Raw genomic sequence first — 56,761 nt, forward strand, 5'->3', positions numbered from 1 at the left:
CACCTGCGCCGCAAGCTCAAGCGCTACCTCGCCCGCGAACTCTTCACCCTGCTCCGACAAGACCTACGAGCCCTCAACACCCCCGCCATCGCGGCTTGACGCGTCATAGGAGCATCGACTCGACCTCTGTGGGGCCGGCAGTTGCGCCGACTCGACGGCGCTCAGCCCTCGGCGGCGACCTTGAGCCGGGCCAGGCCCTTCTCGAAGTCCTTGCCGACCAGCTTGTCCATGTTGAACAGCTTGCCGATCACCACGCCGAACCCCTTGTGCTCACCGGTCATCGTCCAGGTGACGTCGGTGCCGGTGCCCGCGGCGGACGGGACGAAGGTGAAGGTGACGTCGTTGGTGGCCTTCCACGGCTTGAGGAAGGCCAGCCGGATCCCGATCCGCTCGGGTACCGAGGACGTGATCTCCATGTTGCCCTGGCCGGCCCGGCGGTTGCCCGACCAGGCGTAGTGGGCGCCGGTGCCGCTGGCGGGGCCGGAGTAGGTCCGCTCCAGGGCGGGGTCCACGTCCTCCCACGGCGACCACGCGGTCCACTCGTGGAAGTCGTTGACCAACGCGTGCACCCGACCCGGGTCCGCCTCGATCGTCGCCGAACGGGAGATCTCGAACTCGCTCATGGCGCGCATCCTCGCGCACCCGGCCGGGCGCGTGCTGGAGTTCGGGTCAGATCGCGGCGGCCCGCACGCACATCACGTCGGGGAGGTCGCTGACGATCTGGCGCCAGGTGTCGCCCTCGTCCGCGGAGCCCCACACGGAGCCGTTGCGGGCGCCGAAGTAGAGCCCGGCCCGCTCGTGACCGTCGGCGCACATCGCGTCGCGCATCACCGCGACGAAGAAGCCGTCGGGCAGGCCCGCGGCGAGCTCCTCCCACGTCCCTCCCGCGTCGCGCGAGCGCCACACCCGGGCCTTGGCGTCCGGCGGGTAGCGCCGGTCGCCGCCGCCGATCGGGAAGACGTAGACGGTGTCCGGCTCGTGGGGGTGGACGACGATCGGGAACCCGAAGTCGGCCGGCAACCCGTCGGCGATCGACTGCCAGGACGCGCCGTGGTCGTCGGAGCGGTAGACGCCGCCGTGGTTCTGGAGGTACATCCGCTCGGGGCGGGCCGGGTGCCGGGTGACCTTGTGCACGCACTGGCCGAACTCGGGGTACTGCTGCCCCTCGGGCAGGAACTCCGCACGGATGCCCTGGTTGCGCGGCTCCCACGACGCCCCGCCGTCGTTGGTCTGGTAGACGCCACCGGTCGAGAGCGCGGCGGTCACGGACTGCGGGTCCGTGGGGTGCGGGAGCACGGTGTGGAAGGCCTGGCCGCCGAAGCCGGCGTTCCACTGCGGCCGGTGCGGGTGGTCCCAGAGCGCCTGCTCGAGCGCGAACGTCTCGCCGCCGTCGGTGGAGCGGAACACCGCGCCGGGCTCGGTGCCGGCGTAGACGACACCCGGCTCGGCCCCGGGCACCAGCTGCCAGACCCGCTCCAGGGTCGCGCCGGTCGACTCCGGGAAGCGGATCGCGCCGTTGGGGGTCTCCGCCCACGACGCGCCCAGGTCGTCGGAGTGCCGCACCTGGGGACCCAGCCAGCTCGACGACGCACCGGCCAGCAGCCGTGGCTGGTCGCCGCGGGTGTCGACCATGCAGGAGTAGACCTCCTCCATGTCGAAGTGCGGACCGGTGAACTCCCAGTCCACGCGGGCCTCGTCGGAGGTCCCGATCCACAGTCCCTTGCGGGTGCCCACGAGCAGCACTGTCCTGTCCACGGTCAACTTCCCTTCGTACGTCGATCCCGGGTCTTTCGTAGTGTGACCCGGTGACCACCCGATTCTCACCGGTCTGGCTGGTGCTCGTCGGGATCTTTTCGGTCCAGTTCGGCGCGGGCATCGCCAAGAGCCTCTTCGACGAGGTCGAGCCGACCCTGATCGTGTGGCTGCGGCTGGTCACCAGCGCGGTGGTCCTCGCGCTCGCCGCGCGACCGGTCCTGCGCGGCCGGAGCCGGCGCGACTGGCTGGTCGTGCTGGGTCTCGGCGCCTCGCTGGGCACCATGAACTGGGCGATCTACCAGTCGTTCGCCCGGATCCCGCTGGGCATCGCGGTCACCATCGAGTTCGTCGGGCCGCTCACGCTGGCCGTGCTCGGCTCGCGCCGCGCGCGCGACCTGGTCTGGGTCGGCCTCGCCGGACTGGGCGTGGCGCTGCTCGGGGTCGAGCGGGCCCACCTGACCTGGCCCGGCGTGCTGTGCGCGCTGCTGGCCGGCGCCGCGTGGGCGGCGTACATCCTGCTGAGCGCCGAGACCGGACGACGCTGGCCCGGCCTGGACGGGCTGGCGGTGGCCAGCGTCGTGGCGACACTGCTGCTCACCCCGTTCGCCCTGCACGTCGGCGGCGACAAGCTGGGCGACGGGCGGGTGCTGCTGCTCGGCGCCGCCGTCGGGCTGCTCAGCTCGGTGATCCCCTACAGCTGCGAGATGGTGGCGCTGCGCTCGATCCGGCCGGCCGTCTTCGGGGTGCTGATGAGCCTGGAGCCGGCGGCCGCAGCCCTCGCCGGGATCGTGGTGCTCGGGGAGTTCCTCTCGCCGGTGCAGTGGGTCGCGATGGCCTGCGTGGTCGTGGCCAGCGTCGGCGCCACGCGGAGCGGGGCCACCCTCGCCGAGCCGGTGCCGGACTGATCGCCGACGAGTTCACCCAACCGTCACACGACGTTGACGCCGGCGACCTCGCGCCCTCCTAGGTTCGTTGTCAGAGCAGGAGTGCTGCACCACCCACCGCAGTTGCCGACGTCGTCCCGGGAGCCAGTCATGAACCTCTGGAAGTCGCTCCACCGCCATCTCACGCAGTGGCCGGTCGAGTCGCAGCAGGTCGCCCGTCGCAACGCCATGATCGCCTCCACCGCGCTCGCCCAACGACGTGCGGAACGCGACGAGGTCGAGGACTTCCTCGCCGGACTGACCGGGTCCGCCGGCGGGTCCCCGACCGCGGAGGTCGCAGCCCAGGCTGCTCTGTGAGCTGGGTTCACCGGGTCGGCCCACCTCCCTGGGCACCTGGTGAACCCAGCCACACCTCCCGCACCCGGCACTGAGGCTGGGGCACAATCGGGCCCATGCCCGCCTCCGCCGCCCGCGCCGCCACGGACGACCAGATCACCTTCCACGACGTCCTCTCGGACGACGGGACACGGCTGCGGGCGTGGACCAACGACCCCGCGGGCCGCATCGACGGCCCGACCGTGGTGCTCTGCAACGGGCTCGGCACCAGCCCCTGGACCTGGCCGGCGCTGCTCGACCCCGACTGCGGCGTCCGCGTCGTGTCGTGGAACCACCGCGGCACCGGCGGGTCGGACCGCCCGAGCGACCCGCAGCGCGTCGGCATCGAGGAGTTCGTCGAGGACGGCCTGTCGGTCATGGACCACTTCGGGGTCGACCGGGCGGTCCTCATGGGCTGGTCCATGGGCGTCAACACGATGTTCGAGCTCGCGGTCCGCCACCCCGAGCGCGTCACCGGCCTCTTCGCCGTCGCGGGCGTCCCCGGCGACACGTTCGCCACCATGCTCGGCCCGCTGCACCTGCCGCACCTCGCGGCCCGCGCCCTCACCGTGAGCCTCTCCCGCGCGATGAAGCTCGGCGGCCGACTGCTCACGCCGATCGCCTCGCGGCTGCCGGTCGGCCCGCGCGCCGTCGACCTGATCACCCACAGCGGCTTCATGCTCCCCGTGCCGGACCCCGAGCTCGCCGCGGTCGCGATCGCGGAGTTCCTCACCACGCCCGTCGACTGGTACTTCCACCTCGCCCTCAAGACCTCCGAGCACGCCCGCGTCTCGCTCAGCGGCATCACCGTGCCGACCATGTTCGTCGCCGCGACGTACGACGTGCTGGCCGGCGCCCGCGACATGCGCACCGCCGCCGACCGGATCGAGGGGGCGACCTACGTCGAGCTCCGCGGCAGCCACTTCATCCAGATGGAGCAGCCCGAGCGCGTGCACGAGCTGCTGCTCGACTTCCTGGAGCGGGTGGGCTGACGTGCGCCGGGGGGCGGTCGCCCTGGTCGCGATCGCGGCCCTGGCCGGCTGCACCTCCGGGGGCGACTCCTCCGGCGAGCCGGGCGACACCGTCACGGCCTCACCGGCGCCCACGTCGAGCGCCACCTCCTCCGGCAGCCCCTCGAAGCCCGCCGGCACCCCCTGGGTGGTCGGGACGATCGCCACCGGGCTGGCCGTGCCGTGGGGGCTGGCGTTCCTGCCCGACGGCGACGCGGTCGTCACCGAGCGGGACACCCGCCGGGTGCTGCTGATCCACGGCCCCGACCACGACGTCAGGGTGATCACCACCATCGGCGAGCCCGTCGGCGAGGGCGCCGCGGGCGAGTCCGGGCTGCTCGGCGTGGCGGTCTCCCCCGACTTCGCCAGCGACCACCTCCTCTACTTCTACGTCACGACGCCCGAGGACAACCGCATCGAACGGGCGACGTACGACGGCGGGCGGCTCGGCGACCTCGAGGTGGTCCTCGACGGCATCCCCCACGGCTACATCCATGACGGCGGCCGGCTCGCCTTCGGGCCCGACGGCTACCTCTACGCCTCCACCGGCGAGACGGGCGACGAGTCCCTGGCCCAGGACAAGGACTCCCTCGGCGGGAAGATCCTGCGGATCACCCCCGACGGCGACCCGGCACCGGGCAACCCCTTCGGCACGCCGGTCTTCTCCTACGGCCACCGCAACGTGCAGGGCCTGGCCTTCGACGACGCCGGGCACCTGTGGGCCTCGGAGTTCGGGCACGACCTGTTCGACGAGCTCAACCTCATCGTGGCCGGCCACGACTACGGCTGGCCGGTCGTCGAGGGACGGGGCGATGCCGCAGGCATGACCAACCCGCAGGTCGTGTGGGACCCGTCGGTCGCCTCGCCGTCGGGCCTGGCCTACCTCGACGGCGAGCTCTGGCTCGGCTCCCTGCGCGGCATGCGCCTGTGGCGCATCGACGTCCACGGCACCCGCGCCTCCCACCCGACCGACTTCTTCGTGGGCGAGTACGGCCGGATGCGCACGGTTGCGGTGGCTCCCGACGGACGGCTGTGGGTGACCACCAGCAACCGCGACGGCCGCGGCGCCCCGGTCGAGGGCGACGACCGGATCCTGCTGGTCGACCCGTACGGCGGACAGCAGTGACCAGCGGGGGCGAGCAGCTGCCGACGTGGCCACTGACCATGCTCAGACCCGAGCTCGAGCTGCGCGTCGGTGCGCTGCGCGAGGAGACCCTCGGGGTGCTGGCCCGGCACCTCGACATCGCTGGGTTCAAGACCAAGGACGCCACCCCGACCGGCTTCCGCGCGGTGCACTTCGCCTGGGGCTGGATCCTGGTCGGTGAGACGTCCTACCGGACCGAGCTGCTGGTCCGCGCCGAGGGCGACGCCGTGACCGTGGCCGTCGGCCGCAACGCGCGCACCAGCAAGCCCCGTCGTCTCGCCGCCCGAGGGTTGAACGCCGCGCTCGACGACCTCAGGAGCCGTGGGGTCGGGGTGCACTGGACGCCGTGGGCTGAACAGTCCCGGTGACCGTCGCCCGCCGGGAGGCCCGGCGCAGCGTCGACAGGACGGCCGGGCCGAGCACCGCGATCGCCACCGCGTTGGTGATCGCCCGTCCGGTGTCCCAGCTGCCGGTCGACGTGAGCAGCGTGTAGACCGCGAAGCGGTGCAGGTTGTCCGCGACCGGTGCGCCGGCCACGAACGACAGCGAGCTCCCGTGGCCGGGCACCTCCACGCCGAGCAGGAACGGCCAGCCCGAGAGGTTCATCAGCAGGCCGAACGCGTAGGCCGCGACGATCCCGTAGACCACCAGCATGGCGATCTCGGCCCGCCCGGTGACCCGCCGCGGGAGCAGGCCCGCGCCCATCCCCACCCAGGCGGACACCAGCATCTGGAACGGCAGCCACGGGCCGACGCCGGCGGTCATCAGGGCCGACGCGAAGAGCGACGTGCAGCCCAGGACGAAGCCGAAGCCGGGGCCGAAGACGCGCCCGGCGAGGATCAGCAGGAAGAGGACGAGCTCGACGCCGGCGGTGCCGGGCGAGATGCCACGCAGGACGGCGTTGATCGCCGAGAGCACCCCGAGGATCGCCAGCACGCGGGGGTCCATGCCCCCCTCGCTGATCTCGGCCAGCACAACGGCGATGACGACGGGCAGCAGGCCGAGGAAGAGGAACGGCGGGTCGACCCGCGGCTCGTCGCCGACCTGCACGAGCAGCGGCCAGCAGAGCATCATCAGCCCGGCCAGCGACGCGACGCCGAGCACGAGGGCGGTGCGCGGCGCGATCGGGACCGCCGAGACGCGGGCGCTCATGCCGAGTCCAGCCGTGCGGCCACCTCGTCGACCCGCAGCCACGGCGCGCCGAGCACCTTGGTGACCTGGGGGGCGAAGGCGGGAGACTCGGCCACCACGCGGCGTACGGGCCCGGAGGAGACGACCTCGCCCTCGGCCAGCACCACCACGTCGTGGGCGGCCTGGGCGACGAACTCGACGTCGTGGGTGGCGACGAGGACGGCGTGCCCCTCCTCGGCCAGGGTGCGGAGGATGCCCGCGAGCTCGTGCTTGGCGGCGTAGTCCAGGCCGCGCGTCGGCTCGTCGAGGAGCAGCACGTCGGGCCGGGAGACGAGGACCAGGGAGAGCGCGAGGGCGAGCCGCTGGCCCTCCGAGAGGTCGCGCGGGTGGGTGTCGTCCGGGATGCCCGGCACGAGGCGCTCGAGGATCGCCCGGCAGTCGCCCGAGCCGCCGTCGGCGGCGGCGCACTCCTCGGCGACGGTCTCGAGGTAGAGCAGGTCCGCGGCGTTCTGCGGCACCAGGCCCACCAGGTTGCGGCGACCGGCGGCGTCGAGGGCCGCCGGGTCGTGGCTGCCGACGTGTACGTCGCCCGCCGCGCGCCGGCCGCTGCCCTGCAGGGCCCACATCATCGAGGACTTGCCCGAGCCGTTGCGCCCCATCAACGCCGTGACCCGGCGCGCGCCGAGGGCGAGGTCGACCTCGCGCACCGCGACGGTGGGGCCGTGCACGACGGAGAGGCGACGGGCCCGGAGCGCGACACCGTCGGAGTCGGCCTCCACCTCCGGGGTCGGGGGTGCCCCGAGTCGGTCGGCCAGCCCGCGGGCCAGCCGGCGGGCGTCGCGCACGCTCAGCGGGAGCGGGTCCCAGCCGGCCGCGCGGCCGAGCTCGACGATCGGCGGGACCACCGGCGAGTCGGCCAGCAGGGTCGCCGGCTCGCCCACCCGCACGGCACCCCCGCCGGTCATCAGGCACATCCGGTCGGCGAAGGGGACGACCCGCTCGAGCCGGTGCTCGGCCATCAGCACGCTGACGCCCAGGTCGTGCACGAGCCGGGTGAGGGTCGCCAGGACGTCCTCGGCTGCGGTCGGGTCGAGGGCGGAGGTGGGCTCGTCGAGCACCAGCAGGCGGGGGTGCATCGTGAGGACCGACCCGATGGCGACGCGCTGCTGCTGGCCACCCGAGAGGGTGCGCAGGTCCCGGTGGCGGAGCTCGGCGATGCCGAGCAGGTCGAGGGTCTCCTCGACCCGGCGGCGCATGGTGTCGGCGGGCAGGCCGAGCTGCTCCATGCCGTAGGCCAGCTCCTCCTCCACCGTGTCGGTCACGAAGCCCGCGGCGGGGTCCTGGCCGACGTAACCCACGAGGTGGGCGCGGTCGCGCGGCGGGGTGCGCACGACGCTGGCGCCGTCGAGCAGCACGTCGCCGGAGAGGTGGCCGCCGCTGAACCGCGGCACCAGCCCGGTCACGACCCCCAGCAGCGTGGACTTGCCGACGCCGGTCGGCCCCGAGACGACGACGAGCTCGCCCTCCTCGATGGTCAGCGAGACCCGGTCGAGGACGGGAGGCCCCTCGGCGTAGCCGAACGTGATGTCGCGCAGCTCGATCATGCGGCGGCCTCCACGTGGCCGCGCAGTTCGGGCGCGGGACGGTACGGCGCAGCCACCGGCGGCGACGCCAGTCCGCCGAGCAGGCCGATCGCGGCACCGAGCAGGGACGCGCCGCCCACCCGCGGGACCGTGGCGAGGTCGGGGTAGGCCAGGGCGATCTGGTGCCCGCCGACCCACCAGGCGAGGGCTGCCACCGCGACGCCAGACGCGACGACGACGAGCTCGGGCAGCCGCCAGTGGTCGGGCCGGTAGCGGGTGCGCTCCACCCGACGACCCGCGCTGAGCAGGCCGGCCGTCGCCGTCGCGGCACCGAGGGCGAGCATCGGCAGCGCGAGCCAGCGCGGCGCGGTCTGGTCGAGGACGGCGTAGGTGCCGACGCAGATGCCGACCAGCCCGGTCAGCATCAGGGCTCCGGTGGTGCGCCGGGCGGTCCGGCCGAGGTTGCCGGCCCGGCCGTAGCCCCGCGCGTCCATGCCCGCCGCGAGGGCCAGCGACCGCTCCAGGGCGTCCTCGAGGACCGGCACCAGGAAGCGGCGCAGCCGCCCGATCCGGCCGGTGTCCCCCGCCCGCAGGCTCTGCGCGGCCCGGACCCGGCGCACGCTGTCGGCGAACTGCGGCAGCACGGTCACCGCCACCACCAGCGCGGTCCCGATCTCGTAGAGCGCCGGCGGCACCGAGCGGAGCAGCCGCTTGGGGTTGGCGAGGGCGTTGGCGGCGCCGATGCAGATCACGATCGTGGCGAGCCGGAGGCCGTCGTACAGGCCGGCCAGGAGCGCCTCCCGCGTGATCGGCCCCAGCAGGGTGATGCCGGCGACCCAGTGCGGCAGGGGCACGGCCGGGAGCGGGACCAGCACGGTGCCGACGTCACCGGCCCCGAAGACCACCCGGAACGCCAGCCGGACCCCGACGATCACGACCCCGAGCCAGACGTAGATCCGGAACGACGCGGCCCACGGCTGGTCGGAACGTCGCGCCATGACGACCACGCTCGCCACCGCCACCAGGAGGAGCAGCACGAGCGGGTTGGTCGTCAGCGACGCCGCCGCGGCGAGACCGATCGCCCACACCCACCAGGCCACGGGGTGCAGGTCGCGCGGGAGCCGCGTCGGGGACATCGCTCAGCCGGCCCTGCGGCGACGCACGAGCGCGGTGGCACCGGCCGCCGCGAAGAGCACCGCGATGGCCGCCGGCGCCACCCAGGCGGGGAGGCCGCCGTCGTCCGGGGTGGGTGCGTCCGCGCTGGGTAGGGCGCCCGCCGGGGACGGCGACGCCTCGGGGGTGTCGGACGCCGACGCGATCGCGCTCGGCGACGTCGACGCGTGGCCCCGGTGGTGCTTCTTCGGGCCGGGTGCCGCAGACCGCGTGCTGGACGCTGCGGCCGAGGCGGATGCGTCACTCGACGCGGTCGCCGTCGACGCTGGTCCGGCCGTGCTCGGGGGCTGCGAGGCCGGATGCGTCGGCTGCTGGGTCGGCCGCTGCGTCGGCTGGTGGCTCGGTGAGGGCGAGGGGGTCGGCGACGCGGTCTTGTGGGCCGTGGGGGCCGCACCCGGCGGGGACTTGGTGCTGCTGCCGTTCCACGAGAGGGCGACGTACCCGCCCTCGGGGACGGTCAGCGAGTCGACGCCCTGGCTGGCGTAGGTCCAGGTCCCGGACGTGCCGTCGGACCACCACAGGCCCCAGTAGGCGTCGGCGGGCGGGGTGTTGACGCAGGACTCCTGGTCCGAGGACGGCGCGTTGTTGACCCGGCACACGAACCCGGGCTGGCGCTGCACCCGGGTCAGGGCGAAGCCGGAGTCCTCGAACTGGGTCGCCGCGTCGTCGCCGGCACCACCGGCGTCGCAGACCTGCTGCACCCCGCCGCCGAGCTCGTGGAAGTCCACGACGACCGTGACCCCGCTCGCGGTCGAGCAGGCGGCCGCCTGGGCCGGCGCCGCAGGGATCACACCCGTCGCCGCGGTCACGAGGACCGCGGCGACGAGCGAGGCGAGCGTCAGCCGCACGTCAGGTAGCCCAGGCCCGGCGCCGCCTGCGAGGTGGCGCGCCGCCACTGGTCCTGGGTCTCGGTCGTGATGCCGTCCGTCGCGGCGGCGTCGTACGCCGTCCGGTCGTAGGCGATCGCGCCGCGCTCGCCGTCGAGCGGCTTGCCGCTGGCGACGTCACCGACCTGGAGCTTCTTCACCCAGGCCGCCGCCTTCGAGGCCGCACCGCACGCGCCGGAGCCGCCGAGGGCCCAGGCCGCGAGGCCGGTGCTGTTGGCGTTGGAGGTCTCGGTGGCGGGGCCGCCGCCGAAGCTGCCGTTGTCCTTCTGGTGGTGCTTGAGCCACGCGACGGCGTCCTTGATCGCGGCCTTCACCGCGGCCGACTTGTGCGGGACCGGCCGCAGGTTGATCACCGCGAGAGCGGTGACGTCGGTGTCGGGTGCGCTGGTCGTGGACCGCTTGCCGGCGTCGCAGGACTGGTCGGCCTTGGCCTTGCCCGCGAAGTTGAGGCGGAACCAGCCGCCGGAGCACTGCTGCTCCAGCAGGAAGCGGATCGCCTCGTCAGCCTTCCCGGAGCCCGCCACGGCCAGGCCACGGGCCGCGAAGGCCTGGCCGATGGTGTTGGCGTAGTCGGTCGCGGACTTGTCCTGGATCCGGCCGACCGTCGGGATGTCGGCACTGATGCGTCGGTTGAGTCGCTGGACGAGGTCGACACCGCCGAAGGAGCGCGGGTCGGCGCCGGTGGCCTCGGCCAGGACGACCGCCTTGGCGACGGAGCCGGCGTAGACGTCGTCGGTGCCGAAGTCGACGCCGGTGGTCCAGCTGTCGACGTGGGTGGCCAGCGCCGTGCGGATGTCGGCGACGTGGGAGGCCTGGCCCCCGGTCGCGATCAGCGCGAAGGCGACGTCGGCGGTGAGGCCGTAGTCGTCGAAGGAGTACTGGTCGTTGTGGACCAGGCCGCCGGTCAGCTGGCGGGTGAGCCAGGTGCCGGCCCGGTCGTCGGGGGCCGCCTGGGCGGCTCCGGGGACGAGCGTGAGGAGCAGGGCGGAGACGGCGACGAGCGCCGAGCTCCTGGAGAGGCGTGACATGAGGGTTCCTTCCCGCTGCACAACGGGAGGCCCGGGGCCACCCGCTGGTTTCCACGACAGCGTGTGATCAGGACGCGTCGCGGCAGGTGGTCCGGCTCGCTCCCCGAGGCGAACCTCGGCGAGCACACGGTTGCGGGTCAGCGCCGGATTCGGACCGGCTTCCCCCACTGCGGGCGTGATGAGTTGTGTGAGCGCAGCATACCGACGGACCGGCCCCCGTGAGGGGGCCGGTCCGCCCGTGGACGCCGTGGGTCAGTCCGCCTCGACGAGGGCGTACGGATCGACCGAGCTGGTGCTCCAGCGGCCGGGCAGGTTGGTGCCGGTGCCGGTGCCGGCGGGGTCCTTGCCGTTGGGGTACTTCTTCGGCGGGTTGTGGAAGAGGTGGTTGATCCACCCGTTGTAGCGGTTCAGCGTGACCGGGCGGCTCAGCCGGAGCACGGCCTCGTCGCTGGCCAGCACTGCCGGCGACCAGTTGGCCGACCCGTTGAGCGTGATGGTCGCGGCGTGGTCCTTGCGGTAGTGCCCCTGGATCGTCATGACCTTCATGTGGAGGTACTTGTCGTAGACGCCGTCGGCGTTGAAGTCCTGCACGATCTGGCGCATCGGCACGGGGTGGTCTCCCCCGTGGCGCAGGATGCGCAGCACCTCGTTGCCCATGACGGCGTACACGATCCGGATGCGGCAGCCGTTGTTCTGCATGTGCCGGATCCGCCACGCGATCTGCTTGCCGCGGTCGCCGTACCACGAGGTCTGGGCGATCCGCAGGCTCGTGTGGCCGTCACCGGTGTTGCGTGCGCCGGAGCAGGTCACCCGGTCCAGCTCCCGCATGACGGGGTCCTTGGTCGTGTGCGCGCCGGTGTAAGGGAAGGCCATCGTGGTCAGCGACCGGTAGCGGTGCACGCGGTAGCCCTGCGCGACCGGCTGGTCCTTGAACATCTGCGAGAAGACCTTGCGGAACTCCTTGAAGACCTTCGGACGGCCCACGACGGTGAAGATGTCGTTCCACTGGCCGCTGACCGCGAGGTCGGTGGCGTTGAAGGAGCCGTTCATCACGACGTCGTGGGCGCGACCCACGTGGTCGAAGAGGAAGAACTTCGAGTGCGCGATGCCGCGCGTGCCACGGCAGGAGCTGCGGCACTTCTCGAGGTGGCTGCGCATCGCCGGGCGGCGAGTGCGGTTGCCGTTGTTCTTCAGCGCCCGCTGCAGCCGGTTGACGCCCTCGTTGGGGTTGTCGGGGTTGGCGTTGCCGCGGTCCATGATCACCCGGACCGACACGTGCCGCTTGTGGGCGGCGATCAGCGCGTCGACGATCGCGTCGCTGCGGATGTTCCAGCTGGCGATCCGGATGTGCGACATCCGCGGCGTGCTGTCGATGGCGCGGATGACGTGCCGGATGATCACGCGGCGCTCGGTCCGGTCACCGAGGGGATTGTTGGTCTTCACCCCCGCGGGCGGGGTGTAGTGCCCGACGGCGGAGGCCGGGGCGGCGAACGCGCCGGCTCCGATCGCCAACGTGGCGACCAGGGCGACGAGCAGGGAAGGAAGTCGTGCTGAGCGGGTGGACATCGAAGCGGCCAGCTCCCAAAGGATTGGTTGCGGTCAGGGTCGGCTCTCCCGGAGCGACCGCAGACTTTACCAACCGGTGCTGGCCGCCCCGATGTCACACACGCATCGCGGACTCACACTGTGGGCAGGGTCTCAGACCCGCTCAGGCCAGCTTCTCCAGGATCAGCTCGCGCACCCGGCCGGCGTCGGCCTGGCCGCGCATCTCCTTCATGACCGCCCCGATCAGGGCACCGGCCGCGGCCACCTTGCCGTCGCGGATCTTGTCCGCGACGTCGGGGTTGGCGGCGATGGCGTTGTCGACGGCCGCGGACAGCGCGCCCTCGTCGGAGACGATCGCGAGCCCGCGGGCCGCGACGATCTCCTCGGGGGTGCCCTCACCGGCGAGCAGACCGTCGAAGACCTGGCGGGCCAGCTTGTCGTTGATGGTGCCGCCGTCGACCAGCGCCTGCACCGCGGCGACCTGCGCCGGCGAGACGCCCAGGGCGCCGATCTCGACACCCGAGTCGTTGGCCCGACGCGCCATCTCCGAGAGCCACCACTTGCGGGCGGCCTGCGGGGTGGCCCCGGCCGCGATGGTCTCCTCGACCAGGCCGAACGCGCCGGCACCCACGGTGTCGCGCATCTCGAGGTCGGAGAAGCCCCACTCGGCCTGCAGGCGGGCGCGCTTCTGGGTGGGGTTCTCCGGCAGCGTGCCGCGGAGCTCCTCGACCCACTCGCGCGACGGCGCCACGGGCACCAGGTCGGGCTCGGGGAAGTAGCGGTAGTCCTCGGCGTCGGACTTCTCGCGACCACTCGTGGTGATCCCGGTGTCCTCGTGCCAGTGGCGGGTCTCCTGCAGGATCGAGCCGCCCGCGTCGAGGATGCCCGCGTGGCGCTGCATCTCGTAGCGGACCGCACGCTCGACCGAGCGCAGGGAGTTGACGTTCTTGGTCTCCGAGCGGGTGCCGAGCGTCCCGGTCCCCTTCGGCGACAGCGACAGGTTGACGTCGGCGCGGATCGAGCCCTGGTCCATCCGGGCGTCGGAGACGCCGAGGGCGACGATCAGCTCGCGCAGCTGGGCGACGTACGCCTTGGCGATCTCAGGCGCCTTCTCCCCCGCGCCCATGATCGGGCGGGTGACGATCTCGATCAGCGGGATGCCGGCGCGGTTGTAGTCGACCAGCGAGTAGTCGGCGCCGTGGATGCGACCGGTCGCGCCGCCGACGTGCAGCGACTTGCCGGTGTCCTCCTCCATGTGGGCGCGCTCGATCTCGACCCGGAAGGTCTCCCCGTCGACCTCGACGTCCATGTGGCCGTCGAAGGCGATGGGCTCGTCGTACTGGGAGGTCTGGAAGTTCTTCGGCATGTCCGGGTAGAAGTAGTTCTTCCGCGCGAAGCGGCACCACTCGGCGATGTCGCAGTTGAGCGCGAGGCCGATCCGGATCGCCGACTCCACGGCCTTGCGGTTGACCACGGGCATCGCGCCGGGCAGCCCCAGGCAGGTCGGGCAGACCTGCGTGTTGGGCTCGGCGCCGAACTCGGTCGGGCAGCCGCAGAACATCTTGGAGTTGGTGTTCAGCTCGACGTGGACCTCCAGGCCCATCGCCGGGTCGTACGCCGCGAGGACGTCCTCGAAGGACACAAGCGTTTCGGTCATGCCGAGTCTCCGTTTCGGTGATCGAGCTTGCCGAGTTCCGGGGCCTTGTCGAGCAGCGGGCCGCCCCACTGGTCGAGCAGCGCGGCCTCGAGGGCGGCGCCGACACGGTAGAGGCGCTCGTCGGCCAGGGCCGGCGCCAGGATCTGGAAGCCGGCAGGCAGGCCGTCCTCGTCGGCGAGGCCGCTGGGCACCGAGATGCCCGGGACGCCCGCGAGGTTGGCCGGGATGGTCGCGAGGTCGTTGAGGTACATCGCGATCGGGTCGTCGAGCTTCTCCCCCAGCTTGAACGCCGTGGTCGGCGCGGTCGGCGACACCAGCACGTCGGCCTTCTCGAACGCAGCGTCGAAGTCGCGGCTGATGAGGGTGCGCACCTTCTGGGCCTGGCCGTAGTAGGCGTCGTAGTAGCCGCTGGACAGGGCGTAGGTGCCGAGGATGATGCGGCGCTTGACCTCGTCGCCGAAGCCGGCGTCACGGGTGGCCCGCATGACGTCCTCGGCCGACGGGCTCTCGATGCCCTCGGGCAGGACCCGCAGGCCGTAGCGCATCGCGTCGAACTTCGCGAGGTTGCTGGACGCCTCAGCCGGCAGGATCAGGTAGTAGGTCGCCAGCGCGTGCACGAACGTCGGGCAGGAGACCTCCACGACCTCGGCGCCGGCCTTGACCAACAGGTCGACCGACTCCTGGAAGCGGGCCAGCACGCCGGGCTGGTAGCCCTCTCCGCCGAGCTCGGTGACGACGCCGATCCGGACGCCGGTCATGTCGCCGGCGGCACCCTGACGGGCGGCCTCGACGTAGGCGCCGACCGGGCGGTCGATGCTGGTGGAGTCGAGCTCGTCGTGGCCGCCGATGACCTCGTGCAGCAGCGCCGAGTCGAGCACCGTGCGGGTGACCGGGCCGGCCTGGTCGAGCGAGTTGGCCAGGGCCACGAGGCCGTAGCGGGAGACCGAGCCGTAGGTCGGCTTCACGCCGACCGTGCCGGTGACGGCGCCGGGCTGGCGGATCGAGCCGCCGGTGTCGGTGCCGATGGCGAGCGGCGCCTCGAAGGCGGCCACGGCCGCGGCCGAGCCACCGCCCGAGCCGCCGGGGATCCGGTCGAGGTCCCACGGGTTGTGGGTCGCGCCGTAGGCGGAGTGCTCGGTGGAGGAGCCCATCGCGAACTCGTCCATGTTGGTCTTGCCCAGGATGGGCAGGCCGGCCTCGCGCAGCTTGCGCACGACGGTGGCGTCGTACGGCGGCACCCAGCCCTCGAGGATCTTCGAGCCGCACGTCGTGGGCAGGCCGGCGGTCGCCAGCACGTCCTTGACCGCGATCGGGACCCCGTCGAGCGACGACAGGGGGGCGCCCGCGGCGCGGCGGGCGTCGGAGGCCGCCGCCTCGGCGAGGGCGCCGTCGGCGTCGACGTGGAGGAAGGCGTGCACCTCGCCGTCGACCGCGGCGATCCGGTCGAGGTGGGCGCGGGTCAGCTCGACCGAGGTGACCTCGCCGGCCGCGAGGGCGTCGGCGAGCTCGGCCGCGGTCCTGCGGGTCCAGTCGGTGGTGGGGGCGGTCACTGCTCGTCTCCCAGGATGCGAGGGACCGAGAAGCGCTGCTGCTCGTGGGCGGGAGCACCGGACAGCGCCTGCTCGGCGGTGAGGCACGGGCGGACGACGTCGTCTCGGAAGACGTTGGTCATCGGCAGCGCGTGCGAGGTCGGGGGGACGTCGTCGCCGGCGACTCCGCTGATCGAGGCGACCGACTCGAGGATCACCGACAGCTGCGGTGCGAGGTGGTCGAGCTCGGCATCGTCGAGGTCGATCCGGGCGAGGTTCGCCAGGTGGGCGACCTCGTCACGGGAAATGTCAGGCATGGGGGCCATCCTAGGAGAGCCCCGGACTCGGCCTCCCCCCGGTCGGACCCGGGCTCAGCCGAGGAAGACAGCCACGGCCGCCGTGTCCAGCAGTGCCCCGGCCAGGATCGCCAGCCAGATGCGCCAGGAGGGCGCACGGCGCTCGAGGGCCACCGTGGGCAGGGCCGTGGCCAGCAGCCCGGCCACCACGCCGAGCACGGCGTTGCCGACGCCGTCGGCGACCGCGAAGCCGCAGACGGCGACGACGAGGGAGAACAGCCCGACCGCGGCGTACGCCGTGTCCCGCAGGCCCGTCCCGGCGAAGGTCGCCACCGCGACACCGGCCTGGGCCGCGACGCCGGTCACGCCGGTCGGCCTGTCGGTGGAGCGGGCGCCGTCGGGCGCGTAGGACTCGAGCACGAAGGGGATCTTCCCCCGGTCGCGACGACACAAACGGGCGGCGCGCCCAACCAAGGTGTGACCTCGCGCATCTGACAGGGTGAACGACACGAGGGAGAACCGATGCCACACCTTCCCGGACGCCCACCGTCCGACGACGACTACACCGAGTTCGTCCATGCCAGCTGGTCCTCGCTGTACCGCACGGCGTACCTGCTCCTCGGCGACCACGCCGAGGCCGAGGACCTCGTCCAGACGGCGCTGGCCAAGACCTACGCCTCCTGGCGCCAGGTCCGTGACCTGAGTGCCGCGCCCGGCTATGCCCGCACCACGCTGGTCAACACGGCCACGTCGTGGTTCCGCAGGAAGTCCTGGCGGAACGAGCGTCCCGTGGAGGAGCTCCCGGACCAGGTCGTGCAGCACGATCCCTCCGACCGTCCCGCACTCGTGACCGCTCTCGGGGAGCTGCCGCCGCGGCAGCGCGCGGTCGTCGTCCTCCGCTTCTACGAGGACCTGTCCGTGGCTCAGACCGCCCACGCCCTCGGCTGCTCCGAGGGCACCGTCAAGAGCCAGACCTCCGACGCCCTCGCCCGGCTGCGCACGCTGCTCGGCGACGCCGTCGTCCCGCACACCCTGGGAGCCCTGCATGACTGACCGACTCACCGCCCTCCTGCACGAAGAGGCCGAGCACCTCGCGGTGCCGCCCCCGCACGCCGCCCAGGTCATCGCGCGGGGACGCCGCCTGCACCACCGTCAGCAGGCCGTCACGGGCGTCGTGGCTGTGGCCGTCGTCGCGACGCTGGGCGTCGTGGCCGGCCTCCTCGGAGGCCTGCACCCCGACCGGGCCGCCGAGCCGGCGGGGACCACCGACGAGCACGGCGCGATGTTCACCCTCGGCACCACCGTCTTCTACGACGGGGGCACCGAGCACGTCGCGATCGACGACAAGGCCGTCAAGTCGAGCTACTACACCTCGGCGGGCCTGCTGGTCCGGCACGGCAACAACAACGCCAGCGACGGCGGCGGACCGCAGCGGTTCTCCCTCGTCACCCCGTCGGGCACCGTGCAGCACGTCTCCGTCGTCACCGAGGAGAGCGTCCCGGGCGTCGACCCGACGCAGCCCTACCTGGCCTACACCGAGGTCACCGACGGCACCGTCGAGGTGGTCGTCCACGACGTCGCCACGGACACGGAGGTGGCCCGCGTCGCGATGCCGGGCGACTTCACCTGGGGCGGCTGGTCCGGTCCTCCGGTCGCCCTGAGCGGCGACACGGTGTACGTCGGCTCCGACGACGTCACCCGCACCGTCGACTGGCGGACCGGCAAGGTCGGCACGACCGATGTCGTCACCGGCGGCTACCCCGTCGTCCAGGGTGGTCGCACCGTCGGCCGGGACGGCGACAAGGTCCTGGTCCTCGACGTGGCGACCGGGAAGACCCTGCTCGCGATCCCCGTCGGCCAGTACGGCTACGCCAAGCTCTCCCCCGACGGCCGCTTCGCCACGGTCGACGCCAAGGACGGCAAGTCCTTCACCGTCTACGGCGTCGACTCCGACACCACGGCGACGTTCGACGGCTACTCGTTCGGCTACGGGTGGACGCCCGGCGACGACCTGTTCACCGTCAGCAAGCACCACGTGGTGACCTGCTCGGCGACGTCGGGCGACTGCGTCACGGGCGACCAGGTCATCCCCTCCGAGGGCGGCGGGATCGCGCCCGACGACCTGAGGCTGGCGAACCAGACCTACGAGTCCTGAGGAGTGCAGGACGTCATACGGACAGAGCAGACGCCTGCCCCGTCCGTATGACGTCCGAGCGGTCTCAAGCCTCCGGAGGGGCGGCTACTCTTCCTCCCCGGGCCTGCGAGAGAACAAGGGGATTGCGGTGGAGTCGCTCTCGGGCAGCACAGTCTTTCGGACCGACGTCGACGGTGTGCCCTGCTTCTGGGTCCGGAGCGGACGACCGACTCTGACTGCAAGGCTGCTCTTCAGGACCGGCGCCGCCGACGAGTCTCTGCATGAGTCCGGTTGGACACACCTGCTGGAGCATCTGGCTCTCCATGACCGTGACGGCGGGGGGCTGCAGGTCAACGGCTCCGTCTCCGTTCTGCACACGGCGTTCGACGCTGTGGGAAGTCCCGAAGCCGTCGCGGCCTTCCTCACGGGAGTTGCCTCCTGGGTCAGCGGTCCGGACCTGGCGGAACTCGACCGCGAAAGGCGAGTTCTCGCTGTCGAGGCCCAGCAGGGAACCTCGGCCGCGAGGCGAGCGTTCACGTGGCGGTACGGCGCGTGTGGCCCCGGCATCATCGGCCTCAGCGAGCTCGGCCTCGGGCGGGCCACGGCAGAACGGCTCAGCGAGCGGGCTCGTCGGATCTTCACCCGCGGAAACGCTGCGCTCGTCCTCGACGGTCCCCCGCCTGCCGACCTGGATCTGGCGCTGCCCGAAGGATCCCTCGTCCCACCCTGTGCCGCTGAGTCGCTCATCAGTCGGCCATTCGTCTATCGCGACACCGGGATCGTGATCAGTGGCGTGGTGCCGAGGTCAGGTCGCGCGGGCGTGCTGGCGGATCTGCTCCGCCGCTCCTTGATACGTCGGCTGCGCCATGAGGACGGCTCCGCCTACTCTCCGTGGGCGTGGTACGAGCCCGTCGACGCCGATCACGGCGTTGTGCTGGCAGGAGCGGACATCAGCACGCAAGGTCTGAACGACGCCGCCGATCGCGTCTACGACGAGTTGCAGAACTTCGGCCGCGACGGATGGGTCGACGAACGCCTCGTCGACATCAGACTCGAGAGGGAACAGGCACTGCTCGACCCCTTCGGCTGGATCGGATTGGCTCACGCGGCCGCCCGTTCCCACCTCGACCAACGTCCCATCAGGACGCTCGAGGAGGAGCTGGCCGAGATCCGGAGCGCAACGCCGGGCGACATCCACGCAGATCTGGTGCAGCTGAGGAACTCACTCCTGCTTGCCGTGCCCCACGACGCCACGTGGTCAAGACCCCTTCCCACGCTCATCCCGCCCCGGTCCGAGGTTGGGCTCAACAGCGGTGCCCGCAGCATCAACTGGCCGTCGGACAGGTCCAGGCTGCTCGTCACCGACGAGGCCATCACCATGGGCACCCAGGACCATCGCCGCAGCATCAAGGTCGACGACGTTGCGGCAGTGCTGACGTACCCCGAGGGCTTGCGCATTCTTCTCGACCGCGAGGCGTGGTCGATGAATCTCGAGCCCTCGGTCTGGCAGGGCGGCGATGACGTGGTGGCAAGGATCGACGCCATGTTTCCGCCCGACCTCTACCTCCCGCAGCCACCTCACGAACAGCCACCGGCTACGAGGATCAGTGCTTGGCGACGTTGGCGTTGGGTCGCACTCGACAAGGCATTGGTGCCGTTGGGACTCACCGTCTCGGCCCTTCTCATGCTCAGCCTCCCTGTCTTCATGTGGGCCAGCTTCACCCGCAGGTTGACGGTTCCGGTGGTGTGGGGCGGTTGGTTCATCGCGGCGGTCGGCTTCGGAATCGGTCGAGAGAGCCTCCGGGAATACCGGGACCGCCGTGACAGGAAGCGCGAGCTGCGCGCCCAAGACGTCCTTGTGTCTCGCTGACCTCAGCTGGCGGGACCATGCTCGAGGAGGGCCTTGAAGCCCTCCTCGTCGAGGATCGGGACGCCGAGCTGCTCGGCCTTCTCGGCCTTGGAGCCCGCGCTCTCGCCCACCACGACGTAGTCGGTCTTCTTCGACACCGAGCCGGCCGCCTTGCCGCCGCGGGACAGGATCGCCTCCTTGGCGGAGTCACGGCTGAAGTCGACCAGCGACCCGGTGACGACGACGGTGAGGCCCTCGAGGGTGCGGGGGGTGGACTCGTCGCGCTCGTCGGCCATCGTGACGCCGGCGGCCTCCCACTTCTCGACGATCGTGCGGTGCCAGTCGACGGTGAACCACTCGATGACCGCCTCGGCGATCGTCGGGCCGACGCCCTCGGCGGCCGCGAGCTGCTCCTCGCTGGCCGCCCGGATGGCCTCCATCGAGCCGAACTCCGTGGCCAGTGCCCGGGCGGCGGTCGGTCCGACGTGGCGGATCGAGAGCCCGACGAGGACGCGCCACAGCGGGACCTCCCGCGCCTTGCCGAGGTTGTCCAGCAGCCGCTGGCCGTTGGCCGACAGCACCCGATCACCCTCCTCGTCCTTCTTGGCCGCGCGGGTGAACAGGTCGGTGGTGAGCAACTGGTCGGCGCCGAGGTCGAACACGTCGCCCTCGTTGGCGATCGCACCGGCCTCGAGGAGGGCGACGGCGGCCTCGTAGCCGAGGCCCTCGATGTCGAAGGCGCCGCGGCCGGCGACGTGGAAGACCCGCTCGCGCACCTGGGCGGGGCACTTCTCGTGGTTGGGGCAGCGACGGTCCTTGTCGCCCTCCTTCTGCTCCACCAGGCCGGTGCCGCACGAGGGGCACTCCTCCGGCCCGACCCACGGCGCGAGACCCTCGGGCCGCAACGGCAGCACCGGGCCCACGATCTCGGGGATGACGTCGCCGGCCTTGCGCAGGATCACGGTGTCGCCCGGACGGACGTCCTTGCGCTCGACCTCGTAGTAGTTGTGCAGGGTGGCGTTCTCGACGGTCGAGCCGGCCACCCGGGTCGGCTCCATGACGCCGTAGGGCGTGACCCGGCCGGTGCGCCCGACGTTGACGCGGATCTCGAGGAGCTTGGCGTTGACCTCCTCGGGTGGGTACTTGAACGCGATCGCCCACCGGGGGGCGCGGCTGGTGGAGCCGAGCCGTCGCTGGAGGGCGACGTCGTCGACCTTCACCACGACCCCGTCGATCTCGTAGGGCACCAGCGAGTGGCGGTGCTCGCCGGCGTGGGCGATGAAGCCCTCGACGTCGGTCAGGGTCGGCAGCACCCGGACCTGGTCGGAGACCGGCAGGCCCCAGGCCGCGAGCGCCTCGTAGGCCTGGGACTGCGCCCGCGGCTCGAAGCCCTGGCGGGCGCCGATGCCGTGGCAGACCATGCCGAGCGCCCGGGTCGCGGTCACGCGCGGGTCCTTCTGGCGCAGCGAGCCCGCCGCGGCGTTGCGGGGGTTGGCGAAGACCGGCTTGCCGGCCTCGGTCATCGACTCGTTGAGCCGCTCGAAGGCCTCGACCGGCAGGAACACCTCGCCGCGCACCTCGACCAGCGCGGGCACCGGGAAGTCCGCGGACTCCCGCAGCCGGTGGGGCACGGAGTCGATCGTCTTGACGTTGGGCGTGACGTCCTCGCCGGTGCGGCCGTCGCCGCGGGTGAGGGCCCGGACGAGGCGGCCCTCCTCGTAGAGCAGGTTGATCGCGAGGCCGTCGACCTTGAGCTCGCAGAGCAGGGCCGGCGACTCGACGCCGTCGCGGCCGAGCCGGGCGTGCCAGGCGGCCATCTCCTCGAACGAGAAGGCGTTGTCGAGGCTCTCCATGCGCTGCAGGTGGTCGACCGCGGTGAACTCGGTGGAGACGGCGCCGCCGACCTTCTGGCTGGGTGAGTCGGGGGTGCGCAGCTCGGGGAACTGCTCCTCGAGCGCCTCGAGGCGGCGCAGCCGCACGTCGAAGTCGCCGTCGGAGAGCGTGGGGTCGTCGAGGACGTAGTAGCGCCAGCGCGCGTCCTCGATCTCCTCCGCGAGCTGGCGGTGCTCGTCACGGGCCTCGGGGGTCGCCGGGGTCGGGTCGCTCATGGGGCACATCTTGCCCGGTGGCACCGACGTCCCATCCGGGGGCGCGTCGGCTCCGAACACCTCCCGTGCCGACCGAGACCGCGACACCAGCCTCGCCTGCCCTGACCCGGAGGGACGTCCCCGGGCTCCCCCGTGCCTTGGTGCTGATGCTGCACGGCGGCAAGGAGACGTCGACCCGCCCGGTCGACGGCCGCAGTGCGTCGTGGCGACGGTCGGCGGCGATGCAGCGCGCCATCAGCGACTCCCTCCACGCGGCCGGCGTGAGCACCTGGCTGGTGGGCTACCGGCAGCGCGGGTGGAACGGCGGGGCGCCCGTCGAGGACGCCCGCTGGGCCCTCGACGAGGTACGACGGGAGCTCGGCCGGCTCCCCGTCGTACTGCTCGGGCACTCGATGGGCGCACGCACCGCCGTGCACGTGGCCGACGACCAGGACGTGGTCGGCGTGGTCGGGCTGGCCCCGTGGCTGCCCGAGGGCGAGCCCGTCGAGGCCCTCGCGGGCAAGCGGCTGCTGGCGGCCCACGGACGGCGCGACCACATCACCTCCCCGCGGGCGACCCGCGCCTACGTGGAGCGTGCGGCCCGGGTCGCCGCCGAGGTCGACTTCGTGGACATGGGGCCGGTCGGCCACTACATGTTCAAGCGGGTGCGGGCCTGGAACGACCTCGCCGCCCGGGCCTCGCTCGCCCTGCTCTGATCGCGTCGACAACTGGTCCAGACCATCCGCGCGATTCCGGATTGGCCGGGAATGGATCGGCGGTCCTCGGCTGTTCGCGATGAAACGAAACCGTTTCGTTTCATCCATGTGAACAGATCGAGGACACGCATGACCCCCAGTTCCGAGCCGGTCCTGACCCGTCCGCGGGTCGAGGGCGACCGTGAGCAGGAGATCCTCGACGCCACCCTGGAGGTCCTCGGTGACGTCGGCTACGACCGGCTCACCATGGACGCCGTCGCCACCCGCGCCAAGGCGTCCAAGGCCACGCTCTACCGCCGCTGGAACGGCAAGGTCGCCCTGGTGATCGACGCCCTGCTGTCGGTCAAGAGCACCCCCGCTGTCCCCGACACGGGCAGTCTCCGCGAGGACCTCATCCAGTCGTTCTGCGGCATGGGCGGGCTCACCGACGAGCAGTCGGTCGGCACGTTCGCCGCGGTCATCACGGCCATCAGCCGCGACGCGGAGTTCGCCGAGGCGTTCCGTCGCGAGGTGATCGGCCCCAAGGCCCGCGTCGCCCAGGAGATCTTCGAGCGCGCCGACGCGCGCGGCGAGATCGCCCCCGGCGTCGACCTGTCCCTGCTCGCCCCCGCCCTCGCGGGCATCGTCCTGCACCGCATGTACCTCATCGGGGAGCTCCCCGACCAGGACCTCATCACGCGGGTGATCGACCAGATCATCCTGCCCGCCGCCACCTGCCGGCCCCAGACCTCCTCCGTCAACGACGACACCACTGAAGGAACCTCATGACCGACGTCCAGCAGGCCGAGGCGACCACGCCCGGCACGCACAAGCACCTCGGATGGGCCCTCGTGCTCATCTCGGTGGCGCAGCTCATGGTCGTGCTCGACGGCACGATCGTGAACATCGCGCTGCCCTACATCCAGCACGACCTGGACATCTCGACCGCCAACCTGCGCTGGGTCGTGACCGGCTACGCGCTGGCCTTCGGCAGCCTCCTGCTGCTGGGCGGCCGCCTCGGCGACCTCTACGGCCGCCGCAAGATCTTCATGACCGGCCTCGTCATCTTCGGCGTCGCCTCCCTGCTCGGTGGTCTCGCCACGAGCGAGGGCCTCCTCCTCGCCGCCCGGGCCCTCCAGGGCCTCGGCGCCGCGCTGGCCTCCCCGGCCGCGCTCGCCCTGATCACCACGACGTTCCCCGCCGGACCCGCACGCAACCGCGCCTTCGCGGTCTATGCCGCGATGTCCGGCGTCGGCGCGGCCGTCGGCCTGCTGCTCGGCGGCTGGCTCACGGGCCTGCACGGCATCGGCAGCTTCGACGTCGAGGGCTGGCGCCTGACCCTGCTGATCAACACCCCGATCGGCATCGTGACCGCGCTGCTCGCGCCGCGCTTCCTCGCCGAGTCCGAGAGCCACCCCGGCGAGCTCGACCTGCCCGGCGCCGTCACCGGCACCCTCGGCCTGCTCGGCGTCGTCTACGGCATCAGCCGCGCGGGCACCAACGGCTGGTCGGACACCTGGACGCTGGTCACCCTGGGTGCCGGTGTCGCCGTGCTCGTCGTCTTCCTGCTGGTCGAGCGCTCCGTCGAGCACCCACTGCTCCCGGTCCGGGTGTTCACCAACCGCACGCGCGCGTCCAGCTTCGTGGCGATGTTCTTCGCCCCGGCCGCGATGTTCGCGATGTTCTACTACCTGTCGCAGTACATCCAGAACGTCATGGGCTACTCCCCCATCAAGGCCGGCGTCGCCTTCCTGCCGTTCTGCTTCGGACTGGTCGCCGCGGCCGGCATCTCGTCCAACCTGGTCAACCGGATCGACCCGCGCTTCCTGGCCGGCATCGGCACGCTGCTCGCGGCCAGCGCCCTGTTCGGGTTCTCGCGCCTGCCCTACGACACGTCGTTCCCGGTGCACGAGGTGTCCGGCAGCTACGCCACCGACATCCTGCCCTTCATCCTGATGATGTCGTTCGGCATGGGCCTCACGTTCGTCCCGCTGACCCTGACCGCGGTGCACCACCTCCGCGCCGAGGACTCGGGGATCGGCTCCGGCGTCCTGAACACGATGCAGCAGGTCGGCGGAGCGCTCGGCCTGTCGCTGCTGGGGACGATCGCGACCCAGACCATCAAGGACCGGGTCGACACGCTCAACGCCGCCGCCCACCAGGCCGCGGCCGCGGGTGGAGCCCAGCAGCAGGCCGCCCAGCAGCAGGCCGCGCAGGTGGCCTCCGGCCACCAGGTCTTCACCGAGGGCGCCACGTCGGCGTTCCTCCTCGGCGCCGCCCTGATGCTGACCGCCTCGCTCGTCACGTGGGTCTTCCTCAACGTGAAGCACGAGGAGCTGGCCACGGACGGCCCCGAGGGCGTCCACGTCGGCTGACCCCGTCCCACCCGCGCCGACCCGTCGTCAGCTGACGACGGGTCGGTGTCATTTCGGCGTCAACCCACGACGGGTCGGTGTCAGTCGGTCAGGTTGCCCGCGGTCGTGCGCAGCAGCGGCAGGACGCGGCGGGTCCAGGCGTGCGACGCACCGGCCAGGCCGCACGTGGGGCTGACGGCGAGGGTGTCGCCGACGGTGCCCGGATCGAGACCGAGCATGTCCAGCCACCGCAGCACCGACTCGGTGAGCTGGGTGTCGGTGGGCTGCGTGCCCGGGTCGGTCGACGGCGCGACGCCCAGCACGACGGTCTCGCCCCTCTCCAGGGCCTCGGCGAGCTGGTCGTGGCCCGCCGCCCCGACCTGGGAGAGGTCCACGGACAACCCCCGGGCGCCGGCGCCACGGGCCAGCTCGAGCGGCGCGTCGGCGGAGCAGGAGTGCAGCCACGGCTCGGCGCCCTCGTCGGTGATCGCCTCGAAGACCCACGCCAGCACGGCGGAGGCCTCGGGCGGGTGCACCGTGCGGTGCCGTCCCCAGCCGGACGCGGTGGGGACCTTCCCGGCCAGCACCGCGGCCAGCGCCGGCTCGTCGACCTGCACGACCAGGCGGTCCACGCCGGCCAGCCGGCGGCGTACGTCGCGGACGTGGTCGCGCACGCCCTCGGCCAGCGCCTGGGCCAGGTCGCGCCGGGCGCCGTGGTCGGCGAGCACCTTGTCGCCGCGCGGTCGCTCGACGGTGGCGGCGAGGGTCCACGGCCCCGCCACCTGGATCTTGAAGGAGCCCGTGTATCCGTCGGCCTGCTCCTCGAGGTGGTCGAGGTCCTGGCCCAGCAGGCTGCGGGCACGACGGTGGTCGACGCCGGGGCCGTCGGTCCCGGTGAGCCGCCAACCGGCGGGCTGGAGGTCTGCGCCGAGGTCGCTGAGCACGGCGAGGCCGCGGCCGGTCATCGACGCGGTGGCGCCACGACCGGGCACCTCGGGCAGGTGCGGCAGGTCCGGGAGCTCGTCGAGGACCAGCCGCACGGCCGTGCCGAAGGCGTCCTGGTCCTCGCCGGGCATCGATCCGACGCCGGTGGCCACCGTCATCTGTCGACCCGCTGCGTCGCGGCGATCGTGGCCGAGCCGACGACCCGGCTGCCGTCGTAGAAGACCGCGGCCTGGCCCGGGGCGATGCCGTGGGCGGGGTCGAGCAGCTCGATCGCGACGCCGTCGTCGCGGACCGTCACCACCGCGCGGTGCTCGCCGCCGTGCGCGCGGAGCTGGACGGTGACGTCGGGGCCGTCGAGCACCTCCGGGACGGTGCCGCACCAGCGCGGCTTGATGCCGGTCAGCCGGTCGACGGCCAGCCGCTCCCGCGGACCGACGGTCACGGTGCCGCTGACCGGCTCGATGTCGAGGACGAAGCGCGGCCTGCCGTCGGGCGCCGGGGTGCCGATGCGCAGGCCCTTGCGCTGGCCGATCGTGAACCCGACCGTGCCCTCGTGCTGCCCGAGCACCTCGCCGGTGGCGTCGTCGACGATGTCGCCGCCGTGGTTGGGGGCGCGGTCGCCGAGCTTCTCGCGCAGCCAGCCGGCGTTGTCACCGTCGGCGACGAAGCAGATGTCGTGGCTGTCCGGCTTGTCGGCCACGAGCAGGCCCCGCGCGGCCGCCTCGGCCCGCACGGCGGTCTTGTTGGTGTCGCCGAGCGGGAACAGCGAGTGGGCCAGCTGGGACTGGTCCAGCACGCCGAGCACGTAGGACTGGTCCTTGCCGTGGTCGACGGCCCGGTGCATCTCGATCAGCCCGTCCGCGCCGGTGCGCAGCTGGGCGTAGTGGCCGGTGGCGACGGCGTCGAAACCCAGCCCGAGGGCCCGGTCGAGCACCGCGGCGAACTTGATCTTCTCGTTGCAGCGCAGGCACGGGTTGGGCGTGCGGCCGGCGGCGTACTCGTCCATGAAGTCGTCGACCACGTCCTGGTGGAAGCGGTCGGAGAGGTCCCAGACGTAGAAGGGGATGCCGATCACGTCGGCCGCGCGGCGCGCGTCGTTGCTGTCCTCGATGGTGCAGCAGCCGCGGGCGCCGGAGCGGTAGGACGCGGGGTTGCGCGAGAGCGCGAGGTGGATGCCGGTGACGTCGTGGCCGGCCTCGGCGGCGCGCGCGGCTGCGACGGCCGAGTCGACGCCCCCGGACATGGCGGCGAGGACCTTCATGGGGTGATCACCGCCGCGAGGCCCGGGCCCGCTCGACGACGGGTCCGATCGCGTCGACGAGCGCGTCGACGTCGGCCCGGGTGGAGGTGTGGCCCAGCGAGAAGCGCAGCGAGTGCCGGGCGGCCTCGTCGGTGCACCCCATCGCGAGCAGGACGTGCGAGGGCTGAGGAACGCCGGCCGAGCAGGCCGACCCCGTGGAGCACTCGATGCCGCGGGCGTCGAGCAGCATCAGCAGCGAGTCGCCCTCGCAGTCGGGGAAGCCGAGGTGGGCGTTGCCGGGCAGCCGCCGGTCGCCGAGCGGCGCGCCGTGCAGGTGGGCGTCGGGGACGGCCGCGATGACCCGGGCCACGAGGTCGTCGCGGAGCGCCCGCACCCGGACCGCGTGGTCGGCCTGCTGCTTGATGCTCAGCTCGACGGCGGTCGCGAAGCCGGCGATCGCGGGGGTGTCGATGGTGCCGCTGCGGATGTCGCGCTCCTGGCCGCCGCCGTGCACGAGGGCGGTCACGTCCACCTCACGGCGTACGACGAGCGCGCCGACGCCGTAGGGCCCGCCGACCTTGTGGCCGGTGAGGGTGAGCGCGTCGACGCCAGAGGCCGCGAAGTCGACCGGCACCTGGCCGACGGCCTGCACGGCGTCGGTGTGGACCGGGATGCCGTGCTCGGCGGCGAGGGCCACGACCTCGTCGAGGGGCTGGAGCGTGCCGACCTCGTTGTTGGCCCACATCACCGAGATGAGGGCCACCGAGCCCGGGTCGCGCTCGATGCTCGCGCGGAGCGCGTCGACGTCGAGGCGGGCCTGCTGGTCGACCGGCAGGAGCTCGACGTCGGCACCCTCGCGCTCCCCGAGCCAGTGCAGCGGGTCGAGGACGGCGTGGTGCTCGACGGCGGTGGTCAGGATGCGGGTGCGGGCCGGGTCGGCGGCGCGACGGGCCCAGAAGACGCCCTTGAGGGCGAGGTTGTCGGCCTCGGTGCCGCCCGAGGTGAACACGACCTCGCCGGGCCGGCAGTTGAGGGCCTGAGCGATGGTCTCGCGCGACTCCTCCACGACCCTGCGGGCCTGTCGGCCGGAGGCGTGCAGCGAGCTCGCGTTGCCGACGTCGAGCAGGTGCGCGGTCATCGCCTCCACGGCCGCGGGCAGCATCGGCGTGGTGGCGGCGTGGTCGAGGTAGACCGTGCGCGGCCGGGTCGTGGGGGTCGGGGAGCTCATGGCGTGGTCCAGCGTACGGCGGTCACCACGCCACGCCCCACTCCCGGTCCATCAGCGGTCCATCACCCGTCCATCCACGCCAGCCACGGGTGGTCCGGGTGCAGGCGACCCACGGCGTCGCGCAGCCAGGCGCGCGCCTCCGGGGCGAGCAGCGGCCACGTCACCTCGAGGTCGCGACGGTCCTTGGCGCGCTGGAGCCGGGCCTTGTACATCAGCGCGATCTCGGGGTTGAGGTAGCGGATCCCGTCCCCCGCGACGTACGTCGCCTCCTCGACCGGGAGGACGTGGCCGGGCAGCTTCTTGTTGCTCCAGAGCCCGTCGCGGTCGGGGGTGACGGGCAGGTCCATCACCCAGGGGGACGTGGCGTCGCGCCGCACCCAGACCTGGCTCTCGGGGTCCATCAGGTCGGGCCAGCGGTCGGTGAGCGGGCGGAGCGCACCGTTGGCGATGTTCCACAGCTGCCAGCGGTCACCGACGTGCTCGCGGAGGGCGGCGACGTCGCGGACCAGGATCGAGACGTCGACGTCCTCGTGCTCGCGCGGTGCGCCGGTGAAGGCCTCGATCGACCAGCCGCCGACGATCCACCAGGGGCGCTCGAAGCCGTCGAAGAACTCCGCGACGCCGGCAGGGTCCAGGCAGTCCCACGGACCGTAGAGCCGCTCCCAGTAGTCGTCCTCGGCTCGTTCCTCGGGCGTCTGGGGCATCGGCTCGCGCATGGTGCGAACCTAGCGGCCGGCGCTAGAGGAGGACGAGGTCGTCGCGGTGGACGACCTCGCGTTCGTACGCCGCGCCGAGCTCGCGCTTGAGGTCGTGGGAGGACCGGCCGAGCAGGCTGGGCACCTCCTCGGCGTCGAAGTTCACCAGGCCGCGCGCGAAGGCGACGCCGTCGGGTCCGCACAGGTCGACGGGGTCGCCGGCGACGAACTGGCCGGTCGCGCCGGTGATGCCCGCCGCGAGCAGCGACGCACGCCGCTCCGCGACCGCCCGGACGGCGCCGGGGTCGAGCAGCAGACGCCCCTTGGGCTCGGTGGCGTGGGCCAGCCACAGCAGGCGGGTGGGGCGCCGGCGACCGGTGGGGTGGAACAGGGTCCCGACCCGCTCGCCCGCGAGGGCCGCGGCGGCCTGGTCGGCGGCGGTCAGCACCACCGGGATGCCGGCACCGGTCGCGATCCGGGCCGCCTCGACCTTGGTCTGCATGCCGCCCGTGCCGACGCCCGCGGCGCCGGCGCTGCCGATGCGCACGGCGGCGAGGTCGGTGTCGGCGAGCACGTCACCGAGCAGGGTGCTGGCGGGGTCGGCCGGGTCCGCGTCGTACAGGCCGTCGACGTCGCTGAGCAGGACGAGCAGGTCGGCGTGCACGAGGTGGGCGACGAGGGCCGCCAGGCGGTCGTTGTCGCCGAACCGGATCTCGCTGGTGGCGACGGTGTCGTTCTCGTTGACGATCGGCAGCACGCCGAGCTCGAGGAGCTTGGCGAAGGTCTGGTAGGCGTTGCGGTAGTGCGCGCGCCGGGTCACGTCGTCGACGGTGAGCAGCACCTGGCCGGCGATGACGCCGTGGCGGGCGAGCTCCTCGGTGTAGCGGTGGACCAGCAGCCCCTGGCCGACCGAGGCCGCGGCCTGCTGGGCCGGAAGGCCCTTGGGGCGACGCTTCAGGCCGAGCGGGGCGAGACCGGCGGCGATCGCGCCGGAGGAGACGAGGACGACCTCGACACCGCGCTGTCGCAGCTCGGCGAGGACGTCCACGAGCTTCTGGACGCGCGCAGGATCGATGCCGCCGGCCGCCGTCGTCAGCGAGGAGGACCCCACCTTGACCACGACGCGACGGGCCTCGGTCACCTGCGCGCGCACGCTCACCGGCCGGTCACTCCCCCGGGTCGTCTTCCGCCCAGTCGGGATCCTCGGCGGTGCCGATGGTGTAGCTCTTCGGGCCGTACCTCTCGGGCTTGTCGAGGCGGCGGGCCACGTCGGCGCGGGTCTCGGTCTCGGTGCGCTCGTCCATCGCCTCGTCGATCGCGCGGCGGCGACGGGCGGCGGGCCGCGAGTGGTCGAAGCGCTGGTCCTCGCCACGGCGGCCGAGCATCTCCGCGCCGGCGTCGATGCCCGGCTTGAAGTCGAAGACGACCGAGTTGTCCTCGTGGCCGATGATGACCGTGTCGCCCTCCTGCGCACCGAGCTCGAGCAGCCGGGTCTCGACGCCCAGCCGGTTGAGCCGGTCGGAGAGGAAGCCGACGGCCTCGTCGTTGCTGAAGTCGGTCTGGCGGATCCAGCGCTCGGGCTTCTCGCCGCGCACCCGCCAGCCGTCCTGGGTGTCGGTGATGGTGAAGGTGTCGTTGCCGTCGGCGGAGGCAGGGCGCAGGATGATCCGCTTGGCCTCCACGACCTCCTTCTCCGCCCGGGCGCGCTGGACGATCTCGGCCATCGCGAAGGTCAGCTCACGCAGGCCCTCGGTCGACATCGCGGAGATCTGGAAGACACGCAGGCCGCGCTCGCGCAGCTCGTCGACGACGAAGTCGGAGATGTCGCGACCGTCGGGCACGTCGACCTTGTTGAGCGCGACGAGCCGCGGGCGGTCCTCGAGGCCGCCGTAGCGGCTGAGCTCGTTCTCGATGATGTCGAGGTCCTCGACCGGGTTGCGGCCGGGCTCCATGGTCGCGGTGTCGACCACGTGGACCAGCGCCGCGCAGCGCTCGATGTGGCGCAGGAAGTCGTGGCCCAGGCCGCGACCCTCGCTCGCGCCCTCGATCAGGCCGGGGACGTCGGCGACCGTGAACGTCGTGTCGCCGGCCGTGACCACGCCGAGGTTGGGCACCAGGGTGGTGAACGGGTAGTCGGCGATCTTGGGCCGGGCCCGGCTGATCGCGGCGATCAGGCTGGACTTGCCGGCGCTCGGGAAGCCGACCAGGCCGATGTCGGCGACGACCTTGAGCTCGAGGACGATCTCGAGCTCCTCGCCCGGCTCCCCGAGCAGGGCGAAACCGGGGGCCTTGCGCTTGGACGAGGCCAGCGCGGCGTTGCCGAGGCCACCGCGGCCGCCGGCCGCGATCACCATCTCGGTGCCGGCGCCGGTCATGTCGGCGAGGACGGTGCCCTTCGGCGTACTGACGACCGTGCCGTCCGGGACGGTGAGCACCAGGTCGGAGCCGTGGGCGCCGTTCTTGTGGTCGCCCGCACCCTGGCCGCCGTTCTCGGCGCGGCGCTTGGGGCTGTGGTGGTAGTCGATCAGCGTCGTGACGTCGGGGTCCACGCGCAGGATGACCGAGCCGCCCGGGCCGCCGTTGCCGCCGTCGGGGCCGCCGAGCGGCTTGAACTTCTCACGGTGCACCGAGGCGACGCCGTTCCCGCCGCGGCCGGCGCTGATGTGCAGCGTGACCTGGTCGACGAACGTGGGGACAGCCATGGGTGCTCCTGTGACTCGCAGGCGGGACCTGCAGAAATGGCGAAGGGCGCCCCGAGTCTAGGGACGCCCTTCGAAGTAGCTCGTGACCGAGCCGGGATCAAGCCGGGTGCGTCAGATCACTCGCCCGGAACGATGTTGACCACGCGGCGGCCGCGGCGGGTGCCGAACTGGACCGCACCGGCGATGAGGGCGAACAGCGTGTCGTCGCCGCCACGACCCACGCCGGAGCCCGGGTGGAAGTGCGTGCCGCGCTGGCGCACGATGATCTCGCCGGCGTTGACGGCCTGGCCGCCGTAGCGCTTCACGCCGAGGCGCTGGGAGTTCGAGTCGCGACCGTTCTTGGTGGACGCGGCGCCCTTCTTGTGTGCCATGAGTTCAGTCCTTTGTGCGCTGTGAGCGGTGCCGGGGAGGCAGGGCTCAGAGGGAGATGTCGGTGACCTTGACCTGGGTGTACTTCTGGCGGTGACCCTGGCGCTTCTTGTAGCCGGTCTTGTTCTTGTACTTCTGGATGATGATCTTGGGGCCCTTGGTGGCGCCGAGGACCTCAACGGTCACGGAGGCCTTGTCGAGCGCCTTCGTGTCGGAGGTGATCTTCTCGCCGTCGACGACGAGGACGACCGGGAGCTTCACCGAGTCGCCGACCTTGTCCGTGATCTTGTCGATCTCGATGACGTCGCCCACGGCAACCTTCTGCTGGGTGGCGCCTGCGCGCACGATCGCGTACACCGCGGTCTCCTTCGTCGAACTTCGCTTACGTCATGGTCTGGAGCTGTCCCACACGCGCCAACGACCCTGGGAACGGGATTGGATCGTGCGTCGCGTGGACTGCCACACAGAGAGGGGCACGCATTGCGCACCGAGGGTCAATAGTACGGATCCGGGTGGCAGACCGCAAAAGCGCGGTCACCGGGGATGTCGGAATCACCGGTGAGGCGGTCCCGGAGGCGCACGAACGCCCCGGACCAGCGGTCCGGGGCGTCCCTTGGTGCTGCGGGGGTGCTGCGGGGATCAGCGCTTGCGCTGGCCCTTCTTCTTGATCGGGACGTGCTCGACGTGGTGGGCCTCGGCGTCGTGACCGGGCTCGGTCGACGCGGCACCCGGCTCGACCAGGCCGTCCGGGCTGGGCTGGCCCACGCTGCCGACGCTGCCCGGCGGGGTCGTGGCGGTCACGTCCGGCATCGCCGGCACGGTGCCCCCGGCGCTGGCCGGTGCGCCGGCCGGTGCGCCGGCCGGGGGGCCGGCGGGGCGGGTGGCGCTGCGGCCACGCGTGCGGGTCACGACCTTCGGAGCCGCCACCGGAGCAGCGGGCGGGATCGCGGGCGTCTCGACCGCGGCGGCCGGAGCCGCCTCGACCACGACGGGCTGCGGGGCGCTCTGCGTCTCCGGCTGGCCGGCGGGACGGCTGGCCGCCCGACGGCGCGTGCGGGTGACCACCTGCGGGGCGGCCGGCTCGGCCGGCTTCTCGACCGGCGTCTCGGCGGGCTTCTCGGCGGCGGGCTGGGCCGGCGTCTCGACGGGCGTCTCGACCACGGGAGCGGCCTCGACCTCGGGCTTCTCCTCGGCCGGGGCCTCGGGGCGCTCGTGCTCGGGGTGCTCGTACTCGGCGTGCTCGTGCTCGGGGTGCTCGTGCTTGGCGTGCGCGGCGATGTCCTTGGGCGACGGAGTGCCTCCCTTGGCCTGCTGGCCGCCCTGCTGACCCTGCTGACCGCCACGACCACCCTGGTTGCCCTGGTTGCCCTGGTTGCCCTGGTTGCCGTTCTGGCCGCCCTGCTCGTTCTCGCCCTCGCCACGGCCCCGACCACCGCGCGTGCGGCGACCGCCGCGACGCGACTCGTCCTCGGGCTTGCGGGCCTCGACCGGGGCGTCGTGGATGACCACGCCGCGGCCCTGGCAGTGCTCGCAGTTCTCGGAGAACGACTCGACCAGACCGGTGCCGATCCGCTTGCGGGTCATCTGGACCAGGCCGAGCGAGGTCACCTCGGCGACCTGGTGGCGGGTCCGGTCGCGACCGAGGCACTCGACCAGGCGACGCAGCACGAGGTCGCGGTTGGACTCCAGGACCATGTCGATGAAGTCGATGACGATGATGCCGCCGATGTCGCGCAGCCGGAGCTGGCGGACCATCTCCTCGGCCGCCTCGAGGTTGTTCTTGGTGACGGTCTCCTCGAGGTTGCCGCCGGAGCCGGTGAACTTGCCGGTGTTGACGTCGACGACCGTCATCGCCTCGGTGCGGTCGATGATCAGCGAGCCGCCGGAGGGCAGCCAGACCTTGCGGTCCAGGCCCTTGGCGATCTGCTCGTCGACGCGGTAGGTCGCGAAGATGTCCTTGCCGTTGGGCGACTCGAAGCGCTCGAGCCGCTCCTCGAGGTCGGGCGCGACGTGGTGGACGTAGTTCTGGACCGTGTCCCAGGCGTCGTCGCCCTCGATCACGAGCTTGGTGAAGTCCTCGGTGAACAGGTCGCGCACGACCTTCAGGGTGAGGTCCGGCTCGCCGTAGAGCAGCTGCGGGGCGCTGCCCTTGACCTTGCCCTCGATGTCCTCCCAGCGGGCCTTGAGCCGCTCGACGTCGCGGGTCAGCTCGTCCTCGCTGGCGCCCTCGGCCGCCGTGCGGACGATCACGCCGGCGGTGTCCGGCACGATCTCCTTGAGCAGCGTCTTGAGTCGGTTGCGCTCGGTGTCGGGCAGCTTGCGGGAGATGCCGCTGGTCGTGCCGTCGGGCACGTAGACCAGGAAGCGGCCGGCCAGGCTGATCTGGCTGGTCAGGCGGGCACCCTTGTGGCCGATCGGGTCCTTGGTGACCTGCACGAGCACCGTCTGGCCCGAGGTCAGCACCGACTCGATCTTGCGGGGCTGGCCCTCGCGGTGGCCGAGGGCGGACCAGTTGACCTCACCGGCGTACAGGACCGCGTTGCGGCCCTTGCCGATGTCGATGAAGGCGGCCTCCATCGAGGGCAGGACGTTCTGGACCCGGCCGAGGTAGACGTTGCCGATCAGCGAGGTCTGCGACTCGCGGGCGACGTAGTGCTCCACGAGGACCTTGTCCTCGAGGACGCCGATCTGGGTGAGCTCGTCGCGCTGGCGGATGACCATGACCCGGTCGACCGACTCGCGGCGGGCCAGGAACTCGGCCTCGCTCACGATCGGGGCGCGGCGGCGACCGGCCTCGCGGCCGTCGCGGCGACGCTGCTTCTTGGCCTCGAGGCGCGTGGAGCCGGAGATCGCGGTGATCTCGTCCTCGGCCGAGCGCGGCCGGCGGACGCGGGTGACGGTGTTCTCCGGGTCGTCCCCGCCCTCGCCCCCGTCGTCACCGGAGCGACGGCGCCGGCGACGACGACGCGAGGAGCCCTCGCCACCCTCGTCGGCGTCCTGCTCGGCGTCGGACTCGGGGCCCGTGCCGTCCTGCCTGCCGTCCTGCTTGGCCTGTCGCGACTGGCCGCCCTGGTTGGACTGGCCGCCCTGGTTGTCGGACTGGCCGTGGTCGTCGTTGCCGCCCGACTCGCCGTCCCCGGACTTGCGGCGGCGCCGGCCTCCACGGCGACGCCGGCGGCGACCGCCACCGCCCTCGCCGTCGGACTCGTCCGAGTCGTCCGCGTCGTCGGCCTGGCTGTCGGCCTGGTCCTCGGCCTCGTCCGACTCGGCCTGCGCCTCGTCGGTGGTCTCGTCCTCGTCCTCGACCGTGGCGGGCTCGGCCGCCTTCTTGGGCGTGCGGGTGCGCGTGCGCGTGGTGGTCTTGACGGTCGGCTTGGCCTCGGCCGACTCCTCGACCGACTCCGGTGCAGGAGCGTCGGCCAGCGCCTCCGCGGGCGCCGCAGCCTCGGCCTTGGGCTCGGCCTTGGGCTGCGCCGCCTTGCGGGTACGGCGAGCCGGGGCCTTGGCCGCGTCGGGTGCCTGGAAGAGCACGGCGGCGACCGGGGCGGCCGCCGTGGCCTCCGACTCGGCGGCCGGCGCGGGCGTCTCGGCAGGCGCCTCGGCGGCCTTCTTCGTGCTCGCCTTCTTGGCGGTGGTCTTCTTCGCGGCGGCCTTCTTGGCCGTCTTCTTCGCCGGGGCGGCCGCGGCAGCCTCGGCGGGCGGCTCGACGGCCGTCACCTCGAGCGGCAGCTCCTCGGCGGAGACGGCGACCTTCTTGGCGGCCGTCTTGCGCGGAGTGGTGGTCTTCTTCGCGGCGGTCTTCTTGGCCGCCGTCTTCTTCGCGGCCGCCTTCTTGGCCGGCGCGGTGCCCTCGCTGCCCTCGCTGGAGGCCTCGACCGCGTCAGCGGCGGAGATCTCGGGAGCGGGGGTCTGGTTTCCGACAGGATTTTCGTCGGGCATGTGCTGCTCCTCGACCCGTGCACCCTCAGGTGTCCGGGTGTGTCAGACGCCGCGGACCCGTGCACACGGGGTGCACGCGGGGTCACGACGCAAAGCCTTCGGTGGCGGCGACACCCTCCGCGGTGTGCGTCACTGGAAGAACTCTTCGTCGCCTGCCGCGGTCGCTGGGCTGCAGTCACGTGACTGTGCGGGTCGCTGTCACCGACTCGCCCGGCCGCGTCGCGGTCTGGCGACGACGTACCTCCACTGTGCCGTCCTCCGGGGAGGAGCGGCGAGAACGTCGTCGGGCCGACTCGTGACGGGGTACCGCCGGTCGTCGACCACGGCGAGTATCGCACACGGACCGGGGAAGGCCCCTATGTCGAGATGTGCAGCGGGTCGCCGACCGTGCCGGCCTCCGCGTCGAGGGGCCCCTGGGCCAGCCGGGTGAGCAGTGGGGCCGGGCCGGCCTCGAAGCCTGTGGTCGACGCGATGCCGGACAGGACGTCGTCGGGACGTACGGCGGGGGTGGCGTGGCGCAGCACCAGGTCGAGGCGGGCCCCGGCGGGCGACTCGACGGCCGCGAGCGACACGACCGCGGCGCGGCAGTCGAACTCGCGCAGGCCCTTCTTGGTCATCCGGGTCACCGGGACCGCGTCGGTGGCGAGGAAGCCGGCGACGGCCTCCTGCGCGGCCTCGAGCGAGCCGGCGACGTCGATGACCCACCGGCTGGCCTCGAGCAGCTCGGCGAACGGCCCACCCGGGGACACGACGACCTCGACCACGTCGAGGCCGTCGGGGAGCGCCTCCTCGAGGGCGGCGTGGATCGTGGCGGGGTCGACGACCTCGGCGAGCCCGATCTCGAGGTACTCCGCCTCGCTGGCCGACCCGGTCGGGGCGGCGCCGGCGTAGGAGATGCGCGGGTGCGGGTTGAAGCCCGAGGAGTAGGCCATCGGGACCCGGGCCCGGAAGATCGCCCGCTCGAAGGCCCGGCTGAAGTCGCGGTGGCTGGTGAAGCGGAGCCGGCCGCGCTTGGCGTAGCGGATCCGGAGTCGCTGGACCGGGGGGGCTTGCTGTTCGGGCTGCTCACGCACGGGCCAAGGTTAGATCGCCGCCAGGGCGGCCTTCATCGCCGGGGACGGGTAGACGGTGCTGACGCGGGTGCCGCCCAGCCAGGTCGTCAGCCGGGAGGCCTCGGCGTCGAGCGCGGCGCGCCCCTCGGCGGAGACGTCCTCCAGCAGGTGGAGCACGACCACCCCCTCGTCGTCCTGCACCCAGCAGCCCACGACGCGGCCGTCCCACCAGGCGGTGGTGCCGGCGTTGCCGTTGGAGTCGAACAGGGCCGCCCCGTGGGGTCCGAGGAAGAAGTCGCGGGCCTTCCAGCCCATCACCGTGGGGTCCAGCACCGGCAGCAGCGCGGCCCAGGGCGCGACCTCCGGCGCCCCGTCCACGTCGTCGGGCAGCACCCAGCCGGTCTCGCCGCTCTCCAGCCCGACCTCGACCGCACCGACCGAGGCGAACGCATGCCGGACGGCCCCGGCCGTGCCGCCCAGCCACCACTGGACGTCGGCGGCCGTGCCGGGGCCGAACGTCGCCAGCCAGCGGCCGACCAGCTCCGCGAAGCCCTCGTCGCTCTTGAGCGGCGGGGGCGACTTCCCCAGCCACCGGTCCATCAGCGTCCACTGCGGCCTCGAGGTCCGCCAGTGACCGCCGTTGCGCCCGCGCACGATGCGCGCCTCGACCGCCAGCTGGGTGAGCACCCGGGGCGCGATCGGGAAGCTGCCGCCGTAGGACTTGCCGGGAGACATCACCACGCGGCCGTCGAGCTCGGGCACCTCCTCGCGGAGCGTCTGGGCGGACAGCTCGGCGCCGTCGGCGAGCCGCGCCAGCGTGGCCGCGCACGCCGCGTCGAGCCAGGCGGCCCCGTCGGAGGAGAGCCCGCCGCGCTCGACGTCCTTGGCCAGCCTGGCCCGCAGCTGGGTGGCGACCCGGGCCGAGGCACTCCCCCAGGCGGCGGGCAGCAGGTCGCGCGGGAAGACGAAGAGCGTGCGGCGCATCGCGAGCTGCTTGACCAGCGAGCGGTCGGCGTAGAGGGCGGCGTCGACGTCGGCCACCTCGAGGCCGTCGACCCTCGCGAGCAGCGAGAGGTAGACCGTGGCGGGCTCGGTCGCGTGCAGCACCGTCATCGCCCGGGTGGCCTCGACCGGGCCGGGCAGCCGGTGGCTCGGCGCGATGCCGTGTCGCTGGGCGAGACGGGCACGCCGCTCGGCGTCGGGGACCAACCGCATGCCGCCTATCCTGCACGGGCGAGCCGACAACCCCGGGAACCGAGCGAGACAGGAGACCGATGAACCGCTGGATCCACGGGCTGTTCGCCCTCCTCGCCCTGGTCACGCTGGGTGGGCTGGTGGCCTTCTGGCCCGCCCCGGCGCGCACGCCCGATCCGGCTCCGGTCCCCTCCAGCCCGGTGCTTCCCACGTCGCCGCCGACCCCTCACCCGACGCCGCCCACGACTCCCGAGCCGGGCGCCTGCCCGACCCCCGGGCCCGCGGTCCGGCTCTCGGTGCTGACCTTCAACATCCACGGCGGCCTCGGCCACGGCCGCCTCGACCTCGGCCAGATCGCCCGGGCGATCTCGGTCTCGCGGGCCGACGTCGTGCTGCTCCAGGAGGTCGACCGCGACCGGGTCCGCACCGGCGTGGTCCAGCAGGCCGAGTCGCTGGGCCGCACGCTCGGCTTCCACGCGGCGTACGGCGCCAACAAGCTCCGCCGCCCGGCGCGGCCCGGGCTGCCTCCCGCGGCGATCGGCAACGCGATCCTGTCCCGCTACCCGATCACCGACGTCACCAACACCCACCTGCCCAACCGGATGGGCATGGAGCTGCGCGGGCTGCTGCACGCCCGGATCGACGTACGCGGGCGCAGCGTGTCGGTCTACAACACCCACCTGCAGCACACGTCGGGATCGATGCGGCGCGAGCAGGCGCACGCGATCCGCGAGGTGATCGACCGGGACGCAGGGCCCTTCATCCTGGGCGGCGACCTCAACGCCGAGCCCGACTCGCACGCCGTGGCGATCCTCGAGCGGGGCGGGCTGGCCGACACCTGGGCGGAGGTGGGCGAGGGGCCCGGCCTGACGGTCCCGGCGTTCGTCCCGCACCGCCGGATCGACTTCCTGCTCCACGACGAGGCCGTCCGACCGCTCGCCGCGGCCGTGCTGCGCTCGGGCATCTCCGACCACCGCGAGGTCTGGGGCGCCTTCGAGGTGCCGGCCGCTCCTCCCTGCTGAGGCTTCCCCCGAACGTTAGGGTCGCAGCCGTGACCAGTGCACGACGCAGGATCCTCGGTCCCCTGCTGGCGCGAGCCGGCGTCGACGTGACCCGCCTGGAGGACGGCGCGTACGTCGTCCAGCGGCGCGAGCGCCCGCTGGCGGTCCAGCGTGTCGGCCCGCCGCGGCTGCGGACGCACGTCGTCGCGGACCGCCGCACGGTCCGCAAGCAGATGAACGGCTACCAGAACCAGCTCGGCGCCCACCTCGGCGAGGAGCACCTCTCGTGGGTGTTCCGGGAGCTCGGCATCAACGTCGTCCTCGACGTCGGCGCCAACGAGGGCCAGTTCGCCACCCGGCTGCGGCGCGCGGGCTACCGCGGGCGGATCGTCTCCTACGAGCCCGTCCGGTACCTCGTCGACCTGCTGCGCGAGCACGCGGCGGCCGACCCCGAGTGGCTGGTCGAGGACTGCGCCCTCGGTGACGTCGACGGCACCGCGGAGATCAACGTGACACCCGGCAAGCTCAGCTCGCTCCTGCCGGCCAGCGACTTCGGCAAGGCCTGGTCGGACAAGCTCCGCGAGTCCCACACCGAGACGATCCGGATCCGCCGGCTCGACCAGGTGCTCGACGACGCGGTCGCGGGGGTCGCGGCACCCCGGGTCTTCCTCAAGATGGACACCCAGGGCTACGACCTGGCCACCGTCCGCGGCGCCGGCGACCGGCTCGGTGAGGTGCTGGGGCTCCAGTCGGAGGTGAGCTGCGTCCCGATCTACGACGGCATGCCGCGGATGACCGAGCAGCTCGACACCTACGAGGCAGCCGGGTTCGCGATCTCGGCGATGTTCCCGGTCAGCCGGCACCGGCCGACGCTGCGGGTCATCGAGTTCGACGTCGTCATGGTCCGCCCGGACGCAGTGACCCGGGACCACGACTGAGAGGATCGGGCGGGTGAGCACCCGTCGTACGTCCCTGGTCATCCTCGGCGGACTCGTCCTGCTGTCGCTCAACCTGCGGCCCGCCGCCGTCAGCGTCGGGCCGGTGCTCGCGGAGGTCAGGTCCGCGCTCGGGATGTCGCCCGTCGCCGCGGGCCTGCTGACCTCGCTGCCGGTGCTGGCCTTCGCGCTCTTCGGCGCGCTCGCGCCGACCGCCGCCCGCCGGGTCGGCGTGCACCGGGTGACGCTGCTGGCGCTGGTCGCGGCGGTCCTCGGGCTGGCCGGCCGGGCGGTGACCAGCAGCGAGGCGCTCTTCCTCGTGCTGTCGATGCTCGCGCTGGCCGGCATGGCGATGGCCAACGTGCTGCTCCCGTCGCTGGTCAAGCTGCACTTCCCCGACGCCGTCGGACGGGTGACGGCGATCTACACGACCGCCCTCGCCGTCGGCCTGACCACGTCCCTCCTGCTCACCGTGCCCGTCTCGCACGCGGGCGGCAGCTGGCGCTGGGGACTCGGCATCTGGGCCGGCCTCGCCCTGCTCGCCGCACTCCCCTGGGTCGGCCTGGTGGCGCACGACCGGGCGCTGGACCAGGCGCCGCGCAGCATCGGCTGGTCCGACGTGGCCCGCACCCGGCTGGGCTGGGCGATGGCGCTGTTCTTCGGGCTCCAGTCGATGCAGGCGTACGCCGTGTTCGGCTGGTTCGCCCAGCTGTGGCGCGACCACGGCTACACCGCCGGGCAGGCCGGGGCGCTGGTCGGGCTGCTCGCCGCCGTCTCGATCCCGCTGTCGCTGTGGGCGCCCGCGGCGGTGGCGCGGCGCACCGACCAGGCGCGGATCCTGCTCGCGATCATGCTCTGCTACCCCGCCGGCTACGTGGGCCTGATGATCGCCCCGCACGCGTTCGCGATCCCCGGCGCCCTGCTGGTCGGCATCGGGGCCGTGACGTTCCCGATCGTGCTGGTGCTGATCGGGCTCCGCGCACGCACCCCGGAGGGCACCGCCGCCCTGTCGAGCTTCACCCAGTCGACCGGCTACCTGCTGGCCGCGCTGGGGCCGTTCGGCGTCGGCACGCTGTACGACGTCACCGGTGGCTGGACCGCGCCCCTGCTGATGCTGACCGCGCTGATGGTGCCGCAGATCGCCGCGGGCCTCTATGTCGCCCGGCCGGCTGCGATCGAGGATCAGCTGCCGGGCAACCGCACCATCAGCGACGTCGCGGGCTCGAAGCCGCCGCGCAGGTAGAACGGCACCGACCGCGGGCTCGGGCTGAGCACGACCCGCACGAAGCCCTGCTCGTCGGCGTACGCCGTGAGCGCGTCGAGCATCCGTCCACCGAGGCCACCGTTGCGGTGCTCGGGCAGGACGTAGCAGTTGGCGAGGTAGCCCCACTGGGTGGGCGCGGACTCGCCGGGACGCGGCATCCGGGTGAAGACCAGCAGGTTGACCATCGCGACGGCCACGCCGTCGACGTACCCCAGCCACGTGACCCGCTGGTCCTGCTCGCGCTCGAGCCACTCCTCGAAGCGCCCGGTGAAGTCGTCGTCCTCGACCGGGTGGCCGGCGTTCTCCTCGGTCCAGGCCCGGCGCAGGGCGGCGACGTCGTGCCGCTCGTCCCAGCCGGCGACCCGGATCTCGGCAGGCTCGATCACCGGATCGGTCACGTCAGACGACGCTGAGCGGCAGCAGCTGCCGACCCGTGGGCCCGATCTGGATGTCGGTGTCCATGGTCGGGCAGACGCCGCAGTCGTAGCAGGGCGTCCAGCGGCAGTCCTCGACCTCGACGTCGGAGGACGGGTCGATCGCGTCCTCCCAGTCGGCCCACAGCCAGTCCTTGTCGAGGCCGGAGTCGAGGTGGTCCCACGGGAGGACCTCGTCGTACTCCCGCTCCCGGGTGGTGTACCAGGCCAGGTCGACGCCGGTGCCCTCGAGGGCGGTCGCGGCCGACTCGGCCCAGCGGTCGTAGGAGAAGTGCTCGCTCCAGCCGTCGAAGCGGCCGCCGTCGCGCCAGACCTGCTCGATGACGGCGCCGACCCGGCGGTCGCCGCGCGAGAGCAGTCCCTCGATGGTGCCGGGCTTGCCGTCGTGGTAGCGGAAGCCGATGGCGCGGCCGTACTTCTTGTCGTCGCGGACCGTGTCGCGCAGCTTCTTGAGCCGGTCGTCGGTCGTCTCGTGGTCGAGCTGCGCGGCCCACTGGAAGGGCGTGTGCGGCTTGGGCACGAAGCCACCGATGGAGACGGTGCAGCGGATGTCGTTGCGGCCGGCGACCTCGCGACCCTTCTGGATCACCTTGCGGGCCAGGTCGGCGATCTGGAGGACGTCCTCGTCGGTCTCGGTGGGGAGGCCGACCATGAAGTAGAGCTTCACCTGGCGCCAGCCGTGGGAGTAGGCCGTCGCCACGGTGCGGATCAGGTCCTCCTCGGTGACCATCTTGTTGATCACCTTGCGCATCCGCTCCGAGCCGCCCTCGGGGGCGAACGTCAGGCCGGACCGGCGGCCGTTGCGGGAGAACTCGTTGGCCAGCGAGATGTTGAAGGCGTCGACGCGGGTCGACGGCAGCGAGAGCGAGACGTTGCTGCCCTCGTAGCGGTCGGCCAGGCCCTTGGCGACCTCGGCGATCTCGGTGTGGTCGGCGCTGGAGAGCGAGAGCAGGCCGACCTCCTCGAAGCCGGACTTGCGGATGCCGTTCTCGACCATGTTGCCGATGGTCTCGATCGAGCGCTCGCGGACCGGACGGGTGATCATGCCGGCCTGGCAGAAGCGGCAGCCGCGCGTGCAGCCGCGGAAGATCTCCACCGAGAAGCGCTCGTGCACGGTCTCGGCGAGGGGCACGAGGGGCTTGGCCGGGTAGGGCCAGGCGTCGAGGTCCATCAGCGTGTGCTTGCGGACCCGGAAGGGGATGCCCGGGCGGTTGGGCACGACGGCCTCGATGGAGCCGTCCTCGGCGTACGCGACGTCGTAGAACTTCGGGACGTAGATGTTGCCGGTGACCGCGAGGCGGCGCAGCAGCTCGTCGCGGCCGCCGTGGCGACCCTCGGCCTTCCACTCGCGGACGACCTCGGAGATCGCGAGCACGACCTCCTCGCCGTCACCGAGGACGGCGGCGTCGATGAAGTCGGCGATCGGCTCGGGGTTGAACGCCGCGTGACCGCCGGCCAGCACGATCGGGTCCTCGTCGCCGCGGTCGACCGCGTGCATCGGGATGCCGGCCAGGTCGAGGGCGTTGAGCATGTTGGTGTAGCCGAGCTCGGTGGAGAAGCTCAGGCCGAAGACGTCGAAGTCGCGCACGGGGCGGTGGGCGTCGACGGTGAACTGCGGGATCGGGCCCTGCTCGTCGCCCTCGCGCATGACCTTCTCCATGTCGGGCCACACCGAGTAGGTGCGCTCCGCCACGATCCAGTCGCGCTCGTTGAGGACCTCGTAGAGGATCTGGACGCCCTGGTTGGGCAGGCCGACCTCGTAGGCGTCGGGGTACATCAGCGCCCACCGGACGGTCTCGCCCTCCGGCGCGCAGTCCCAGTCCTTGACGGTGGAGTTCAGCTCGCCACCGACGTACTGGATCGGCTTCGAGACCGACGGGAGTCGGGGCTCGAGACGGGCGAACACACTCACGGACACGACAAAGACCTCACAACCGATCGGGGAACGACCAAGGGTACGTCGACCGCCGGGTGCGGGGCGAACCGTGAAGCCGGGGCCAGCCCGGGCCAGTCGGCGTCAGTCGGAGTCGGGCGCGAGCTCGGCGTAGGCCTTCTTCGCGATCTCGAGCTCGGCGTTGGCGTGGACGATCATCTCCTCCAGGCCCGCGACCCCGAAACGGTTGGCGACGCTCTGGACGGCTTCGAGGATGGCCGGGTCAATGGTGTGCTCGGTCATGTCATCCATCCAACCAGAAGCTCAGCCCTTGACGTAGGACAGCTTCTCCGCGACGAGACCGTCCCGCAGCCGCATCAGGTCGGTGCCGCGGACGTGGCCCGGGGCGCCCGCCTCGTCGGTCCAGTCGAAGCGCCAGCGCAGCACGGCGCGGTCACCGGCCACGAACGACTCCTCCTCGGTGAAGGCGGCGTTCGGCGTCTGGCCGAACAGCTCGACCCACACCGCGCGGACCGCGTCGGCGCCCTCGTGGCGGGTCCCGTCCGGGGCGGGGCCCGTGGCCTCGAACACCACGTCGTCGGTCATCAGCGCCATGATCGCGTCGACGTCACCGCGGCCGAACGCCGCCGAGAAGCGCGCCAGGGCGGCGTGGTTGGGACCCCACTCGGCGTCCCGGCCGCAGCCGGCGAGCAGGGCGCTCTGGGCGGTGCCGTGCTCGGCGGCCCGGGGGCCGACGGCGCCGGCGGCCCGGTAGAGCTCCTCGCGCCCCTCGAACCAGACCGCGACCTCGTGGACGAGCGCCGGGTCGAGCCGGACGTCTCCCCCGGTCGCCGCCGCGAGGTCCCAGCCGTGGACGAGATGGTCGGCGGCGAGCTGGTGGACGTACTCCTCGGCCTGCTCCTCGCCGTAGGAGAGGTGGACGGTGCCGCCCTTGGGCAGCCACTCGGCGACGGACCGGGTCGCCTCGGACGCCGCCTCCAGCGAGCTGCGGATCGGATCGGCCCCGAGCAGGTCCCCGTCGAGGCGGTCCCCGACCTCCTCGATGGTCTGGCCGCTCATCAGCGGCGCGGTCCACAGGTCCTCGCCGCAGACGTGGTTGACCAGGTCGCGGACCGTCCACTCCCGGCAGGGCGTGGGGTCGTCCCACTGGTCGGGTCGGACCGCGTTGACCCGGTCCGCCCACGCCTCGACGGTGCGGTGGTACAGCGTGTTGAGGTCCATCAGGGTGCCTCCCTCTCCAGCGTGGTGCGTGCCTGGCGGACCCACCAGTCGAGGTCCGCCTCCTCCTGCCGGCGGATCGCCGGATCCGGGTGCTCGGTGGCGTCCAGCGCCTTGTTCCAGCCCAGCCACAGCAGGCCGGAGAGCAGCGCGAGCCGCATCGACCGCTCGTCGTACGCCGGTCCGGCGGCGCGGCGGTAGGCCTCGATCATCTCCTCGCGGCTCGGCTCCACGACCGAGGCGCAGCCCGCCAGGAACCGGGCGACGTCGATCGCGCCGGGTCCCCGGGCGGGCATCGCCCAGTCGAGCAGGACCAGCCGCTCGCCCTCGCGGGCCATGTTCACGGTGGCGGCGTCGCCGTGGCACAGCGTGACCGGACCGAGGCTCAGCGCGTCGGCCACCGGGGTGATGTCCTCGAGCAGCGTGAACACCGGGCCCGCGACGTCGGCGGGCACGCGGTCGGCGAACATCTCCCAGCCGCGGCGGGCCAGCGCCATCAGCTCGATCCCGGCCTCGGCTCCGGCCGCCACGCGGTGGGGGGCGAAGATGTCGAGGAGGTGGTCGAGCGGCGCGAGGCCGGTCGGCGGGTCGTCGAGGAACGCGCGGTGCAGCTCGGCCAGACGCTCCATCACCCAGAAGGCCCGGGGCCGGTCGAGCCGGTCCTGCCAGGTGAGGACGGCATCGCCCAGGTCGCGCATCACGATGAAGGTCGTCTCGCCCTCGAGCCACGCGTCGACCACGGCGTGGCCGACCCCCGGCGGCAGCCGGTCGAGCAGTCCGGTGGACCACACGACGTACTCGAGGGCGGGGCCGCCCCCGGCGAGGTCGAGGGTGAGGTCCTCGTCCGGCACCACCCGCTTGACCACCAGGGCGCGGCCGTCCGCGAGCCGGACCCTCTCCAGGCCCGCCCCCGACTTGCCCTCGTGGCCCGAGACCACGCTGCGTTCGACCGCGTCGCGCAGCAGCTCCGATGGCGCCACGGGTCCACGGTGGCACCGGTGGCCACTCCCGCACCATGGCCCGGACGGGCCGTCCCTCGAGCGGCTCAGCGCGGGTCAGCGGGAGGTGAGCACCCGGACCGGCATGACGTAGCGGGTCGGGACGGAGGCGGTGGAGCGCAGGTGGATGTTCTGGAGGAGGCCGATCGCGAGCATGCCCGCGAACATCGAGCTGCCGCCGTACGACACGAAGGGCAGGGGTACGCCGGTCACGGGCATGATGCCCAGGCACATCCCGATGTTCTGGAAGGCCTGGAAGCCGAACCAGCAGGCGATGCCTGCGGCCGCGATCCGGCCGAACGGGTCGTCGGTATGGGCCGCGATCGCGAGCGCACGCCAGATCACGACCGCGAGGAGCGCGATCAGGACGCCCGCCCCGATCAGGCCGAGCTCCTCGCCGGCGACGGTGAAGATGAAGTCGGTGTGCTGCTCGGGCACGAAGCCGGAGCGGGTCTGCGAGCCGTGGAAGAGTCCCTGCCCGAAGAGGCCGCCGTTGCCGACCGCGATCCGGGCCTGCTCGACGTTGTAGCCGGCGCCGCGCGGATCGAGGTCGGGGTTGGTGAAGGCCATGAAGCGGTCGACCTGGTACTGCTTGAGGAAGCCCGCGGCCACGGCCGCGACCGCGGCGGTGACGCCGCCCCCGGCGAGGAGCAGCAGCCAGCGGCGCGGGGCGCCGGACGTGGCGAGGACGCCGAAGACGGTCGCGGACAGGACCAGCATCGTGCCGAGGTCGGGCTGCAGCATGATCAGCGACGCCGGGACCCCGGCGATGGCGAGCATGCCGAGGACCTCGACGGTGCCGATCTGGGTGCGGCGACGACCCTCGGCGCGCTCGGCGACGAGCAGGCCCATGCCGATCACGACGGCGAGCTTGGCGAACTCCGAGGGCTGGATCGACATCCCGCCCAGCTGGAGCCACGAGCGCGAGCCGTTGATGGTCACGCCCATCGTCAGCACCAGGGCCAGCCCGGCGATCGAGCAGAGGTAGACCAGCGGCGCGAGGATCCGCACCCAGCGGTGGTCGGTGGCCATCACCAGGACGAGCAGCACCAGGCCGATGGCGACGTTGACCAGCTGCTTGCGGAGGTACGACGTGGGGTCACCCAGCGTGAGGTCCTCGCGGTGCGAGGTGGCCGACCAGACGAGCAGCGAGCCCAACGTGACGAGCGCGAGCACGGCCGTCATCAGGATCCAGTCGAGGCCGGGGGCCCTCAGGAGTGGGCGTGGCGGGGTGGGGGGCACGGCTATTCCTTCCTCGCCGGCGGCAGGATCGAGCCGTCCTTCATGAACGTGGGCAGCCCGGCGGGCGGGGTGGTGCCGGGGATCGCGGCGTTCCTCGGGTGCACGTCCATGCCGTCGATGCCGTAGAGGGTCTCCCAGATCTTGCGCACCGCCGGGCCGGAGGTGCCCGAGCCGGTGCCGGCCTGGCTGACCATCATCACGACGACGTAGTCCTTGTCGTAGGTCGCCACCCACGAGGTCGACTGCTTGCCGTAGACCTCGGCGGAGCCGGTCTTGCCCCGGATCGGGACCTGGTCGAGCGGGAAGCCCCCGAACTTCCACGCGAGCGTGCCGACCTTGGGCGTGCCCTGCAGCGCCGTGTCGACGTACGACAGCGCAGCCTTGCTGGACTTCACGTGGCCCATCACCGCGGGCGGGAAGCGCTTGAGGACGGTGCCGTCGGAGCTGACGATCGCCTTCGCGACGCGGGGCTCGAAGAGCGTGCCGCCGTTGGAGAGCGAGGCATAGGCGCGGGCGAGCTGGAGCGGCGTGACGATGGTGTCGCCCTGGCCGATCGCGTAGTTGACCGCGTCGCCGGCGCGGTAGTAGCTGCCCTCGAGGCAGAACTCGTGGGCGAAGAGCTTGAGGAAGGCCGAGGGCGCGTTGCCCTTCTCGTCCATCCCGCAGTAGTAGCCCTTCATGGCCTTCCAGTAGGCGAGCTTCCAGTGCCGGTCGGCGATCCGGCCGCTGGCCTCGCCGGGCAGGTCGATGCCGGTGGGCTTGCCGAAGCCGAACTTCTTCGCCTGCTCGACCAGGGGGTCGTAGGCGTCGACGTCGGTCGGGTCCGAGCCGTACTTCTGCCAGAAGTGGAAGCCCACGCGGTAGAAGAACGTGTCGCAGGAGAGCTGGAGCGCCTGGGCGAAGGTGATGTAGCCGTAGGACTCCGACTCGTAGTTCTTGAAGAGCCTGTTGCCGACCTGGAAGCCCGACGAGCAGTCGAGCTTGGTGTCCTGGCTGAACCCGTGGTCGAGCGCGCCGACGGTCATCAGCGGCTTCCACGTCGAGCCGGGCGCGAACTGGCCCTGCGTCGCGCGCGCCAGCAGCGGGGTGCCGGCCTTCTCGGAGTAGAGGCGGGCGAGCTGCTTCTTGGTGATGCCGCCGACCCACACCGACGGGTCGTACGTCGGCTGGCTGGCCATCGCGACGATCCGGCCGGTCCTGGCCTCCATCACCACGACGGCGCCGGAGTCGGCCTTGTAGTTCATGTGCGTGACCGGGTCGTAGGTCTGGCGGGCCAGCGCGATCGTGTCGGCGAGCTGCTTCTCCACCACGCCCTGGACCTTGGCGTCGATGGAGGTGACGAGTGTGTCGCCGGGCTGGCCCATGACCTCGCTGTCGTCGCCGAGGACGCGGCCCATCGAGTCGACGGCGACCTGCTTGTAGCCGGGCATGCCGCGCAGCCAGCGGTCGTACTCCTTCTCCACGCCGGCGCGCCCCACGGACGAGGCGCCGTTGACCGACTTGTCGCCGTCGGCGCGCGCCTTGTCGTACTCCTCCTGCGTGATCGGGCTGAGGTAGCCGAGCACGTGGGCGAGGTTGACGCCGTAGGGGCGCGGGTAGGCGCGGACGCTCTGCTGCTCGGCGAGCACCGAGGGGTAGTCCTCGGGCTGCTCGAGGATCCGTAGCGCGACGGCCTGGCGCACGTCGGTGGCGACCGGCACCGGCTGGTAGGGCGAGCCGTTCCAGCACAGGCCGATCACGGCGCCCGGGTCGCCGCAGGTGACGAGTCGCTTGGTCACCCGGCCGGGGGCCATGTCGACCGCGTCGGCGACACGGGCCACGAGGCGGGTGCGCTGGCTGTCGGTCATCTTGCCGAGCATCGTCCGGTCGATGGAGACGACCCAGGAGGTGCGGTTGGCGACCAGCGGGCGACCCATGTCGTCGACGATCAGGCCGCGCTGGGGCTGCTGGACGATCTCGCGGACCGACTGCGAGGCGGCCTGGGCCTGGTAGTCGTCGCCGGTGACGACCTGGAGGTAGTAGAGCCGCGCGAAGAGGGTCGCGAACAGCGAGAAGACCAGCGCCTGGATGACGATCAGCCGCAGGCGGGACTTCCTGCTCCCCGCGGAGGCCGAGTGGGGCGTCATCAGGTGGTCCGGGCCGGCTCGAGCCGGTGGAACATCGCCATCACCAGGGGCAGCACGAACGGCGTCAGCAGCACGTCCCAGAGCACGGCCACGAGGATGACCCGCAGCAGGTCGGGGATGCCGACGATGCCGTCGGAGAGCACGATGCCGCTCAGCGCGAAGATCGACGTACCGACGAAGCTGGAGGCGGCGACGGTGGCCACGACGGCGGCGGCGGTGGGCTTGACGTCCTGGCGCATCCGGCCGGCGACGTAGCCGACGACGACCAGCGCGAGCGCCCAGCGGCCGGCGACGTGGTCGGCGGGCGGGGCGAGGTCGAGCACGAGACCGGCCACGAAGCCGAGGACCGCGGCGAACTGCGGGCCGCGGGTCAGCGCGGCGCCGACGACGACCAACAGGCAGAGGTTGGGGACGATGCCGTCCCAGGCGAGGTGCGGGAAGACCGACACCTGGAGGACCAGGGCGACCGCAACGGCGGCCACGGCGGCGAGGCCACGGATCGGAGTCACTGGAGGCTCCCGTCTGCCTCGATGACAGCCCGGTCGCTGGCGGTGCCCGAGGGCACGACCACGCCGACGACGTCGAGGGCGCCGAAGTCGACGTACGGCTCGATGACCGCACGCTGCGAGGAGTCACGGAGGCTGCTGTAGACCGAGACGACGCGGCCGATCGGCACGCCGGAGACGTACGGCGCTCCCCCGTCGGACCCCCACGTCACGACGGAGTCGTGGTCGGCGGGGACCTCGGACTCGTCGACGAGGTCGAGGTCGAGGCGGCCGGCGTCGCCGAGGACGCCCCGCCCGTGCAGGAAGCCGACCTCCATGGACTCGCCGACGCGGCCGCCCACGACCGACTCGGTGTCGATGATGAGCAGCACGGTGGCGGTGGTGCTGGTGACCCGGAGGACCCGGCCGACCAGGCCGTCGTTGTTGACCACCGTCATGTCGGGGTGGATCCCGGACGAGGAGCCGGCGTCGATGGTGACCGTGTGGGAGAAGGACTGCGCGGCGCCGAGCCCGACGACGCGGGCCGGGACGAGCGCGTAGCCGAGGTTCTCGGCGGCCGAGGTGAGGCCCTCGAACTCCTCGAGCCGGTTGCGGTCGTAGTCCTGGGTGGCGACCTGGGACTTGAGGCGGGAGTTCTCGGCCGTCAGCTCGGCGATGTCGTCGCGGAGCGCGCCCTTGGTGCGGAACCACGCCGGGACGGCGGTGAACGGGCGGATCACCGTGGCGGTGCCGGTCTCGATCGGGCCGAACACCTCCCCCACGGCACGACGCGCCGGCTCCATCGGGGAGTCCGCGCCGCCGTGGTAGTCGAGGGTGATCAGGGTCAGGCAGCCGAGCAGCAGCGCGACCATGAGCGAGCGCGAGGGACGGTTGCGCTCCTCCTGGCGGTCCATCGAGGTCCAGCGCTGCTCGCGCGGTCCCCCGGGCTTGCCGAGACCCATCAGTACCGCCGCGGGTCGGTGACGAGCACCTGCTGGAGCGCCTCGAACTCCTCGACGCACTTGCCGGCGCCGTGTGCGACCGAGGTGAGCGGGTCCTCGGCGACGTGGACCGGCATGCCGGTCTCGTGGCGAAGCCGCTCGTCGAGGCCGCGGAGCAGGGCTCCGCCGCCGGTCAGCACGATGCCGCGGTCCATGATGTCGCCGGCCAGCTCGGGCGGGGTCTGGTCGAGGGTCGCACGGACCGCGTCGACGATGGCGTGCAGCGGCTCCTCGAGGGCCTGGCGGACCTCGGAGCTGGAGACGACCACGGTGCGGGGCAGGCCGGAGACCATGTCGCGGCCGCGGATCTCGGCCTCGGGCTCGTCGGGCAGCGGGAACGCCGACCCGAGGGTCATCTTGACCTCCTCGGCGGTGCGCTCGCCGAGCATGAGGGAGTACTCCTTCTTCATCCACGCCACGATCGCGGCGTCGAGGTCGTCGCCGGCGGTGCGGATGGACAGGGACGTGACGATGCCACCGAGGGAGATGACGGCGACCTCCGTCGTACCGCCTCCGACGTCGACGACCATGTTGCCGGTGGCCTGGTGCACGGGCAGCCCGGCGCCGATGGCGGCCGCCATCGGCTCCTCGATGATGTAGACCCGGCGGGCGCCCGCCTGGTAGCCGGCCTCCTTGACCGCGCGCTGCTCGACGGCCGTGATGCCGCTCGGCACGCAGATGACCATGCGGGGCTTGGCGAAGTAGCGGCGCCGGTGCACCTGCTGGATGAAGAACCGCAGCATCTGCTCGGTCGCCTCGAAGTCGGCGATCACGCCGTCCTTGAGGGGACGGATCGCGGTGATGTTGTCGGGCGTCCGCCCGATCATCCGCTTGGCCTCGTGACCGACGGCGAGGATCTCGCCGGTCGTGGCGTTCAGCGCGACGACGCTGGGCTCGTCGAGGAGGACGCCCTTGCCGCGCACGTAGACGAGCGTGTTGGCGGTGCCGAGGTCCACGGCCATGTCGCGGCCGATGAAGCTGTTCGCCATGTGTCGTCCCTGGAGAAGTGGTGCTGATGGGGAGGGTGTGACACAAGGCTAAGGAGCGGGGACGGCGCTCCCCGGCAGGACACGCGGCGAGGCATGCGGGTTTGCCCGGACCGGTCGCGTCACATCAGTCCCTCGCGCACCACTCCCCGGGCATTCCCTGACGTTCTGGAGGGTTGCAACCCCCCAGAACGTCCGGGATCACCGGTTGACCGGTGATCCCTCCCGGACGTCAGCCGAGCTCGGGGAACCAGATCTTGATCTCGCGCTCGGCCGACTCGGGGGCGTCGGAGCCGTGGACGAGGTTCTGCTGGACGGCCAGGCCCCAGTCGCGGCCGAGGTCGCCGCGGATCGTGCCGGGCGCGGCGACGGTCGGGTCGGTCGCGCCGGCGAGGGAGCGGAAGCCCTCGATGCAGCGCTCGCCCTCGACCACCATGGCGACGACCGGGCCGGAGAGCATGAACTCCACGAGCGGGCCGTAGAACGGCTTGCCCTCGTGCTCGGCGTAGTGCTCGGCGAGCAGCTCGGGGGTGGCCTCGCGCAGCTCGAGGCGGGCCAGGGTGTAGCCCTTGGCCTCGATGCGGCGGACGATCTCGCCGGTGAGGCCGCGGCGTACGCCGTCGGGCTTGACGAGGACGAGGGAGCGCTGGGTCATGCCCGGCAGCCTACAAAGCGCGCGCCCGGGCGACGACGTCGGGCGGGACCGGCCCTCCCGACGTCACGGCGTCCGCGTCGGGCACCGGGTCCCCGGCGACCAGGCGCAGCGGCACGTGCCCGCCCCAGGCGCCGGCCTCGACGTCGTCGGGCTCGTCGACCGGACCTCCGCCGCGGATCTTGAGCGAGGCCTCCTCCAGCGGCACGGCGATCACCGCCGTGGCGGCCAGCTCCTTGCGGGTGTGGGCGCGCAGCGTGGCCGAGCGGCCGGGGATCATGTGGTCCACGACCAGGCCGAGCGCGCGCTCCTTCTCGACGGCCTCCTCGACGACCCGGGCGGTGCCGATGACGACCGCCGAGCGGTAGTTCATCGAGTGGTGGAAGGCCGACCGGCCGGCGACGAGCCCGTCGAGCAGGGTCACGGTGACGCAGACGGTGGCGTCGGCGGCGGCGCGCACCCAGCCGGCCGCGACCGAGCCGTGGACGTAGAGCGTCCCCCCGGCGTCGGGCCCCGACGGGTCGACCGCGTAGGCCGACGGCAGCACGAGCGGGTGGCCGCCGGGCGTCGCCAGGCCGAGGTGCGCGACGAGCCCCTCGGCCAGCACGGCGTGCAGGGCGTCGCGGTCCAGGACCGCGCGGCTGCGGCCGCGGGTGACGGTGGTGCGGGGCGTGGGCGAGAGCTGCGTGGTGGTCACGGGACTATCCTCGATGCCGAGTGGCCTGCCGTCACGGGCCATTCCGCACCGATCCGAACAGGACACTCCCATGCCCACTCCCCTGCCCGTCCGCCTCGACCGGGCCCAGCCGACGCCGCTCGGCGTCCAGATCTCCGGCCAGGTCCGCGACCTGGTCGTCGCGGGCACGCTGGCGAGGGGCGACCGGCTGCCGAGCAGCCGGGCCCTGGCCGCCGACCTCGGTGTCTCCCGCGCCGTCGCGGAGCAGGCCTACGAGCAGCTGCTGGCCGAGGGGTGGCTCGAGACGCGCCACGGCGCCGGCACCTTCGTGGCTCCGCACCCGAGCGTCGGCGGCGCGGCGCGGTCGGCGCCGGAGCGCCGTACGACGCCCTCCGCACCTCCCCCGCTGGTCAGCCTCGACGCCGGCACCCCGTGGATCGACCCGCGACACGCGGCCGGGTGGCGGCGGGCCTGGCGCGAGGTGTCGACGGCCAGGCCGCCCCGGGGCTACGACGACCCGCGCGGGATCCCCGAGCTCCGCGCCGCCCTGGCCGACCACCTCGCACGCACCCGCGGGCTCGCGGTCGACCCCGACGAGGTCGTGGTGACCGCGGGCACCACCGACGGCCTGCGCCAGGTGCTCTCCGTCCTGCCGCCCGGGCCGGTGGCGATGGAGGACCCCGGCTACCGCGCCGCCGTGGAGACCGTGCGGGCGTCGGGACGGGCAGTGCACGACCTGCCCGCGACAGCCGCGGTCACCGATCTCGGAGGGCGGGTCGCGGCGTACGTCACCCCGGCCCACCAGCACCCGCTCGGCCGCGTGATGCCCGCGGCCGACCGGCTGACCCTCCTCGCCTCGGCGCGGGCGGCCGACGCCCTGGTGCTGGAGGACGACTACGACTCCGAGTTCCGCTACGACGTCGCGCCGGTGCCGGCGCTGGCGACCCTCGACCGGGAGCGCGTGGCCTACCTCGGGACGGCGTCCAAGTCGGTCGCCCCCAGCCTCCGCCTCGGCTGGCTGGTGCCGACGCCCACGCTCCTCGACCCGGTCAACGCCCGGCGCGCGATCACGCACGAGGCCGCCGCCTGGCCGGTGCAGCGGGCGTTCCTCACGCTGCTGCGCGACGGCTACGTCGACAAGGTGGTGCGCACGGCCCGGCGCGTCTACGCCGACCGGGCGCCCCGGGTCGCGGCCGCGCTCTCGCCGTACGCCGAGCTGGCCGGGCCGCTGGCCGGGATGTACTCCACCTGGCTGCTCCCCCAGGCCGACGCCGTGCGGGCCAGGGACGCCGCGGCGGCGGCCGGCTACCGGGTGAACCTGCTCAGCGACTACGCCCGGTCGTCGGGTCTCACCGGGCTGGTCGTGGGGTTCGGCGGGGTCACGGACACCGAGCTGGACGGTGCCCTCGCCGCCCTCGTCCGCGGCCTCGCCCGCTCCTGACGAGGCTCAGGGCGAGGACGACACCCCCGGCGCCGGTGTGGTCGAGCCGCTCGACGAAGAACTCGCCGTCGGACTCGACGACCCCGATGGCTGGGCCGGTTCGGTCGGCGACGCGCTCGGGCTGGCGGTCGTCGTGGGCGACCCCGACGCGGACTCCGAGGGTGAGGCCGAGGGGCCGGTGGACCCGGAGTCGGGCACGACCGGGGTCGGCGTGCTCGTCGGCGAGCCCGAGGCCTCGGGGTCGGACGTGGGCGAGGCTGACGCGGAGCCCGTGGCCCCCGGATCGGAGGGATCGGCTCCGGGCGCCGGCACCGCTGCGGGGTCGGCGGCGACGATGTCGAGGATCTGCTGCTCGTAGCCCGCGAGGGCGTCCTGCAGGTCGGCGAGCGGGATGTCGGCGAGGTGGCTGCCGAACTCCGCGATCTGCGCCCACAGGTCGGCGAGCTGCGCCATCCCGGCGTCGCTCAGCGGTCCGTCGAGCGTGACCACCAGCTGGGTGGCGAGCGCATAGGTCAGGCACTGGACGCAGTTGTAGTTGACCGCGGCCGAGACGTTCTCGGGCACGACCACGTCGGCGTCCCCCACGATCATCACGACCTGGAAGGCCACCGCGACGGCCGCGCAGTTGGTGCAGCTGGCGATGGCGTACGCCTCGTTGGTGTTGTTCACGGTGTCGCCGTCGGCCCACACGATGGCGAAGGCGACGTCGTAGGTCACCGTGTCATCGGTGGTGTTGACCGCCAGGGCCTGCGTGTCGCCCTCACCCGGCGGCAACGGCTGGTCGAAGGGGAACACCCACGACGGAGCCCCGCCACCGGAGGCACCGGCGCCCGGATCCGTACCCTGCTCGAACCCCGCTGCGGGGGCGCCGGCCGCGGTCCCGCTCGCACTGCCGGAGGCACCGGACTGGTGCGGCACCATGACCATCGCGAGGCCGGGGTGGTCCCGGGTCGGGACCGGGGACCCGGAGGGCCACACGGTCTGCATGCGCCCCTGCTGGCCCACGGCCAGGGCCCCGGCGACGGGGGCTGGTCGGGCCAGGGGCAGCGCGTCGGCGAGCGTGCCCCGCTCCCAGGCCGCGATCGGGCGATAGGTGTCCGGGTGCGGCCACCACGCCCACCCGAGTCCGGCCACGACGGCCGCCGCGGTCACGAGGGCGACCGCGCGGCGGGCGGGACGACCGGCGGTCGCGCGCCAGGTCGAGGTCGTCACCTGCCGCACGAGGCGGGTCAGGATGTAGCCCATGCCGAGGATCGGTACGACGAGCGCCAGGATCGCCACGCACCGGGCTCCGAACGTGACCGGGTCCCCGCCGGTGAGGCTGGCCGAGGCCACCGCCCACTGCGCCTGGAGACCGACCCATGCGGTGGCCACCACGCGCGGGAACGTCAGGACCATCATGAACATCGAGAAGGCGAGCATCGGAACGACCACCAGCACCCAGGCCGTCACCACGATCCGCGCCCACGGCTTGAGCACGGTCGCCTCGGGGTCCCGCCACCGCCACGGCAGCGCCCCCACCAGCGTGGGCTTGATCCGGTGGTAGAGGTCGGGAACGCCGGTCACGTCGGCGAGCACGTGGTAGCCGTCGAAGCGGACCATCGGCGTCAGCTGGTGGAGCATCTGCAGGACCTGCGTCGCGACGACGAGCAGGAGGGCGTCGTACCCGCTCGCGAGCCACACCCCGACGATGCCGACGGCGACGATGGCGTTGAAGTAGAGGCCGCCGAGGTCGGTGCGGATCCGTCCGGCGCGGCCGAGCCGGTAGGAGTCGGTCACGTCGGTGTAGAACGCCGGCCAGAAGAGGTAGAGGCCCATGCCCATGACGCCGGGCGTGGCGCCACCGCGGCGGGCGGCGGCCGCGTGCCCGAACTCGTGGAAGCCCGCCGACAGGACCGTCACGGCGAAGACCAGCAACAGCAGGCCCG

General features: G+C 72.7%; 52 protein-coding genes and 1 riboswitch (1 of these 53 cut by a window edge). Of the genes, 15 read left to right on the plus strand and 37 right to left on the minus strand.

Features of this window, described 5'->3' with window-relative positions; all coding sequences use genetic code 11:
* Nucleotides 1-161: 161 nt before the first annotated feature.
* Nucleotides 162-623, minus strand: coding sequence for an SRPBCC family protein (locus EJF31_RS21380; protein WP_125039230.1), 462 nt, complete (start codon nt 621-623; stop codon nt 162-164).
* Nucleotides 624-669: 46 nt separating this feature from the next.
* The gene (locus EJF31_RS21385; protein ID WP_125039231.1) at nt 670-1,755 is read right to left on the minus strand and encodes an exo-alpha-sialidase; all 1,086 of its coding nucleotides are present in this window, start codon (nt 1,753-1,755) and stop codon (nt 670-672) included.
* A gap of 50 nt (nt 1,756-1,805) precedes the next feature.
* Between EJF31_RS21385 and EJF31_RS21390 the strand changes: the two genes are divergently transcribed.
* From EJF31_RS21390 to EJF31_RS21410, 5 genes are all read left to right on the plus strand, one after another.
* Nucleotides 1,806-2,660 carry a DMT family transporter gene (locus EJF31_RS21390; protein WP_125039232.1) on the plus strand — a complete coding sequence of 285 codons (855 nt, stop codon included), beginning with the start codon at nt 1,806-1,808 and terminating at the stop codon, nt 2,658-2,660.
* 129 nt (nt 2,661-2,789) lie between these two features.
* Nucleotides 2,790-2,996 carry a hypothetical protein gene (locus EJF31_RS21395; protein ID WP_125039233.1) on the plus strand — a complete coding sequence of 69 codons (207 nt, stop codon included), beginning with the start codon at nt 2,790-2,792 and terminating at the stop codon, nt 2,994-2,996.
* Nucleotides 2,997-3,091: 95 nt separating this feature from the next.
* The gene (locus tag EJF31_RS21400; RefSeq protein ID WP_125039234.1) at nt 3,092-4,006 is read left to right on the plus strand and encodes an alpha/beta fold hydrolase; all 915 of its coding nucleotides are present in this window, start codon (nt 3,092-3,094) and stop codon (nt 4,004-4,006) included.
* Nucleotide 4,007: 1 nt separating this feature from the next.
* Nucleotides 4,008-5,150, plus strand: a complete 1,143-nt coding sequence (locus EJF31_RS21405) for a sorbosone dehydrogenase family protein (protein ID WP_125039235.1) — start codon at nt 4,008-4,010, stop codon at nt 5,148-5,150.
* A gap of 38 nt (nt 5,151-5,188) precedes the next feature.
* Nucleotides 5,189-5,536 carry a hypothetical protein gene (locus EJF31_RS21410; protein WP_125039236.1) on the plus strand — a complete coding sequence of 116 codons (348 nt, stop codon included), beginning with the start codon at nt 5,189-5,191 and terminating at the stop codon, nt 5,534-5,536.
* Here EJF31_RS21410 and EJF31_RS21415 read toward each other — a convergent pair.
* The 10 genes from EJF31_RS21415 to EJF31_RS21460 all read right to left on the minus strand — a co-directional run bounded on the left by EJF31_RS21415 (nt 5,481) and on the right by EJF31_RS21460 (nt 16,417).
* A complete protein-coding gene (locus tag EJF31_RS21415) occupies nt 5,481-6,320 on the minus strand; it encodes an ECF transporter S component (RefSeq protein WP_125039237.1) in 840 nt (279 codons plus the stop codon). The genes EJF31_RS21410 and EJF31_RS21415 overlap by 56 nt on opposite strands.
* Nucleotides 6,317-7,903, minus strand: coding sequence for an ABC transporter ATP-binding protein (locus tag EJF31_RS21420; RefSeq protein ID WP_125039238.1), 1,587 nt, complete (start codon nt 7,901-7,903; stop codon nt 6,317-6,319). The genes EJF31_RS21415 and EJF31_RS21420 overlap by 4 nt, the downstream gene beginning before the upstream one ends.
* Nucleotides 7,900-9,018: an energy-coupling factor transporter transmembrane component T gene (locus EJF31_RS21425; RefSeq protein WP_125039239.1), complete on the minus strand. Its 1,119-nt coding sequence runs from the start codon at nt 9,016-9,018 to the stop codon at nt 7,900-7,902. Before EJF31_RS21425 ends, EJF31_RS21420 begins: the two co-directional genes overlap by 4 nt.
* Nucleotides 9,019-9,021: 3 nt before the next feature.
* Entirely contained in the window at nt 9,022-9,903 is an 882-nt protein-coding gene (locus EJF31_RS21430; RefSeq protein ID WP_125039240.1) for a hypothetical protein, read from the minus strand.
* Nucleotides 9,894-10,970 (minus strand): hypothetical protein, encoded by a 1,077-nt coding sequence (locus EJF31_RS21435; RefSeq protein WP_125039241.1) that lies wholly within the window; start codon nt 10,968-10,970, stop codon nt 9,894-9,896. Before EJF31_RS21435 ends, EJF31_RS21430 begins: the two co-directional genes overlap by 10 nt.
* A gap of 63 nt (nt 10,971-11,033) precedes the next feature.
* Nucleotides 11,034-11,157: riboswitch (cobalamin riboswitch) on the minus strand.
* 65 nt (nt 11,158-11,222) lie between these two features.
* Nucleotides 11,223-12,536 (minus strand): phospholipase D-like domain-containing protein, encoded by a 1,314-nt coding sequence (locus EJF31_RS21440; RefSeq protein WP_125039242.1) that lies wholly within the window; start codon nt 12,534-12,536, stop codon nt 11,223-11,225.
* Between the two features lie 142 nt (nt 12,537-12,678).
* Nucleotides 12,679-14,172, minus strand: coding sequence for an Asp-tRNA(Asn)/Glu-tRNA(Gln) amidotransferase subunit GatB (gatB, locus tag EJF31_RS21445; protein WP_125039243.1), 1,494 nt, complete (start codon nt 14,170-14,172; stop codon nt 12,679-12,681).
* Nucleotides 14,169-15,722: an Asp-tRNA(Asn)/Glu-tRNA(Gln) amidotransferase subunit GatA gene (gene gatA, locus EJF31_RS21450; RefSeq protein WP_125039244.1), complete on the minus strand. Its 1,554-nt coding sequence runs from the start codon at nt 15,720-15,722 to the stop codon at nt 14,169-14,171. Before gatA ends, gatB begins: the two co-directional genes overlap by 4 nt.
* Entirely contained in the window at nt 15,719-16,018 is a 300-nt protein-coding gene (gatC, locus tag EJF31_RS21455) for an Asp-tRNA(Asn)/Glu-tRNA(Gln) amidotransferase subunit GatC (RefSeq protein WP_125039245.1), read from the minus strand. The genes gatA and gatC overlap by 4 nt, the downstream gene beginning before the upstream one ends.
* Nucleotides 16,019-16,072: 54 nt before the next feature.
* A complete protein-coding gene (locus tag EJF31_RS21460; protein WP_125039246.1) occupies nt 16,073-16,417 on the minus strand; it encodes a hypothetical protein in 345 nt (114 codons plus the stop codon).
* Between the two features lie 102 nt (nt 16,418-16,519).
* On the opposite strand from EJF31_RS21460, the gene EJF31_RS21465 reads away from it, so the two are divergent.
* The 3 genes from EJF31_RS21465 to EJF31_RS21475 all read left to right on the plus strand — a co-directional run bounded on the left by EJF31_RS21465 (nt 16,520) and on the right by EJF31_RS21475 (nt 20,001).
* Nucleotides 16,520-17,050: a SigE family RNA polymerase sigma factor gene (locus EJF31_RS21465; RefSeq protein ID WP_125039247.1), complete on the plus strand. Its 531-nt coding sequence runs from the start codon at nt 16,520-16,522 to the stop codon at nt 17,048-17,050.
* Nucleotides 17,043-18,152, plus strand: a complete 1,110-nt coding sequence (locus tag EJF31_RS21470) for a PQQ-like beta-propeller repeat protein (protein WP_125039248.1) — start codon at nt 17,043-17,045, stop codon at nt 18,150-18,152. The genes EJF31_RS21465 and EJF31_RS21470 overlap by 8 nt, the downstream gene beginning before the upstream one ends.
* Before the next feature lie 127 nt (nt 18,153-18,279).
* Nucleotides 18,280-20,001, plus strand: coding sequence for an insulinase family protein (locus EJF31_RS21475; protein ID WP_125039249.1), 1,722 nt, complete (start codon nt 18,280-18,282; stop codon nt 19,999-20,001).
* A gap of 2 nt (nt 20,002-20,003) precedes the next feature.
* On the opposite strand, the gene ligA is transcribed toward EJF31_RS21475, so the two are convergent.
* On the minus strand, nt 20,004-22,088 hold the full coding sequence (gene ligA / locus EJF31_RS21480; protein WP_125039250.1) for an NAD-dependent DNA ligase LigA: 2,085 nt from the start codon (nt 22,086-22,088) through the stop codon (nt 20,004-20,006).
* A gap of 146 nt (nt 22,089-22,234) precedes the next feature.
* Here ligA and EJF31_RS21485 point away from each other — a divergent pair, with 146 nt between their 5' ends.
* The 3 genes from EJF31_RS21485 (at nt 22,235) to EJF31_RS21495 (ending at nt 25,137) form a co-directional block, all read left to right on the plus strand.
* Nucleotides 22,235-22,783 (plus strand): alpha/beta fold hydrolase, encoded by a 549-nt coding sequence (locus EJF31_RS21485; protein WP_125039277.1) that lies wholly within the window; start codon nt 22,235-22,237, stop codon nt 22,781-22,783.
* A gap of 129 nt (nt 22,784-22,912) precedes the next feature.
* Nucleotides 22,913-23,551: a TetR/AcrR family transcriptional regulator gene (locus EJF31_RS21490; protein ID WP_125039251.1), complete on the plus strand. Its 639-nt coding sequence runs from the start codon at nt 22,913-22,915 to the stop codon at nt 23,549-23,551.
* Nucleotides 23,548-25,137 carry an MFS transporter gene (locus tag EJF31_RS21495; RefSeq protein ID WP_125039252.1) on the plus strand — a complete coding sequence of 530 codons (1,590 nt, stop codon included), beginning with the start codon at nt 23,548-23,550 and terminating at the stop codon, nt 25,135-25,137. The genes EJF31_RS21490 and EJF31_RS21495 overlap by 4 nt, the downstream gene beginning before the upstream one ends.
* Nucleotides 25,138-25,217: 80 nt before the next feature.
* Here EJF31_RS21495 and EJF31_RS21500 read toward each other — a convergent pair whose 3' ends face one another.
* The 11 genes from EJF31_RS21500 to EJF31_RS21550 form a co-directional block, all read right to left on the minus strand.
* Entirely contained in the window at nt 25,218-26,219 is a 1,002-nt protein-coding gene (locus EJF31_RS21500; RefSeq protein WP_125039253.1) for a methionine synthase, read from the minus strand.
* Nucleotides 26,216-27,322, minus strand: a complete 1,107-nt coding sequence (gene mnmA, locus EJF31_RS21505; protein WP_125039254.1) for a tRNA 2-thiouridine(34) synthase MnmA — start codon at nt 27,320-27,322, stop codon at nt 26,216-26,218. The genes EJF31_RS21500 and mnmA overlap by 4 nt, the downstream gene beginning before the upstream one ends.
* Nucleotides 27,323-27,329: 7 nt before the next feature.
* Complete coding sequence (locus EJF31_RS21510) at nt 27,330-28,529, minus strand: cysteine desulfurase family protein (RefSeq protein WP_125039255.1); 1,200 nt, start codon at nt 28,527-28,529, stop codon at nt 27,330-27,332.
* A gap of 62 nt (nt 28,530-28,591) precedes the next feature.
* Nucleotides 28,592-29,245, minus strand: coding sequence for a nucleotidyltransferase domain-containing protein (locus EJF31_RS21515; RefSeq protein WP_125039256.1), 654 nt, complete (start codon nt 29,243-29,245; stop codon nt 28,592-28,594).
* Nucleotides 29,246-29,267: 22 nt separating this feature from the next.
* Nucleotides 29,268-30,383 (minus strand): glutamate 5-kinase, encoded by a 1,116-nt coding sequence (gene proB, locus EJF31_RS21520; protein WP_221767698.1) that lies wholly within the window; start codon nt 30,381-30,383, stop codon nt 29,268-29,270.
* A gap of 7 nt (nt 30,384-30,390) precedes the next feature.
* The gene (obgE, locus tag EJF31_RS21525; protein ID WP_125039257.1) at nt 30,391-31,926 is read right to left on the minus strand and encodes a GTPase ObgE; all 1,536 of its coding nucleotides are present in this window, start codon (nt 31,924-31,926) and stop codon (nt 30,391-30,393) included.
* Nucleotides 31,927-32,042: 116 nt separating this feature from the next.
* Nucleotides 32,043-32,297: a 50S ribosomal protein L27 gene (rpmA, locus tag EJF31_RS21530; RefSeq protein ID WP_125039258.1), complete on the minus strand. Its 255-nt coding sequence runs from the start codon at nt 32,295-32,297 to the stop codon at nt 32,043-32,045.
* Between the two features lie 46 nt (nt 32,298-32,343).
* Nucleotides 32,344-32,652 carry a 50S ribosomal protein L21 gene (gene rplU / locus EJF31_RS21535; RefSeq protein WP_125039259.1) on the minus strand — a complete coding sequence of 103 codons (309 nt, stop codon included), beginning with the start codon at nt 32,650-32,652 and terminating at the stop codon, nt 32,344-32,346.
* A gap of 282 nt (nt 32,653-32,934) precedes the next feature.
* On the minus strand, nt 32,935-36,234 hold the full coding sequence (locus EJF31_RS21540) for an Rne/Rng family ribonuclease (RefSeq protein WP_125039260.1): 3,300 nt from the start codon (nt 36,232-36,234) through the stop codon (nt 32,935-32,937).
* Nucleotides 36,235-36,590: 356 nt separating this feature from the next.
* On the minus strand, nt 36,591-37,307 hold the full coding sequence (locus tag EJF31_RS21545) for a TIGR03936 family radical SAM-associated protein (RefSeq protein WP_125039261.1): 717 nt from the start codon (nt 37,305-37,307) through the stop codon (nt 36,591-36,593).
* A gap of 9 nt (nt 37,308-37,316) precedes the next feature.
* On the minus strand, nt 37,317-38,501 hold the full coding sequence (locus EJF31_RS21550) for a winged helix DNA-binding domain-containing protein (protein ID WP_125039262.1): 1,185 nt from the start codon (nt 38,499-38,501) through the stop codon (nt 37,317-37,319).
* A gap of 59 nt (nt 38,502-38,560) precedes the next feature.
* Here EJF31_RS21550 and EJF31_RS21555 point away from each other — a divergent pair, with 59 nt between their 5' ends.
* Genes EJF31_RS21555 through EJF31_RS21565 form a run of 3 tightly spaced genes read left to right on the plus strand, consistent with a single transcriptional unit; the run spans nt 38,561 to nt 41,659 of the window.
* Nucleotides 38,561-39,502, plus strand: coding sequence for an endonuclease/exonuclease/phosphatase family protein (locus EJF31_RS21555; protein ID WP_125039263.1), 942 nt, complete (start codon nt 38,561-38,563; stop codon nt 39,500-39,502).
* Nucleotides 39,503-39,531: 29 nt separating this feature from the next.
* Complete coding sequence (locus EJF31_RS21560; protein ID WP_125039264.1) at nt 39,532-40,419, plus strand: FkbM family methyltransferase; 888 nt, start codon at nt 39,532-39,534, stop codon at nt 40,417-40,419.
* Nucleotides 40,420-40,432: 13 nt separating this feature from the next.
* Nucleotides 40,433-41,659, plus strand: coding sequence for an MFS transporter (locus EJF31_RS21565; protein ID WP_260431006.1), 1,227 nt, complete (start codon nt 40,433-40,435; stop codon nt 41,657-41,659).
* Here the strand turns inward: EJF31_RS21565 and EJF31_RS21570 are convergent.
* From EJF31_RS21570 to EJF31_RS21615, 12 genes are all read right to left on the minus strand, one after another.
* Nucleotides 41,599-42,078, minus strand: a complete 480-nt coding sequence (locus EJF31_RS21570; RefSeq protein ID WP_221767699.1) for a GNAT family N-acetyltransferase — start codon at nt 42,076-42,078, stop codon at nt 41,599-41,601. The two genes, EJF31_RS21565 and EJF31_RS21570, sit on opposite strands and share 61 nt — an antisense overlap.
* A gap of 1 nt (nt 42,079) precedes the next feature.
* A complete protein-coding gene (locus EJF31_RS21575) occupies nt 42,080-44,032 on the minus strand; it encodes a TIGR03960 family B12-binding radical SAM protein (protein WP_185736384.1) in 1,953 nt (650 codons plus the stop codon).
* Between the two features lie 99 nt (nt 44,033-44,131).
* Nucleotides 44,132-44,290: a hypothetical protein gene (locus tag EJF31_RS22005; RefSeq protein WP_185736385.1), complete on the minus strand. Its 159-nt coding sequence runs from the start codon at nt 44,288-44,290 to the stop codon at nt 44,132-44,134.
* Between the two features lie 21 nt (nt 44,291-44,311).
* Nucleotides 44,312-45,229: a TIGR03086 family metal-binding protein gene (locus EJF31_RS21580; protein WP_125039266.1), complete on the minus strand. Its 918-nt coding sequence runs from the start codon at nt 45,227-45,229 to the stop codon at nt 44,312-44,314.
* Nucleotides 45,229-46,206, minus strand: coding sequence for a hypothetical protein (locus EJF31_RS22010; RefSeq protein WP_185736386.1), 978 nt, complete (start codon nt 46,204-46,206; stop codon nt 45,229-45,231). Before EJF31_RS22010 ends, EJF31_RS21580 begins: the two co-directional genes overlap by 1 nt.
* Before the next feature lie 75 nt (nt 46,207-46,281).
* Nucleotides 46,282-47,466 (minus strand): rod shape-determining protein RodA, encoded by a 1,185-nt coding sequence (gene rodA, locus EJF31_RS21585; protein ID WP_260431007.1) that lies wholly within the window; start codon nt 47,464-47,466, stop codon nt 46,282-46,284.
* A 2-nt stretch (nt 47,467-47,468) separates the two neighbouring features.
* On the minus strand, nt 47,469-49,592 hold the full coding sequence (gene mrdA, locus EJF31_RS21590; protein ID WP_125039267.1) for a penicillin-binding protein 2: 2,124 nt from the start codon (nt 49,590-49,592) through the stop codon (nt 47,469-47,471).
* The gene (gene mreD / locus EJF31_RS21595; protein ID WP_125039268.1) at nt 49,592-50,101 is read right to left on the minus strand and encodes a rod shape-determining protein MreD; all 510 of its coding nucleotides are present in this window, start codon (nt 50,099-50,101) and stop codon (nt 49,592-49,594) included. Before mreD ends, mrdA begins: the two co-directional genes overlap by 1 nt.
* Nucleotides 50,098-51,039, minus strand: coding sequence for a rod shape-determining protein MreC (mreC, locus tag EJF31_RS21600; protein WP_185736387.1), 942 nt, complete (start codon nt 51,037-51,039; stop codon nt 50,098-50,100). Before mreC ends, mreD begins: the two co-directional genes overlap by 4 nt.
* Nucleotides 51,039-52,067, minus strand: a complete 1,029-nt coding sequence (locus tag EJF31_RS21605; protein WP_182539710.1) for a rod shape-determining protein — start codon at nt 52,065-52,067, stop codon at nt 51,039-51,041. Before EJF31_RS21605 ends, mreC begins: the two co-directional genes overlap by 1 nt.
* Nucleotides 52,068-52,296: 229 nt before the next feature.
* Entirely contained in the window at nt 52,297-52,719 is a 423-nt protein-coding gene (gene ndk / locus EJF31_RS21610; protein WP_125039269.1) for a nucleoside-diphosphate kinase, read from the minus strand.
* A 10-nt stretch (nt 52,720-52,729) separates the two neighbouring features.
* A complete protein-coding gene (locus EJF31_RS21615; protein ID WP_260431008.1) occupies nt 52,730-53,413 on the minus strand; it encodes a pyridoxamine 5'-phosphate oxidase family protein in 684 nt (227 codons plus the stop codon).
* Between the two features lie 70 nt (nt 53,414-53,483).
* Between EJF31_RS21615 and EJF31_RS21620 the strand changes: the two genes are divergently transcribed.
* Complete coding sequence (locus EJF31_RS21620) at nt 53,484-54,833, plus strand: PLP-dependent aminotransferase family protein (RefSeq protein ID WP_125039271.1); 1,350 nt, start codon at nt 53,484-53,486, stop codon at nt 54,831-54,833.
* Nucleotides 54,834-54,839: 6 nt separating this feature from the next.
* On the opposite strand, the gene EJF31_RS21625 is transcribed toward EJF31_RS21620, so the two are convergent.
* Nucleotides 54,840-56,761, minus strand: the 3' portion of a protein-coding gene (locus EJF31_RS21625) for a hypothetical protein (protein WP_125039272.1). It continues 505 nt past the right edge of the window; only the last 1,922 of its 2,427 coding nucleotides appear in the window; the start codon falls outside the window, past its right edge; the stop codon is at nt 54,840-54,842.

Source organism: Nocardioides sp. LS1 (genome assembly GCF_003865225.1).
Taxonomy (GTDB): Bacteria; Actinomycetota; Actinomycetes; order Propionibacteriales; family Nocardioidaceae; genus Nocardioides; species Nocardioides ginsengisegetis.

Bases quoted from the DNA above. Each gene is read 5' to 3' on its own strand.
- EJF31_RS21380 (WP_125039230.1), bottom strand. From the start codon at position 623: ATGAGCGAGTTCGAGATCTCCCGTTCGGCGACGATCGAGGCGGACCCG.
- EJF31_RS21395 (WP_125039233.1), top strand. From the start codon at position 2,790: ATGAACCTCTGGAAGTCGCTCCACCGCCATCTCACGCAGTGGCCGGTC.
- EJF31_RS21400 (WP_125039234.1), top strand. From the start codon at position 3,092: ATGCCCGCCTCCGCCGCCCGCGCCGCCACGGACGACCAGATCACCTTC.
- EJF31_RS21410 (WP_125039236.1), top strand. From the start codon at position 5,189: ATGCTCAGACCCGAGCTCGAGCTGCGCGTCGGTGCGCTGCGCGAGGAG.
- EJF31_RS21415 (WP_125039237.1), bottom strand. From the start codon at position 6,320: ATGAGCGCCCGCGTCTCGGCGGTCCCGATCGCGCCGCGCACCGCCCTC.
- EJF31_RS21420 (WP_125039238.1), bottom strand. From the start codon at position 7,903: ATGATCGAGCTGCGCGACATCACGTTCGGCTACGCCGAGGGGCCTCCC.
- EJF31_RS21425 (WP_125039239.1), bottom strand. From the start codon at position 9,018: ATGTCCCCGACGCGGCTCCCGCGCGACCTGCACCCCGTGGCCTGGTGG.
- EJF31_RS21435 (WP_125039241.1), bottom strand. From the start codon at position 10,970: ATGTCACGCCTCTCCAGGAGCTCGGCGCTCGTCGCCGTCTCCGCCCTG.
- EJF31_RS21440 (WP_125039242.1), bottom strand. From the start codon at position 12,536: ATGTCCACCCGCTCAGCACGACTTCCTTCCCTGCTCGTCGCCCTGGTC.
- gatB (WP_125039243.1), bottom strand. From the start codon at position 14,172: ATGACCGAAACGCTTGTGTCCTTCGAGGACGTCCTCGCGGCGTACGAC.
- gatC (WP_125039245.1), bottom strand. From the start codon at position 16,018: ATGCCTGACATTTCCCGTGACGAGGTCGCCCACCTGGCGAACCTCGCC.
- EJF31_RS21465 (WP_125039247.1), top strand. From the start codon at position 16,520: ATGCCACACCTTCCCGGACGCCCACCGTCCGACGACGACTACACCGAG.
- EJF31_RS21470 (WP_125039248.1), top strand. From the start codon at position 17,043: ATGACTGACCGACTCACCGCCCTCCTGCACGAAGAGGCCGAGCACCTC.
- ligA (WP_125039250.1), bottom strand. From the start codon at position 22,088: ATGAGCGACCCGACCCCGGCGACCCCCGAGGCCCGTGACGAGCACCGC.
- EJF31_RS21485 (WP_125039277.1), top strand. From the start codon at position 22,235: ATGCTGCACGGCGGCAAGGAGACGTCGACCCGCCCGGTCGACGGCCGC.
- EJF31_RS21490 (WP_125039251.1), top strand. From the start codon at position 22,913: ATGACCCCCAGTTCCGAGCCGGTCCTGACCCGTCCGCGGGTCGAGGGC.
- EJF31_RS21495 (WP_125039252.1), top strand. From the start codon at position 23,548: ATGACCGACGTCCAGCAGGCCGAGGCGACCACGCCCGGCACGCACAAG.
- EJF31_RS21500 (WP_125039253.1), bottom strand. From the start codon at position 26,219: ATGACGGTGGCCACCGGCGTCGGATCGATGCCCGGCGAGGACCAGGAC.
- mnmA (WP_125039254.1), bottom strand. From the start codon at position 27,322: ATGAAGGTCCTCGCCGCCATGTCCGGGGGCGTCGACTCGGCCGTCGCA.
- EJF31_RS21510 (WP_125039255.1), bottom strand. From the start codon at position 28,529: ATGAGCTCCCCGACCCCCACGACCCGGCCGCGCACGGTCTACCTCGAC.
- EJF31_RS21515 (WP_125039256.1), bottom strand. From the start codon at position 29,245: ATGCGCGAGCCGATGCCCCAGACGCCCGAGGAACGAGCCGAGGACGAC.
- obgE (WP_125039257.1), bottom strand. From the start codon at position 31,926: ATGGCTGTCCCCACGTTCGTCGACCAGGTCACGCTGCACATCAGCGCC.
- rpmA (WP_125039258.1), bottom strand. From the start codon at position 32,297: ATGGCACACAAGAAGGGCGCCGCGTCCACCAAGAACGGTCGCGACTCG.
- EJF31_RS21540 (WP_125039260.1), bottom strand. From the start codon at position 36,234: ATGCCCGACGAAAATCCTGTCGGAAACCAGACCCCCGCTCCCGAGATC.
- EJF31_RS21550 (WP_125039262.1), bottom strand. From the start codon at position 38,501: ATGCGGTTGGTCCCCGACGCCGAGCGGCGTGCCCGTCTCGCCCAGCGA.
- EJF31_RS21555 (WP_125039263.1), top strand. From the start codon at position 38,561: ATGAACCGCTGGATCCACGGGCTGTTCGCCCTCCTCGCCCTGGTCACG.
- EJF31_RS22005 (WP_185736385.1), bottom strand. From the start codon at position 44,290: ATGACCGAGCACACCATTGACCCGGCCATCCTCGAAGCCGTCCAGAGC.
- EJF31_RS21580 (WP_125039266.1), bottom strand. From the start codon at position 45,229: ATGGACCTCAACACGCTGTACCACCGCACCGTCGAGGCGTGGGCGGAC.
- mrdA (WP_125039267.1), bottom strand. From the start codon at position 49,592: ATGACGCCCCACTCGGCCTCCGCGGGGAGCAGGAAGTCCCGCCTGCGG.
- mreC (WP_185736387.1), bottom strand. From the start codon at position 51,039: ATGGGTCTCGGCAAGCCCGGGGGACCGCGCGAGCAGCGCTGGACCTCG.
- EJF31_RS21605 (WP_182539710.1), bottom strand. From the start codon at position 52,067: ATGGCGAACAGCTTCATCGGCCGCGACATGGCCGTGGACCTCGGCACC.
- ndk (WP_125039269.1), bottom strand. From the start codon at position 52,719: ATGACCCAGCGCTCCCTCGTCCTCGTCAAGCCCGACGGCGTACGCCGC.
- EJF31_RS21620 (WP_125039271.1), top strand. From the start codon at position 53,484: ATGCCCACTCCCCTGCCCGTCCGCCTCGACCGGGCCCAGCCGACGCCG.